The following is a 54,984-nucleotide window of genomic DNA, read 5'->3' on the forward strand; positions in this document are numbered from 1 at the left end:
GCAACTGCACAACCACATCAATGGGGCCAATCGAGCCATCGGTCAGAACCAGATCAGGCCGCAGCGCCAGAATCGCCTCACTGTTCACCGTGTGCGCATTCGACGTGATCACTGGCAACTCGGATGCCTCATCAAACGTCGTCGAAATATCCCGCGCCACGAGCGAATCGACCAGGCCAAGCCCCGCGATCGTTGCCGCGATCGACCCCGAGATATCCATCGCGATAACGCGATCCGTCGACGACACCGTGACAGGAACATCGCCACTTAAATCGTGCGACGTGACCGTCACCGGCAACGACTGCGGGGGAGCGGTCTGCGGAGCAGAAATGCCGGATGTCGGCAGAGCAGCCTGCACCAAACCGCTGTAGTCCTTCGCGTCGCCCAACACCGACAACGCAGCAAGAGGAGAGGTCAGATCGGCGGTAACCGTGACCGCCGGAGCCTCCGCAATCGACGATGACGAACATCCACTGGCCCCCAAAGCGACGACAGACGACACCACAACAGCAGTGAAGAATCGGATGCGCATAGAAACCAATCGGAAAAAACGGGTACTAAGGCAATCCTAACCTCGACCAGCCCAAAATGGGCTCTCAAGCCGCGTCGCTCGGCGAAGCCGCACGACCCACGCCCTAGGCTTACCTGCACAGGGGAGGTTCAGCCGTGTCAGAAAACGAAAACGCATCGCACCCCGCCACAGGTCTATCCGAACGAGACAAGACCATCCTCGACTTTGAGCGCGAATGGACCCGCCACATCGGCCCCAAAGAAGAGGCCATCAGCTCCCAGTTTCGAGTCTCCAGTGCACGCTATTATCAAATGCTCAACGCAGTGATCGATAGCCCCGCGGCCGTACGATACGACCCCATGCTGGTCTCACGGCTGCGTCGCACTCGTGACAACCGCACCCGACGCGTGCGAACCACCACCTTCCACGACGAAGAATTGACAGACTAAGCAATGGCGAGTTACCCCAAGGACCGATTCGACGAACTCCCCGATGACATCGAACGCATCGGCGCCCACCGCGGCCCCAAGCGCCGCGGACGTGGCTGGATCGGCTTTGCCTGGGCCCTACTCGCCACCGGAATACTCGTCTTTGGCGGACTCTTCGCCCTCAGCCACTACCTCGATGACGACTTAGGAATCCCCTTCTTCGCCACACCAGAAGAACCCGCCGTGAACCCTGAACCCGCCGAAACCATCGCCCCGGTCACTGACCCCTCAACTCTCGACCCCGCACGCGGCATCACGATCGACGTCCTCAACGGCACCCCCGAAAGTGGACTGCAAACCACCATCCTCGACGACCTCACCGCAGCAGGGTGGCCAACCGGCAGCGCCGCCCCAGCGGCAACCCGCGACATCGAAGACACCTTCATCTACTACAGCAACGAAGCCGACGAAGACGTCGCCGCCGGCCTCGTCATCGCCCTCGGCCACGGCGAAATTCGCCTCGTCGATGCCGACATCTACCCCGGTGCCGAGATCACCATCGTCGTGGGAACCGACTACCTCTCACCCGCAACCGAAGCCACAGAAGAACCCACAGAGTAAAACGCAACTCGGCACACCCAGCACCACAGCAGCATGCGCCAACCAGCGCACACCATCCCCAAGCAAACACCGCCAAAGCAGTCCCCAGCACCCGGCGCGCCCGCCCCCAAACCACGCGCCGCGTCGTCTTGCACTCGCCCCTATCGAGTGCGCTGGGCTGTCTTGCACTCGCCCCTATCGAGTGCGCTGGGCTGTCTTGCACTCGCCCCTATCGAGTGCTAATTTTGACCTTGGCACTCGCACAGTTCGAGTGCCAACTAATTCGCTTGTACGACGTCCGGGAGGGACGAGAAACACACATGGCAAAGATCATTGCTTTCAACGAAGAGGCCCGTCGTGGCCTCGAGCGCGGCCTGAACACTCTCGCCGACGCCGTAAAGGTCACCCTCGGCCCGCGTGGCCGCAACGTGGTTCTTGAAAAGAAGTGGGGCGCTCCCACGATCACGAACGACGGTGTATCCATCGCCAAAGAGATCGAACTCGACGACCCTTACGAGAAGATCGGTGCAGAACTCGTTAAAGAGGTAGCGAAGAAGACGGACGACGTCGCCGGAGACGGTACGACCACCTCCGTTGTTCTCGCTCAGGCTCTCGTTCGCGAAGGCCTTCGCAACGTCGCCGCCGGGGCAGATCCCATCAGCCTCAAGCGCGGTATCGAGAAGGCGACCAACTCGGTTATCGAGGCACTGATTTCGAGCTCCAAGGAAATCGAAACCAAGGAAGAGATCGCGGCTACCGCATCCATCTCTGCCGGTGACCCCGAGATCGGCGCACTGATCGCCGAAGCTATCGACAAGGTCGGCAAGGAAGGTGTTGTCACCGTCGAGGAGTCGAACACGTTCGGCACCGAGTTGGAGCTCACCGAAGGAATGCGCTTCGACAAGGGCTTCCTTTCGGCCTACTTTGTGACCGACCAGGAACGCCAAGAAGCGGTCTTCGAAGACCCCTACGTTCTGATCGTCAACGGCAAGATCTCCAACATCAAGGACCTTCTGCCCATCGTCGACAAGGTAATCCAGAGCGGCAAGCAGCTCCTCATCATTGCCGAAGACGTTGACGGCGAAGCCCTCGCCACCCTCGTTGTGAACAAGATCCGTGGCATCTTCAAGTCGGTGGCAGTCAAGGCTCCTGGCTTCGGAGACCGTCGCAAGGCTCAGCTCGCTGACATTGCGATTCTCACCGGTGGACAGGTTATCTCTGAAGAGGTCGGCCTCAAACTCGAGAACGCTACCCTCGAACTCCTTGGTCGCGCCCGCAAGGTCGTCATCACCAAGGACGAGACCACGATCATCGAAGGTGCTGGTGACGAAGAGGCGATCGCCGGTCGCGTCAAGCAGATCCGTGCCGAGATCGACAACACCGACAGCGACTACGACCGCGAAAAGCTCCAGGAGCGCCTCGCGAAGCTCGCCGGCGGAGTTGCCGTCATCAAGGCTGGAGCGGCAACAGAAGTTGAGCTCAAGGAGCGCAAGCACCGCATCGAGGACGCCGTTCGCAACGCTAAGGCTGCTGTTGAAGAAGGCATCGTCGCCGGTGGTGGCGTGGCGTTGATTCAGGCAGGCAAGATCGCATTTGAAGGTCAGGCAATGGCTGACCTCGTCGGTGACGAAGCAACCGGAGCGAACATCGTTCGCGTTGCGATCGACGCACCGCTCAAGCAGATTGCGCTCAACGCCGGTCTCGAACCGGGTGTTGTAGCTGACAAGGTGCGCAACCTCACCGTTGGTCACGGCCTCAACGCAGCTACCGGCGAATACGTCGACATGCTCGCTGCGGGAATCAACGACCCGGTCAAGGTAACCCGCTCGGCGCTGCTCAACGCATCGTCGATCGCAGGTCTGTTCCTCACGACCGAAGCTGTTGTTGCTGACAAGCCTGAGAAGAACGCTCCGGCTCCGATGGGTGACCCCTCGGGCGGAATGGACTTCTAAGTCACACCGCTGCACACAACTGCAGAGCACACAACAGAATGGGCGTCTCCCTCGGGAGGCGCCCATTCTGGCGTTAATGCGGCAACCGATGGTGCAGTCGTTCGCTCTCGTCGGCGCAAAATTGACCGCTCGGCGAGAAACAAGCAGCACCGTGAGTTGCGGTTTAGCGGGAGAAGAGACGGGCGTTGGCTGCCTCAATTTCTGCGTACTGCTGACCGGCCTGGCTGAGCGCCGTATTGATCGCAGCGAGGTTCTCTTCAACCCGCTGCTGGGTAGCCTTCCAGTCGGTCACGACCGTGGAGAACGCAGTGGCGGCTTGGCCTGTCCACGACCCCTGAAGGTTCGTGAGTTGACCATGAAGGCCAGCTACTTCGGCTTGAATGCGGCTGATGGAGTTTTGAACCGCTCCAGTGGCGCTGAGAACGGCTTCACTATCTACTTGGTATCGAGTCATAACTCGACGGTAGGTTCTGGCGAGCGCCCCGCCCGGGTGCTACGTGGCTTCGGTGGCTTCTGCCGCGGCCGGCTCGCTGGGGAGGAGGGGAAGTTCAACCCGGAAGGTTGCGCCGCCGCCGGGTGTCTCAAGAGCCTGCACGGTGCCCTTGTGGGCGCTGACGATGGCCGACACGATAGCGAGCCCCAGTCCACTGCCGCCAGTATCGCGGTTGCGTGAGCTGTCGGCACGCCAGAAGCGCTCGAAAACCTTGCTGCGAATCTGCTCCGGGATACCTTCGCCGTGGTCGATCACCGAGAGCACAGCCATTTGACGCTCATGGTCCACGCCAACGCCAATTTCCACAGGCGTGTCGGTAGTGAAGCGAAGTGCGTTCGTCACGAGGTTGGTGAGCACCTGGCGAATCTTGTTTTCCTCGGCCATGACGACGGCGTTGAGGTCTTTTGGCACGGGAGCGATCGCTTGCGTGATGCGAGCGGCGGCCTTGGCGACGGCAGCAGACTTCTTGCGCGACGCCAGTCGTGAGAGGCGAGCTCCGGCAGCGGCGATGGGGCCAGTGGCGAGAGCGGCGACGCCACGCGACGGCGTGCTGGGGGCCGGATCTGAGCTCTCGGGGAGCGTGATGACCTTAGTGTCGGTGTCTTCATCGTCGTTCAGGTGTGGCTTGACCACAGCATCCGAGTCGATACGGGGGTTCGTGTTGATGACCGTGACGACGCGACCAGTGGAGGCCCGAGCATCCATCGCGGCATCGTTAGCGAGGGGCAGAAGATCAACCTCGGTCAACTGCAGAGGCTTAGTTTCGTCAATGCGAGCCAGCTCGAGGAGGTCTTCAACCAAACCACCCATGCGGATGGCTTCCTTCTCGATGCGTTCCATGGCCTGAGCGACGTCATCAGACTTCGTGATCGCGCCCATGCGGTAGAGCTCGGCGTAACCGCGCACGGTCACAAGAGGAGTGCGCAGTTCGTGGCTCGCGTCACCGACAAAGCGGCGCATCTGGTCGATGGTGCGGGCACGATCGGCAAAAGCTCGATCGATTCGACCCAGCATGGAGTTGAGGGAGCGGTTGAGGCGCCCCACTTCGGTGTTGGGCGTTGCCACAGAAAGTCGTTGGTCGAAGTCACCCTCGGCGAATCGTGCCGCGGTGGCTTCCACCTCGCGCAGCGGCGCAAAGGTCGATGTGACCAGGAGTCGGGTCAGCGCACCGCCGACAATGACCACGGTCAAGCCGAAGAACAGGAAGATGGCGGCGTAGCGGGCAACGATCGCGTTGGAATCGCCGAGGTCGCGCGCGATCACGATCGTAACGAAGTCAGGGCCGATCGTGCTGATCGCGGGGTACGCAATGACGCGCCACTGGCCTCCGATAGCCGTGCTGGGCAACGTGAACTCGCTGGTTTGGGAGCTCGCGACAGCAATCGTGATGCCGTCAAGCACGGGGCGTGCGGCATCCTCTTCACGGCTGTTGCAGCGCATGCTGCCATCGTGGTTGAGAACGGCGAAGTACAGGTCGTTGGGCAGTCGAGAAACACTGCACTGCGGGTCTTTCGTGGTGCCCGTGTACTGGATGCGGCCGTCGAGATCGTCGGCGGCAGCGCTAATCTTCTCGTCAGTTTGCTGCAGCAGGTAGTCCCGCAGCACGGCAGCGGTGCCCACGCCGGCGACGAGGAGCCCCATGGTCAGCAGAAGCACCGTGACTCCGGTGACCTTCGTGCGAAGCGAGATGCGGCTCCACGCGTCGGGGATGTTCTCCTGCATGATCTGAACGGTACCTTGCGTGGCTGGGAATCGGGAACAAAGATGGCCAGCCCGACGCCCTAGATGGTGTCGAGCTGGCCATCAGAGGTGCTTACGGCTTAGCGGCCTTCAACATGTAGCCGAAGCCACGCTTGGTCTGGATGATCGGCTCTTCGGTGTGCTGATCCAGCTTGCGGCGCAGGTAGGAGATGTAGCTCTCGACGATGCCGGCGTCGCCGTTGAAGTCGTATTCCCAGACGTGGTCGAGGATCTGAGCCTTCGAGAGCACGCGGTTGGGGTTGAGCATGAGGTAACGCAGCAGCTTGAACTCGGTGGGGCTGAGCTCGATCTGTTCGCTGCCGATCGACACTTCGTGAGTGTCCTGGTCCATGGTGAGGTCGCCGGCGCGGATGATCGTCTCTTCGTCATCCTGCATCGTGCGGCGCAGAATCGCCTTGATGCGCGCCACGATCTCGTCGAGGCTAAAGGGCTTGGTGACGTAGTCATCGCCGCCGACGGTGAGACCCATGATCTTGTCTTCGGTGTCGTCCTTAGCCGTCAAGAACAGAATGGGAGAGGTGTAGCCCGAAGCGCGAAGGCGCTTGGTCACCCCGAAACCGTTCATGTCGGGCAACATCACGTCGAGGATGATCAGGTCGGGTTCTTCTTCAAGAACTGCCGAGATGGTCTGTGCCCCGCTTCCTACCGCACGCACTGCGAAACCTGCGAAGCGCAGGCTCGTGGTGAGAAGGTCGCGAATGTTGGGTTCGTCGTCAACAATCAGAATCTTGGGTCCGTCAGCCATGAACCAAGTATCTGCATGTTTCCTGAACGCTGGCTGATAAGCGTAGGCGTGTCGGCGAGTTGTTCACCTATTCGTTCATTGAGTTTTTATTAATTTTAGACGTAGGGTGGATGAACCGAGATCAGGAACAGGGGACTACTGATGAAACGACTTTTCTTCGGAGCGCTGAGTGCTTTCGGCCTAGGAGCGCTCGGGTTTGGCGCGATGGCGCTGCTCGGTACGCTTTCCCGCACCTACGACGTTCCCTGGCTCAATGGCGACGGCCTGACTCCAATGTGGCCGATGACGGTCGGCTTCAGCTCGATGTGGCTGATGGCGCTGAGTCTTGCGGTACTCATTCTGGTCTCTGTGATCGGTCTTATTCGCGACGTGATCATCAAGCGACGCACCCGAATTCAGGCGTAGAGCCGGGCGCGCGGCGAGGATTCGGCTCGCTGCTAGGCGGTCAGATCTGCGGCATCCAGAATCGTGTAGCTGTAGCCCTGCTCGGCCAAGAACCGTTGACGGTTCTGCGCGAAGTCCTGGTCGACGGTGTCGCGCGCGACAAGGGTGTAGAAGTTGGCGGGCAAGCCGCTTTCTTTGGGGCGCAGCAGACGACCGAGGCGCTGAGCTTCTTCTTGGCGGGAACCGAACGAGCCGCTGACTTGGATGGCAACGGTCGCCTCGGGCAGGTCGATGGAGAAGTTGGCGACCTTGGAGACCACCAACACGTTCGTGATGCCTTCGCGGAATTCTTGATACAGGCGTTCGCGCTCGGCGACGGGCGTGGAACCGGTGAGTTGAGGTGCGTTCAACTGGGTAGCGAGGGTATCGATCTGGTCGAGGTATTGGCCGATCACGAGAATACGTTCGCCCTCGTGTTTTTTCGCGAGCGCGCGCACCACCTCGATTTTGGCTGGCGCGGCAGCCGCAAGACGGAACCGCTCATCGTCAGCCGAAGCTGCGTATTCAAGCCGGTCGCTTTCGGGTAGGTCGACGCGAACTTCGTAGCAGCTCGCGGGGGAGATGAAGCCTTGAGCCTCAATTTCTTTCCACGGCGCATCGAAGCGCTTCGGGCCAATCAGGGAGAACACGTCGCCCTCGCGGCCGTCTTCGCGCACGAGAGTCGCGGTCAAGCCGAGGCGGCGACGCGCTTGCAAGTCGGCGGTGAGCTTGAAGACAGGGGCAGGCAGCAAGTGAACCTCGTCATACACAACAAGACCCCAGTCGAGAGCATCCAACAAAGCGAGGTGAGCGTATTCGCCCTTTCGCTTGGCCGTCAGAATTTGGTAGGTCGCAATCGTGACCGGCAAGATCTCCTTGGTCTGCCCCGAATACTCACCGACCTCTTCTTCAGTGAGGGTGGTGCGCTTCAGGATCTCGGCACGCCACTGGCGAGCCGAGACCGTATTCGTGACCAAAATCAGCGTCGTGGTCTTGCTTTGCGCCATAGCGCCCAGACCCACAAGGGTCTTTCCGGCACCGCAGGGCAAAACGACTACGCCAGAACCGTGCTCGAAAAAGTTGTCGATGGCGTGCTGCTGGTATTCGCGCAAGCCCCAGCCCGCGGCATCCAGAGCAATCTCATGGGGCGTGCCGGGGGTGTAACCGGCGTTGTCCTCAGCGGGCCAGCCGAGCTTGAGCAGCTCTTGCTTCAACTGGCCACGGGCCCACGCCTGCACAACGAAAGTGTGATCGCCGCGGCGTTCAAACAACAGGCTCGCGACCTTCTTGGCGCGCGTAATCTCCCGCAGCACGGCTGGATCGGTGGCAGTAAGCGTGAGGGCACCATCGTCGTCGCGGTCGATGACGAGGCGACCATAGCGGCCAACCGTCTCGGCGATGTCGACGCTAACGCTCTGCGGAATCGGAAACTTTGAGTACTTTTCGAGCGTCTCCACCATCGCCGGAGCATCGTGGCCAGCCGCGCGCGCATTCCACAGTCCCAGGCGCGTGATGCGGTAGGTGTGAATGTGCTCGGGGGCACGCTCGAGCTCAGCGAACACCGCCAAGTCGTGGCGAGCGTCTTCCGCCAAAGGATGGGCGACCTCCAGCAGAACCGTGCGGTCAGACTGCACGATCAGGGGTCCGTCGGGTGCTGCGTTCATCCGACCCACCTTACGCGCGGTTGCTTAGCGTTCGGTGGTCGCCTCCACCGAAACGATGCTCGTGAGCGGCAGCGTTCGCTCGATATCGGCTGCACGGTCGAGCCCGCGCATCCGGCCAGCAGCAACACTCGACGGTTCGAGCGTGTACTCGACCTCGCGGTCATCCGGCATCCTGACGGTCACTCGCAGCAATAGCTTGTTGCGGATGGCAACCTCAATTTGCCGCGATAGCCAGGCTTGGTCTTCGTCGCCGGTTGCCCCGCCCTGACCGTTGCGCAGCTTCGCGAGCAACTTTTCTGGGGCGGAGTCGTGTTCCTCCTCGCGCGTCGCAATACTCACTTGATCGCGGCGCAGCGACAGAAGCTTCCCGTCAGCGTCTTCGGCCGCCACAGGGTAGCGGGCGTCGCTGAGGGCCCAAAATAGTTGCTCGACGCTGAATCGCGTGACGAGTTGGTCGCCCTCTTCGCGCAACCCGAAGGGGCCGAAACTGGGATCAACGGCGATCGACTGCAGCATCACAGGGTCGGGCGATGACACATAACTGCCGCTGGTACCCTGCGCGCCAACGCGCACAAGGCCGTGGCGAGCCTCGGCTTCGCTGAGCAGATACTCCACCGGCTGGGGAACGCCCGTGAGCGAAATCTCGGCCAAGAAGCTGCGCATACCCTCAAGCGTTTCGCCGAGCGTCATCGCGTGGTGCAGGCTCGAGCGGGAGATGCGATACGTGGATGCCAGAGCGCGCGTTTCCACATCGGCGATCACGCGCAGCCGAGCATCCAATTGTGGGGTCAACGGGCCGGGAGAAATCACGGTGAGGTCGGGTTGAACGTAGACCTGATGAACTTCGCGCGGAAAGAGTTCGGCCATCACGGCTGCAGCGTCGTCTGGCGTGCGAGTGAGTAAAGCGATGCCTGCACTGCTTGGCAGTTGCTCGGCCGTTACGCCCAGAAGGCGAGCATCTCGGGCGTAGCGGCGAAGCCGTTCGAGCATCGCGTCCACTCCGGCGGGGAACAACCAGCGCACATAGTCTTCGACTCCGCTGCCCCAGAAGCTCTGCACGCGGTCCGCGAGGATCGTGCGGATGTTGTCGGGCACGCCCTGATGCCAAGCCTCGGCGAGGTTCACCCAGCGTTCGGCTGCGCCGCGCGACATCCACGCGTCGGCGTCGGCGGTGGGCATCCATTGCGCATTCGTGGTGGCGATCAAGCCAGCACGTTCGGCAATGTCAACCAAGCCCGCAATTTTTTCAAGCGGAACTGCCATCGCGGCCGCAAGACGTTTGGAATCGGGCAAGGAGATACCACCACGAGCCAGATCGCGCACCGGGTTCGCTTGGAGCTGAGTTATGAGCTCGGTGATTTCGTTCGTCGTTGAAAAAGCGTTCTCAGCGGCAATGCGGTCGATGCTGTCGCGCTGGGACGGTTCCACCGAGGTCAGCGTTGATGGCGCGGGGGTCTCCAGTAATTCGCCCGTGGTGGGAAGGCCGTCGAATGGCCACCCAGCAAGATGATCAGTGACGCCATCAGGGGCGCTGTACCGGCCCCCGCGGTGGATAAGAAGCGCGAGGCTCACGAGGCGGTCCAAGCGTCGCTGAACGGCGATCTCATCCGCCCCGAAAGATCCGAGAGCAATCGCAGCCTCAGCGGCGGACAGTGATGTTGTGTCAGCAACAACTGCGAGTGTGGCCAGGGTGGGGCGGTCGAGCTTGCTCAAGGCCCGTTCGACCGACGTGGGCTGCTGCAGAGCATCCGCGAGGTCAAAGAAATCGCTGACAGAGTTCGCACGCACGATGCGCGAACGCAACAATTCAAGAAGGTGGTTGTCGTCTAGTGCGCGCAATTGTGCGGCGAGCAGCAGAGCGGCATCGCTAATTGTGGCCATTCCTGTACTCACGTTGGCGGCGGCGCCCATTCAGTACCACCAGGGTGATGATGAACACCACGCCCAAAGGCAAAGCAATTTGAGGCATAGTTATCACAGTGGGCCAGATACCGTTATCGAATTCGGTTTGGCCCAGTGCAGTAGCTACGACCACGGCAACGAAGCACAGCACAGCGAGTGCGATCGAGAAGGCGACAAGGTAGGCGAGTACACGCTCAATACGAAGGTCGCGTTCAGTTGAGTGATTTGTCACGTAGACAAGGATACGCGCCCGATTACGTTCTAAGCTTGAGTCACGATTACAAAGGAGCATGCCCATGCCTACCGGCAAGGTTAAGTTTTACGACGACGAGAAGGGTTTTGGCTTCATCATGAGTGATGAAGGCCAAGAGGTCTTTTTGCACGCCTCAGCGCTGCCCGCGGGCACTACGGGGGTCAAAGCGGGTACCCGCTTGGAGTTCGGTATTGCGGACGGCAAGAAGGGCGCTCAGGCGCTTTCGGTGCGAGTCATGGATGCTCCTGCAAGCATGACAAAGATCAACCGCAAGCCCGCCGACGACATGGCCGTGATCATTGAAGATCTCGTCAAACTCATGGATGGTATCGGTGCTGGTCTCAAACGAGGTCGCTACCCCGACAAGGCACACGGCGCCAAAATTGCCTCAATGCTGCGAAAGGTAGCGGACGAACTCGATGCCTAACAGCCAGTACGAGAAGCTTGCTCGGGGTGCACTCCTCGAGATCACCACCGAGGCATCGATTGGCGCGCTCGTTGGTGAGCAGGTCGAGAACGACGGCATCGTTTCGGTGCTGTTCGCATCGGCCTTGCCAGGCTACCCGGGCTGGAATTGGACCGTGAGCGTCGCCCACGTCGAAGGCGAAGAGCCGACGGTTCTCGAAGCGGAACTCATGCCGGCCGAAGGCGCACTGTTGTCGCCCGACTGGGTGCCGTGGTCGGAGCGTCTGGCTGAGTATAAAGCTGCCCAAGCGGCCGCCGAGGCCGCGGATGCTGAAAAGGCCGCAGCGGAGGAAGTATCAGACGGCGACGAAGACGACGACCTCGACGACGACGATGATGAGGACGACGACGAGTTCGGGTCCGCCGTGCTGCACGGCGGAGATCTCGACGGTGTCGACATCGACGCATCGGACGACGATGACGACGACCTCGATGACGACGATGACGACGAAGATGACGACATCGATGAGGACGAAGACGACGATGACGACGATGATGATCTCGACGGCGACTCCGACGACGACTCAGACGAAGACGACTAGCGAGACTGCTTTCCGCGCCTCACGTGCGTGTACAGCAGCCCGATAAGACCGAGTATCAATCCGGCAACAGCAGTCCACAACCACCAGAGGTTGCCGGCCTCGTTGAGCGGCTCGATAAAGAGCAGCAACAGGGCGAGGCCGAGCACCCACAATGCCATTCCGACGAGCATCGCCTTGCGGTCGTCGGTCTGCACCGGCTCAGGGTCGGGCCGGCGCTCTGAGTCTTTCAACCAGATACGCACGGTTTCAGATTAGTGGCTGTTCGCGATCACGTAGTCGATCGAGGAGACCAACCTGCGTACGTCATCCGGTTCAATCGCAACGAAAGTGGCGACGCGCAGCTGGTTGCGACCGAGCTTGCGGTACGGCTCGGTGTCGACAACTCCGTTGGCCCGCAACGTCTTAGCGATTGCGGAGGCGTCGATGGCGTCGTCGAAGTCGACCGTGACAACAACCTGCGAGCGGTGCTCCGAGTCGGTGACGAACGGTGTCGCGACGTCGCTGGAGGCAGCCCAGTCGTAGAGCACCGACGACGATTCGCGTGTGCGAGCATCCGCCCAAGCGAGCCCGCCATTGCCGTTGATCCAGTCGATCTGGTTCTCCAGCAGCAGCAGCGTGCTGAGCGCGGGAGTGTTGAGGGTCTGGTTGAGGCGCGAGTTGTCGATCGCATTCTTGAGCGACAGGAACTCGGGAATGTAGCGGCCCGACGCGGCGATGCGCTCGACGCGCTCGATGGCGGCGGGGGAGAAGAGGGCGAACCAGAGGCCACCGTCTGACGCGAAGTTCTTTTGCGGGGCGAAGTAGTAGACGTCGGCCTGGTAGGCGTCGAACTGGATGCCGCCGGCTGCGCTCGTCGCGTCAACAACCGTCAGAACGCTCGAGTCGTCGAAGCGGCGAACCGGAGCCATCACGCCGGTGGAAGTCTCATTGTGTGGGTACGCAAACACGTCGGCACCGTTGATGTCATCGAGTTCAGCGAACGACCCGCCCGGGGCGGAAACCACATGAGGCGATTCGAGGTGAGGTGCTGCGGCCGCTTTCGCGAATTTGGAACCGAACTCTCCGAACGAAAGATGGGCGCTGCGGCGCTCGATCAGGGCGAAAGCTGCGGCATCCCAGAACGCCGTTGAACCGCCATTGCCCATGACAACTTCATAGCCTTCGGGAATCTGGAAAAGCTCACCGAGGCCTGTACGTACGCGGCCTACGAGGTCGCGAACGGGTGCCTGACGGTGCGACGTGCCGAGGATGGTGCGCGAGGCGGACACCGCATGTTCGACCTGTTCGGGGCGCACTTTGGAAGGTCCGCATCCGAATCGTCCGTCGGCGGGAAGGAGGTCGCTGGGAATCGTCAGGCTAGCCATACGTCCGATTCTATTGGCCAGTACGGGCTAGTCTTGTTTCATGACCGATCTCGTTGACACCACCGAGATGTACCTGCGCACGATTCTTGACCTCGAAGAAGAGAATATTGTGCCCCTGCGGGCTCGCATCTCCGAACGTCTCGGCCACTCTGGGCCGACCGTTTCGCAAACTATCGGCCGCATGGAACGTGACGGCCTTGTCGTCGTTGAAGGCGACCGCCACCTCGAATTTACTGAGGAGGGTCGCCGCCGTGCCACGCAAGTGATGCGCAAGCACCGCCTCGCCGAGCGACTGCTCGCTGACGTTATTGGCCTCGACTGGGCGCTCGTTCACGACGAAGCCTGCCGCTGGGAACACGTCATGAGCGAGCAGGTAGAGCGCAAGCTCATAGAAATGCTCGATCACCCCACCGAGTCTCCGTACGGCAACCCGATTCCTGGGCTCGAAGAGTTGGGTGGCACCGCTGCTCCATCATTCAGCGCGGGAATGGTGAACATCGTCGATCTCGTGGCGAACACCTCGGCTCCCGTCGTTGGCCTCATCCGCCGACTGGGCGAGCCCGTGCAGTTCGAACCCGAACTGTTGCAGCAGCTCTATGGCGCTGGTGTGATGCCCGGTAAGTCAGCGACATTCGCTGCCGCTGACTCCTATGTAGCCGTTACCGTCGAAGGTTTCGGAGAAGGTCTCGAACTGCCCAATGAGGTCGCCGTGCACATTTTTGTCGAGAAGCCCACGGCGTAGTTCTCCGAATTCTCTGTTTACCGAGGTGTAACCGTCTCGTCATTCCATTCGGCGCGCCCGCGCGCGGTCTGCCCCAAAAATTGGGTTAGCCTGTAGCCCTTGGAGTTCACGAATGAACCGGAGAATCGCATGTTAGGTAGGTGCAGCATCCAAACCGTGGATGCGCGTGCCCACTTTGACATACGACACAGCAGTACTGTGCGCGGCAGTTTTCGCGCGCTGAATCACTAGGCATCGTCTTACGACGGTGCCTTTTTGTTTTATGCCTCCCATTCGTTGAGCCTCAGGGAAGTCGATTGCCTGCAAGCCGTGCAGGCGCTTTCGAGAGGATGACAATGCGCACTTTGGTCCTGAACGCCGGCTACGAGCCGCTCGCGGTCGTGTCCTTCAAGCGAGCGATTGTGCTCGTAATGAATCAGAAAGCGACGATTGTCGCGGCCGATTCGGAACATCCCGTCTGGGGTTCCACCGGATCGTGGGAGAGACCATCGGTCATCATCCTGCGAAATTACGTGCGTATTCCGTCGACGAGACGGTTGCCGGTTTCTCGCCGTGGAGTTCTCCGTCGCGATGGTCACCGCTGCGGGTATTGCGGTGGTTCCGCGAATACGATCGACCACGTTATGCCGCGTTCGCGCGGGGGCGAGGATTCGTGGGAGAACTTGGTGGCGTGCTGCCTGCGCTGCAACAACATCAAGAGCAACCGCACCCCCGCCGAGATGAAATGGCGACTGCTGATTAAGCCCCGCCCGCCGCACACGAGCGCGTGGATTGTGCGGGGTATCGAAAGGGCGCTCCCCGATTGGGAAGAGTATTTGGCTCCGGCCGCGTAACTGTTATGCTGTTGTGATTATTCCCGTCGTTCGAGGTTTGCCCTAGTTCTGCTTCGAATGAGCCCCGTTTTAAGGTTCCCGATTGTCACGTATATCGTCTGGTAGCACGGATGATTGTGGTGCGCCTTCGGTGGAGCCCGCCACAGACGCTCCCGTTTACCTCTCGCGCCGCGAAGCGCGTGCAGCCCGCGAGGCTGCCGCCGCGGGCAAGACCGTTACTGCGGCCGCGGCTGCCGATTCTGGCCTCACTGCGTCCGTCGCGGCTGCCGTTTCCTGCGTCCCTTCGGCATCCGTGAGCAGCGCCCCGCCGCGTGTTCGCTCCACTCCGCACCCTAATTCCAAGCGCGTTCGCAAGGCCCCGCTGCGTGCCGTCGCTTCGATGGCGGTAATCGGCGGTCTCTTCGCCGTCGCGGGTTTGCCCGCCTACAGCGCGACTGGGCTGGTATCAGACGAGGGCACAATCGTTTCGGCGTCATCGGTGACGGATGCCGCTGCGGCGAGCGTGCAATCGGTGACGGTGAGTTCGGAACTTGATCTTCCCGAGCTCAAGCGTGATCAGTTTTCGGCTACGTCTCCGGAAGAACTAGAACAAATCCGCCAACAGGCCGCGATTGCCTCGGCGAACGCGTTGTACGCCGCGTCAGGCGCGCGGGCGCTGGGCGATGACTACCCGTGGCCGACTGCCGGTGACACCCTCTCACCCCTCAACTACTACTACCGCCAGTGCACCGACTTCGTGGCGTGGCGCTTGAACCGCGATGTCGGTTCGTTTGCAGCGCCGTTCCGGTGGGCTTGGGCAGACCTGACACCCAATGGCGGCGACGCCTATCAGTGGAAGTCTGCGTGGGAAGCACATGGCTGGACTGTCAGCGACACTCCCGTCGCGGGTTCTGTTGCTTGGTTCGGTTGGGACAATCACGTGTCGTACGTGAAGCAAGTCAACGATGATGGTTCGGTGCTGCTCGAGGAATACAACTACGTTTACCGCGCGTACGGTCAGCGTACGCTGCAAGCCAGCGAGGTTGAGGCGTTCCTCTACCCTCCAGGCCAGTAAGCGATCGGCTTCAACGAACTTTCGGGCCTGCGCCGCGCGACGATGACTTCGTAGAGTAGTTCACCATGACCGACGACGAACTCATCACCACTTTCGAAGACGACACGATGGCGCCTGCCGCGTTCTCGCATGAACGACACGTGCGTGTGGCATGGCTGCTGGCCCGCAAGCACGGTGCGGCCGACGGGTTCGAGCGTCTCGTAGCTGGCATCAAGAATATGGCGGTTCGCGCCGGTAAGCCTGATGCTTTTCACCTCACGATGACTCGCGCGTGGTTTGATCTCATCGCGCTTGTTGACGATGTGGATGCTGCGCCAGAGCTGCTCGATAAGTCGATCATCATGCGTTTCTACTCGCCCGAGCGCATCGCTGCGGGTCGCGCGCAGTGGATCGAGCCCGATCTGCATCCGTTGCAGTTTCCGCTGCCCGCAGCGCCCGAGGTGGCGGCCGCGCCGACGCCTTCGCGCGAGCCTTGAGGCGGTTGCGGTGCTCAGTGCGGGACTCGACTACACTCGAACCGCCAGCCTCTGTAGCTCAACGGAAGAGCAACTCCGTCCTAAGGAGCAGGTTGGGGGTTCGAATCCCTCCAGGGGCACCGCCTTGTGGACGCGCAATTGCCTCAATAATCCAAACGGAACAGCCATTCGAGCGACACATCGCTATCGTGAGCGGCGATAGCCGGGGCCCGCAGCGCGCGGACGGTAGGCTCAAACTGATTCAGGTGTCGATTCAAGGGAGAGCCAGTGGCTGAACGCAAGTCAGCGAGAAAACCGATCGCAGACCAGATGTATGACGTGCTGCTGCATCAGTTCATGTCGGGGGAGCGCGGAGCGGGCGAGAGCCTCAATATAGGCGCACTCTCGCGCGAGCTTGACGTGAGTCAGACGCCACTGCGAGAGGCGCTCGCGCGCTTGGAGTACACGGGTCTTGTTCAGCGAGAGGCGCTTCGCGGGTATCGCGTTGCACCAATGATGACCCGGGCCGAAGTTGAGCAACTGAAGGAGGCTCGTCTCGTATTGGAGCCCCGCCTTGCGTTTGGTGCCGCATCGAGAGTCACTCCTGAGTTCCTCGCTGCATTGCGCGAGAGTTTAAACGAGTTCGAGCAGTCGGCGGATGCTGCTGACATGGAAACCGAAGGCTTCGACGTGTATTGGCGTTCAGACAATCAATTCCACACGTTAATTGCCGAACAATCGGGTAATCAATTCTTGGCACTCGCGTACGCGGCGCTAAGTGGCCAGATTCAAAGGTTCCGGCTCTTCTCAAAGTTTGGTCGCACAGGGGCACGACAGGCAGCGCCTGAGCATGCTGCTATCTTCGCTTCGCTTGAAGCGGGTGACGCCGAGAGCGCAGCGGAAGCAATGCGCCTGCATGTTCTGGGGGCAACAGAGCGGCTTTTGGGGAGCTAGCTCCCCAAACCTGGTCATGGACAAAGGCGGTAGAATCAAATACTATAGTCAATAGTATTTGGAGGGTGAGCGATGAAGCCGATACAGCAATCCATGGCGCAGTATGCCGCGCACCCTCTTGTCGAGGGGTTTCCTGGCAAATCGGAGTCTCACGGGGCCTTCGGGTGGAGCAGCGTCTGGCTCCTCGACGACGGCAACCGCCGCGTCTTGATCGATGCCGGGCAGCCTGCATATATCCCTCTCATCCACGGGGCTCTCGAACGCCTCGGGCTGACCACGGCAGACGTTACAGACGTCTTGCTAACTCATATGCATTGGGACCATGTCGCGAACTTTACGATGTTCCGGAACGCCGTCACTTGGGTAGGGGAAAGGGAGCTGGCGTGGGCGGCGGAACAACCGGCGGGAACCAAGTTCATCCCTGACCTGCATGTGCAGGAGCTCATGCGCCGCACGGAGGGCGTCGAGCGCATACGGGAGGGGCACGAGGTTCTTCCCGGCATCCATGCGATCCCCGCAGGGGGACACACGCCACATCACCTTGCGTTCTTCACTGAACGCGCCAATCATCCGATGGTGTTCGCGGGGGATTCGGTGAAGAATGTTCATGAGTTGGCCACCGCGCACGTAGATTCCACGATGGACGACGAGGCCAGTGTCCGCACCATCGATCGTTTGCGTTCTCTGCTGACAGACACGAGCGCAAATCTGCTGCCCGGACATGACGTCGGTCTCCGACTAGTGGACGGCGAAGTACACCGCCTTCGCGAGCAACGCGCCCAAATCAGCTTCTTTGCTGATCCGCTAAAGCCAGAGAGTGATCGCAGCATTGGCTGTGTTGACGCGAGCTGAAAGGACAATCATGACTTCTATCCTCTATACAGGCGGCACCGGCCGCATGGGCCGCGTAATCCGTGAGGGGCTTGCTGGGCGCTACGAACGAGTCGTCCTCTATGTGCGTAGCGAACCCGTTGAAACCTTGTACGCGAACGAGGAGGTCGTCGTGGGCGACCTCGGCGACGTGGAAAGTTTGACCGCGGCTGCTCACGGCGTCGATGTGATTGTGCACCTTGGAGCTGTCGCAGATGAAGCGTCATACGAACGCATTCGCGAAGCCAACATCGATGGCACCTACAGCGTTTACGAGGCAGCGCGTCGTGCTGGGGTGCGCCGCGTCGTGTTCGCCAGCTCCAACCACATCATCGGCTTTCACCCCGCTACCGAGCGTCTAGACGAGACTGCTTCTATTCGCCCTGACTCCTATTACGGTGTGTCGAAAGCATTCGGCGAAGCGCTGGCGAGTCTGTACTACGACAAATGGGGAGTGGAATCGGTGCTGTTGCGCATCGGAACGTTCCGCCCCGCGCCCGAGGATGTACGCCAACTTTCGCTCTGGTTGAGCTGGCGAGATGGCGTCGAATTGACTCGTTGCGCGATCGAAAACGGCCCTGTGGGGTGCCAAGTTGTTTACGGTGTCTCGGCAAACACCGACGGCTGGTGGGACGCCCAGGCCGGCTGGGCAGCGATCGGATTTATCCCGCAAGACAATGCTGCGGAGCACGCGCAGGGCGTCGATTGTGACGTTCCTGCCCCCCAGTATCACGGCGGAGCATTCACCGCCTCTGAGTACCAAGGAGGAATTTGGTGAGCGAAAACACCATGTCCCACGATGTCATGATCACTACCGCGTTCCTTAACCCAGGCGATGAGGTAGACACACAATTGCGTGGAGCGGGTCTGACGACGCGCCACGAACCGAACTTTGCTAGCTATTCTGAGGTGGACCGTCGAGCGATCCTGGCCTCCACCCGCGCCATCATCGCGGGAACTCAGCCACTGACGGCGGATGATCTTTCGAGCGCTCCGAACCTTCAGATCGTGGTACGAACGGGCGTTGGATACGACAGCGTCGATGTTGAAGCGGCAACTGCCCAGGGCATTCCGGTGTGTGTAACGGCAGGCGCGAATCGCCAGGCTGTTGCAGAACACGTCTTCGCTCTCATGCTGGGTGTTGCCCGGCGTATTCCCGAGAACGTGACCAACCTGAGGGCAGGCAGCTGGCAGCAACTCACCGGCCGCGAGCTTCGCGGCGCAACCCTTGGGGTGTTGGGACTCGGATCGATCGGCAAGGCGGTGGCCACGATTGCAGCAGGTTTCGGTATGAACGTTCTTGCTTATGACCCATACTTCGACGACGAATTCGCTGCGCTACACAATATTGTGCGGGCGGAGCTGGACGACGTTCTGGCGCAGGCCGATTTTGTGACACTACATCTGTTCCTCGATGACTCAACGCGAAACCTCATAGATGCGGAACGCTTGCGTTCAATGAAAAATGACGCGGTTCTGATCAACACAGCCCGTGGTGGCATCGTTGATGAAGCGGCCGTCGTCGAGGCTGTTCGCGCCGGCGTGATCGGTGGCGCAGCTCTAGACGTGTTCGAGCAAGAGCCCCTTCCCGCAGACAGCGCACTTCTGCACACACCCGGCATCCTCGCCACCACTCATGTCGCAGGCGCAACTCGAGAAGCGCGCGGCGAGTCTGGTCGTATGGCCGCAGCCAATGTGATCAGCGTTCTCGCTGGGGGCGATGCACAGTTCGTGGTGAATCCGGCATATAGAAAAGACGTCGCATGATCATTCAGACATCGGGCGGGCAGCTCCGACTGGCGGCCAATCTCAAATGGATGTACACCGAACTGCCCTTTGAAGAACGTTTTGACGCGGCTGCGGAGGCGGGGTTCACCGGGGTCGAATTTGCATCTCCTTACGAGCTTTCTGCGGTGCGCGTGCGAGAGTTGCTCGATAGCGCCGGCCTCACGCAAGCGCTCATCAACACCCCCGGTGGTCCTGCGGGTTCTGCTACAGCTATGGGGGCAGCGTACGTGCCATCTGCTCAGACCGTTTTCCGTGATGGTGTCGAGCGGGCGCTCGATTACGCAAATGTGCTCGGCAACCCCGTCGTCCACGTGATGGCTGGCCTGCGTCCCGCGGGGGTGGACCCGGAGTTCGCATTCGCTACCTACGTCACCAACATTGCTTGGGCTGCGGCGCAGGCTCGCGCAGCTGGAGCCCACATCGTTCTCGAAGCGATCAACAAGCGCGAACAACCCGCGTACGGCTTGGCTTCAATGGAGACGGCGGCTGCGGTCGCTGAAGCCGTTGACCCTGACACCGTAGGGGTGCTGTTCGATGTTTTTCACGCCCAGACCGATCGCGGCAACGTGATTGAGCGGTTCGAGCGGCTTGCCCCACTGATAAAGCACGTGCAGATTGCCGATAATCCCGGCCGTGGCGAGCCTGGAACAGGGGAAATCGCCTTCGAGCAGGTGCTCGCGCGGATGGCCGCCAGCGGCTATTCCGGATGGGTTGGTTGCGAGTATGGTCCCGTCGGCGACACTAACGAAGGACTCAAGTGGATCGAAAGGGTGACTCGGTGAACGCCGTAAAAATCGCGCTGATTAGTGCAACACCGCTAGCTATCGCTCCGGCCGCGGCCGCGGTCAGCGCGGCAATTCCGGACAGTACGGTGTGGAATCTTCTCGACGACCATCTGCTTTCCGACTTGAAACAGCAAGGGGCAATGACCGCCCCACTCGCTGCGCGCATGGACACTCTGATCGAGTCCGCCCTCGCTGGAGGCGCGGATGGCGTCTTGCTAACCTGCTCCCAATACGGCATGCGAGCTGAGTACCGTGACCCCGTAACCGACGGTGTTGCCGTGTTCTCTGCAGATGGACCGCTTTTTGAAGACACGGTAGCGATGTCACCGGCTAACGTGCTCCTCGTCGCGTCGCTGGAGTCGGCTGCTGAAGACAGCACCACGCGCTTGAGCGCGGCCTTTACAGCTGCAGGTACGGCGACATCCATCCGCTCCATCGTGGTGCCTGCCGCGGCCAAACCTCTCGCCGCGGCAGAGTTGGCTGACCATCTCAGTACGGCTATTTCTGAGGTGAGCGAGCCCTATGACGTCGTCGTGCTCGCTCAGTATTCACTTGCGCCCGCAGCCGAGGCGCTCCGTGACCACCTCACGGTGCCGGTCCTCGACGGCCCGAGCGTTGCCGCTTCGCGCTTGCGCGCCACGATCGAGGGATCACGACGATGATCGGCGTCATTGCTGATGATGTGACAGGGGCAACCGATGTGGCTGCCGCTCTCAGCCGCGAGGGCCTGCGAACGTTACTGACCCTCGACGCAGAAACTTCTGTCACAGGAGATGCTGACGCGATCGTTGCCGGCCTGAAGACCCGCTCGATCCCAGCGGCTGATGCCGTAGCGATGAGCTTGGTGGCACTGCGTACATTGCAGGACGCCGGCGCCACGCGCTTTTACTTCAAGTACTGTTCGACGTTCGATTCAACGGATGACGGGAATATCGGCCCCGTCACGGAAGCGCTCGCCCAGGCGCTGGGAGTGTCGACGGTGGTAACGACTCCTGCCGCCCCCATCCACGGGCGCACCGTAAACGAAGGAAATCTGTACGTTTTCGGTGTGCCGTTGCAGGAGACGCATATGGCGCACCATCCGATCACACCGATGCGTGACTCAGACTTGGTGAACCTGCTCACACCGCAGGTGCAGGGGAGGGTCTCGACGCTACCGCTTTCGGTCCTACATGCTGGAGCGGCCATGGCGCGAGCTGCGATCTCCGAGGCAGAAGGCTCAGGTGTGGCGCACGTGATCGCAGACTCCGTTGACGGTGCTGATCTCGCTACAATCGCCGAGGCTGTGGACACCGCAGTGCTCACGGCCGGGTCTGCCGGTCTCATCGGCGCAATCGCCGGACGCCAGCGTTCGTCCCGCCGCGCAATCTCCGCGCCGCCGGACGGGCGCACCGCGATCATCGCGGGAAGTTGTTCGAGACGTACTCTTGAGCAGATTGACGCGTTCAAGGAATCGGGCGGACTCTCGCACCGTGTCAGTGCTGAACCGGGCCAGACGGCATCAGAACTGGCTGAGGCAGCGTTGGCATGGTGGGATAACCAGCCCGCAGAGTCTTCAGCACTGATTTATTCGTCCAGCTCGGCCGAAGAGCGAAATGACGAGCTGCCAGAGGCCGGCGAACTGTACGAGGACGTGGCAGGGATCGTAGCCCACGGACTGGCACGCCGCGGTGTTCAACGCATGCTCGTCGCAGGCGGTGAGACATCGGGGGCGGTGATCCGCGAATTGGGAACCACGGTTGCTGTCGTGGGGGAGGAGGCTGCCGTAGGTGCGCCCTGGATACATGACGAGACCCATGGTGTGCATCTCGTGTTGAAGTCCGGAAACTTTGGCGACATTGACATGTTTACCTCTGTCTTGAGCAATGCAAGCCATGACTGATCTGCGGAAGGCGGTCGAAAGAGTCGCCCACTCGATTCACAGGCGTGGGCTTACGCACGGTCGCACAGGAAATTTGGCGGTGCGCGAAGGAGATCGCATCGTGGTCACGCCGACAGGGGTCAGCCTGGCCGATGTCTCGAGTACAGAGCTGTCTGTGCTCGATGAGGCAGGCCACCATCTCGAAGGTCCTCCGCCTACGAAAGAGGCGTTCTTGCACGTTGCCGTGCTCCGGGCCCGCCCCTCGGCGCATGCAATCGTGCACACCCACTCGGTGCACGCTGCTGCACTTTCCTGTTTGGCAGACCTTGACCCTGACGACGCACTGCCGCCGCTCACCGCGTACTACGGCATGCGCGTAGCGCCCTTGCAGGTCTTGCCTTACTTCGCGCCAGGCGATACGGCAGCGACCCGTGCCGTCGAACAAGCCGCGACGCGCTCGCATGCGATGCTGTTGCGCAACCATGGGCCAGTGATTGCCGGCGTTGATCTTGACTCGGCGTTGGATGCGCTCGAAGAACTCGAACACACCGCGCAAATCTTCTTCCTCACGTCAGGGATGCGCACCGCGCCCCTGACGACGCAACGCCTCGCTGCCGTGCAGCCTCAGCCCCCTCAGGAGCCCCAAGCATGATCACGCTGTACAGCGGACTTGTCGTTCGACAGTCGCTCGTTGAAGAACTTATTCCCGAGTTCGAAGCCGCTACCGGTGAACACATCGTGGCAACCTTTGAGCCGACCACTGTGCTGCTCGAGAAGATCGCCGGCGGCGAGCGTCCTGATCTTTTTCTGGGTGTTTCGGCCTCCGCTCATGACCTGGCAACTCAGGGAATTCTCGATGAGGAAACTGTCTCAGACATCGCAGTCTCAGCCGTCGGCTTTGCACGGCTGGCAGATACACGAGCGCCCTCTTCAGATACCGAGGAGGAATTTCTTCGGTACCTGTGCGATTCTCGAGTCGCATACACGCTCTCTGGCGCTAGTGGTGTTCACTTCATGAAAGTGCTGCGCGAACGTAATTTGCTCGAGGTGATCGACGAGCGTGCCGTGCGCTTCCCCGCGGGGCTCACCGCAGAAGCTGTGATCGACGGTCGTGCAGACGTCGCCATCCAACAGGTGTCCGAGTTGCGCTCCGTGCCCGGTGCGCACGTGGTGACTCCGATTCCGCACGCGCTGCAGTCCTACGGTCGTTTCGCGATCGGCGTTGGCGTTTCTGCACCCGCATCCGCCCGAGCATTCGCGGCGTCGCTCACCGAAGCGCGCGCGCAAGCGGCTTTCGCGAACGTTGGACTCCGCGCTCCGTAAGGCCTCCCGCTCACAACCTGCTGCGCCGACGCAGCGGAAAGTTAGGAATCATGACGAAGAGAAAAGTGATTATCGACACCGACACGGGTGTAGACGACGCACTGGCGATCATGCTGCTTGCAGCGGACCCCGACGTCGAGATCCTTGCGGTGGTCAGCGTCTTTGGAAACTGCACCGGTGAACGTGCAGCCGACAATGCGCGATATGTGCTCGACACCTGCGGGCGCAGTGACGTACCGGTCTACCGTGGCAGCGATGTTCCTGTGAAGCAAGAGCTGCGCTTGAACCCGGGTATTCACGGTGAAGACGGTTTCGGGAACACAGGTTTGCGCCCAGTCGTCTCGGTTACAAGCGAGCCCAGCGGGGTGGACGTAGTACTCGAACTTGTGCGTCAGCACCCAGGTGAGATCGACTATCTCGCCATTGGCCCGCAGACGAACCTCGCCCGCGCGTTAGAGACCGAACCTGATCTGCTCACGAAGCTACGCAGCACGGTGATCGTTGGCACACTAGGGCCGGCGCTGTACCGCGATACCGAGCCGTGGGCTGATCGCCGCTTCCGTGTCTCGCGGGATCCCAACGTCACGTTTGACATCGACGCCGCGGAAGCTGTTGCCGCTCACGAGGGTGATGTGACATGGTGCGGCCCCTATGTGACGCGTCAGGCGCTCGTGCCTGAGAATTTTTTCCTTGAGATCGCGGAGTCCACGGGGTACGCACCCGCCAACCTGATCACAAAAATCAGTGCGGACTACGCAGGATTCTACAGCCGCTCGTATCCGCAACCAGAAGACGAGCGAGTCATGGGGATCAACGACAGCATGGCCGTCGCCGCCCTTCTTCGACCTGATCTCATTACGGCATCCGTGCAGCGCCCGTTGCAGACCTTCCAAGACCCAGCGACGGGGGATCGCTACTTGGCTGGTGTGCACCCCATCGAGGGCGAGACGCGGCCTCTGCACCGCGTTGTGGTGGATATGGACTTTGACGGCGTTCTGCGGATGATCGGCGAAACCCTGCGCAAACCGCTTCCCTGGCGCTAAAAACAACGAAGGCCCCCTGAACTCAGTACGAGTTCAGGGGGCCTTCTCGTTTCTTCTTCAGTCGTCGTACGAGCGGGCGCGGATCCAAGGCATAGGCAGTAGTTCCCTGGGGTCCGCTGCGGCAAGGATGCCGTCCCCAGCGTCGATGAGGACCTGTAGATCCCGACCAAATTTCGGGATCAGTTCACGGCACACCCCGCACGGGTTGATGACGTGCGGAACATCGTCACGGCCGAGACCGACAGAAACGATCCTGGTGATGGCTTCCTCGCCACCAATTTTCGCGTTGGCGACCGCGCTGCTCTCTGCGCACACCTTGACGCGCGAGGTGGCAAGACTCACGCCGAGGTACACAGCCCCTGTGACGCCACGAGCTGCGGCGGCAACCCGAACCGCGCCTGGATCGTGCACGCGTGACAAGAGCGTGCCGGCGGCCTCGATGAGTTCCGCGTCTGAAGCAAGAAGTTCTTGTGTCATGGTCGTACCTTTCTCAAAGTGCGGGAGAACAACGAAGCCTTCGGCAGTGTCTAAAATCCACGGCCGAAGGTTTCGTCTGCTACTGAAGTTGAGGGCGTGCAGCCCTCCGTCGCTCTAGTTCACGGTTCCGAAAGCTGTGACGGATTCAACGAGCGCGTCCGCGACGGCTGCCGCGTCAATGTCCAGCAACACATCAACGTTGGGGACGCCGCCCCAGCGGTCAACCATTTGCACGACCGTCTGTCCGCGCGTGTGTTTGCCATCGAGTTCGATATCGACGCGTAAATGGCGTACCTGGAACCAGTCCGGGTTGATGGCGTAGGCAATACAGGGAACATCGTTTAGATGCATGCCCTCGGCCTTCCACTCGGGCATCTCGGTGGTGTCCTGATGGCGGTCGGGGTAGCCGATCATTTCGCACAGGGCGCGGCCCATAGACGAACCAGATGTCCAGAGTTTCTCGACCCGTTCAGGGGTAACCGAGAACTTGCGGCACACGTCAAGACCGACCTGGGTGAGGTTGGCTCCAGACTGCACGACGATTTCGGCCGCCTCGGGATCGTTGAAGATGTTCGCGCTGGCAACGGGGGAGGCATTTCCCCAGGTGAGGGCTGCTCCACCCATATAAATGATGCGGCGAACGTTTTCCGCAAACTGAGGCTCCAGCGAGATAGCGAGTGCGACGTTTGTGAGCGGCGCGAGTGCCATAATGCTGATCTCGCCCGGGTTCGACATGACGAGTTCGATCATTTTGTGCACGGCCTCAGTGGGGCCATCACTGCCGGGTGCAGGATCGGGATATTCCCAGTACCCCACGCCGCTAGGGCGGTGAATGTGCTCGGCAAAGTTCGGTTCGCCCACGAGAGGTCGGGGCGCGCCAACCCAAATCGGCAGATCGGGGCGACCCGCCAGATGAGTGATCTTTCGTGCGTTGGCGGTCGCCTTCTGAACGTTCACATTCCCGAAGACGGTAGTGAGTGCCTCGATGTGGAACTTGTCTGTTGCGAGTGCCCAGAAAAGTGCGCCGGCGTCGTCGATGCCGGGGTCAGTGTCGATGATGAAGCGTTCCATGGTTTCGTTCTTTCTAGGAGGCCGTATCGGCGGGATTCTCTGCGCGGTACCCTCAGCGTTGTTGACGATACCGCGCAGAGATCTGGACTACTTTCCGACGAAGATGCCGTTACGCTTCTTCGCTGCGAGATAAAGAATCACGCTTATTGCGCAGAGCGTGGCAATGTATATCGGGAACATCCAGAACGTGCCCTCGCCCTGCATCCACAGCAACAGGTAAGAAGCGGTACCGCCGAACAATGCAACTCCCACGCCGTAGCCGAGCCCAAGGCCCGTGCCGCGGATGTGTTGAGGCAGTAGAGAGTTGGAAATCGTGACGAAGATCGTCATGTTGAGAAGCAACACGATTGCGCCACCGAACATGACTCCTGCGAACGTCCCGATGCCGGGCTGTGTGTAGAGCAACGACAGGAAGATTGTCGGAATCGCCAGTACGCGAGCGATAACGAAAACCTTTGACATGGGGAAGCGGTCGAGGAACTTGCTGAGGAACAGCGCGCCCAGGGTCATGAAGACTCCGAAGCCTGTGGTGATACCGAAGACTGCGGCGGGGTCTTCTTGGAAAGCCGCGCGCGCGAGGTTAGGTAGACCAGCGATCCACGTGTAGTTATAGGCCTGGATGGCACCGACAATAAAGACAGTCGCCAGAACGCTCAGCCAGTACTTGCGAACGTCGCTCCAGACCGAGAGACGCTGTTTCTTGTCAGCCTTCGCTGCGCGTGCGACGTCGATCGTGAGCGTCTCAGGCAGCGTGGTGCGCAGCCACAACACAATGAGACCGAAGAGACCGCCGATGATGAACGGGATGCGCCAGCCCCATTCTGCGAGGTTGTCGCCCGCGAGTAGCTGGGTGAGAAAGAAGATCGAGAGGGGCGCGAGCAAGTTGCCGAGATTATTGAAGAATCCGAAGAACCCGGAAACATAACCGGGGCGGTTCGGAACTAGCTCGAGCGCGTAGGCGGTGCCAAGGGGGGCCTCTACACCGGCAGACAGACCCTGCAATAGACGCATAGCGACCACAATGATCGGCGCGGCAGCACCGATAGCCGCGTACCCCGGCAGGACGCCGATGATGAAGCTACCAAAGGCGACAGCAGAGATGGCAAAGATCATGATCTTTCGGCGGCCCGCTCTGTCGGCTATTGCACCGAAGATGACCCCGCCGATGGGGCGGGCGATGAATCCAACAGCGAAGACGGCGAGTGCGTTAAGCGTCGATGCGAGAGCGCTGTCTGAGGGGAAGAAAGCGGCCCCAAGGTAGGAAGAGAGCAATCCGAAGATCGCCCAGTCGTACCATTCGAGGGCGTGACCCCAGCTGAGCGCGCGAAGGTGCTTGCGCTCGGTTGGGCTGGCTTTGCCTGTCAGCTGTGCTGACGAGGGCGCCGCGACGTCTTGTACGTTCATGGAGCTCCTTTGCTCGACTCTCCCGGAGGATAGTGCTCTTTATCTGCGAACGCCTCGAATCGGGCGGCCGGTGCACTCACTATAGTATAGCGCACGCTATTTTGTGTACCCATGGTTCATCGTGGACAGCAGAGGACGACCGCTGAACTTGCCATCGGGCTAAACCGTCTCCTGCGAACACAAAGGTGTATCAGCCTCGAAAGCTATTCGTACCGCAGCGACTCCACCGGGTCGGCCTTGGCTGCACGGGCCGCGGGCAACGGGCAGTGTGCCAGCGAGGAACGCGATTGCCAGGACGTCGAGGATGATCCCGGTGATCGACAGCGGATCGAACGCAATCAGGGTCAGTCCAGACAGGGCAGCGAGCAGCCAACTCCTCATCGTGGGGGACGACGATGAGGGTGACGCCGTGTTTGCGTTCATCGCACGCAGTCTTGCCAATCGCGGCGCAGAGTGAGGCGGCCGAGGGGAGCCGTGGCCTACGGCGAGAGAAGTATCTTCGACTGTCTACTTCTTGAGCGCGGCCTGGCGCTTGTGCTCTGCCGCGCGTTCGAGTCGCTCAATGCGCAAGAGGTCGAGCAGCAGTAACGCAATGGGCACAACGGAGATGATGCCCCACCACTCCTGAGTTCCGCCCGTCGTAACGTAGACGACGTTGAACACGACGGCCCACGCGAGACCACCGATGAGCCAAAGAAGTCGCCACCACGGTGTCGTGAGTTGGCGGATGCGCGTACGCAGCAGGGACGTCTTCGCTGGGGGAGTAGCGCCATCGGGGGTGCCTGCCGAAGCTGTATCGTCCATGCGCCAACTCTACGTTCTTCGCGCGGCCCCGGAAACTCTCTGTGCTCGCTGGGAAAAGCTGCACGGTTTCATGGGTTTTCCATTTCTTATCGAGACGGCTTCCTAGGGTAAAAGAGGCGTTGTCGCGCCTCGATCACTAACGAAAGGGACACATGGCACACGACCAGTACACCTTCCGCGATCCCGTTACGAGCTTCGATAAGGTGGAACCGCCGAAGCAACACCAGCCCGAGCCGGGCCTCGATTCCGAACTCGACCCTCGCGCCGATCTCGGCGAAGACAGTTACCGCGGTAGCGGGCGGCTTGCTGGCCGCAAAGCGCTCATCACCGGAGCCGATTCGGGAATTGGGGCTGCGGTCGCGATTGCATTTGCTCGAGAAGGGGCGGATGTTGCCCTGTCGTACCTGCCGAGTGAACAGAGCGATGCTGAGCGCATCGCCGCTCTCGTGCGCGATGCCGGACGAGAAGCGCACCTTGTGCCGGGGGACATCTCCACCGCAGAGGCAAGCCGCACGCTGGTCGCCGACGCCGTCGAGAAGCTGGGTGGCCTCGACACTCTCGTCAATAACGCTGGCAAGCAAGTATTCTGCGAAAAGCTCGAGGACCTGACGGATGAGGCCTTCGACCAGACCATGAAGACCAACGTCTATGCAATGTTCTGGATTACCAAGGCGGCGCTTCCACATCTCCCTGCCGGGTCGAGCATCATTAACACGACGTCGGTTCAGGCCTATAAACCTTCGCCCGTTCTGGTGGATTACGCCACGACGAAGGCGGCAATCAACACCTTTACGAAGGCGACGGCGGCTCAACTGGCGGAGCGAGGCATCCGTGTCAACGCGGTCGCTCCTGGCCCGGTATGGACGGTACTTCAGGTCACGGATGGTCAGCCGCAGGAGAAGATCACCAGCTTCGGTCACGATACCCCGCTGGGTCGCGCCGGGCAGCCAGCAGAGATGGCACCCGCGTATGTGTTCCTCGCCTCCGCCGAATCCAGTTATGTGGTGGGTGAAACGCTCAACGCCAATGGGGGGATTCCGACTCCGTAGCTATAACTGACAGTCGATTCACCGAATACCTCGGGGTTCTCGAAACCTTTCCGTAACACCCGCGCTGCACGTTTAACGTGCGTGAAACATAACTGAGGGGTTACTGAAACGCTAAGCCGCGATGCTGTGTCGTGCGGGTCGGTGGGAGTGGAATAACCCGACACTCACCGAAATCCGCCACAGCGACACGTGTGCATCAGGCACACAAAGCGAAAGAGGTTGAGATGGATACAGTGGTTTGGGTACTCATTAGCACTGCACTTGTGCTGCTTATGACCCCCGGTTTGGCATTCTTTTACGGTGGACTCGTCAAAGAGAAGTCCGTCGTTAGCATGATGATGATGAGCTTCGGCTCTCTCGGCCTTGTTGCCGTGCTTTGGATCCTCATCGGTGCAAACATGAGCGCGATCGACGGTTCAGTCTGGTCGTTCTCCGGAAACCCCTTCAGCAACTTCGGTCAAGAAGGCGTTGCGGGCTCCGATCTTCTCGTGGTCGCCTTCGGTGGAACCTTCGCCATCATCACTACCGCACTCATCTCGGGCGCTATCGCTGACCGTGCTCGCTTCGGTCCGTGGATGATCTACACCGGTGTCTGGGCAACGCTCGTTTACTTCCCCGTCGCAGCCTGGGTTTGGGGTGGCGGTTGGATTCAGAACCTCGGTGACATCCTCGGTGGCCTTCCCGCCGTCATCGACTACGCCGGCGGTACTGCCGTTCACATCAACGCTGGTGCAGCTGCCCTTGGTCTCGCTCTGGTTCTCGGTAAGCGCGTTGGCTTCAACAAGAACATCACGCAGCCTCACAATGTGCCCCTCGTTCTTATTGGTGCCGCACTGCTCTGGTTCGGTTGGTTCGGATTCAACGCCGGTGCCGCTAGCGACCCCGACGAGGCCGGCCTGATCGTGTTCAACACGCTCGCCGCTCCTGCAGCAGCAATCCTCGGTTGGATCGTTGTGGAGAAGCTCCGCACCGGTAAGGCCACCGCAGTCGGCGCCGTTTCGGGTGTTGTCGCTGGTCTCGTGGCCATCACTCCCGCTTGTGCAAACTTGACGCCCGGTTGGGCACTCATCCTCGGTCTGATCGCCGGTGCGGTTTGTGCTCTCGCCATCGAGCTCAAGTTCAACCTCGGCTTCGATGACTCGCTCGACGTAGTGGGCCTCCACCTCGTTGCCGGCATCATCGGAACGATCTACCTCGGCTTCTTCGCCACCGACACTGGTCTCTTCACCGGTGGAGATGCAGGCCAGCTGGTTGTTCAGACCATCAGTGTTCTCGCCGTAGCTATCTTCTCCTTCGCAGCCTCCTGGTTGATCGGAACCGCGATTCAGAAGACCATCGGATTCCGCGTTACTTCGGAAGAAGAAATCGCCGGTATTGACCTCGCCGTCCACGGCGAGTCGGGTTACGCATTGTCGGCACAGGAGACAGTTTCGGCTAAGTAAAACCCACAACCTCGGGAGGGGCACGACTGTTATCGCGGTCGTGTCCCTCTTTTGGCGTTAATCGAGGAACCCCGCACCGGGCGGTCCAGCTAGCGGAGCGGGGTTTCGTTGCCTCTCAGGAACGCTTAGCCGCGCATTACGGCTGAAGCCGCACCCGGTCCCATTCACCGGAGCCCGCACGCACGAATCGCACACGGTCGTGAAGGCGTGAGCTGCGCCCCTGCCAAAACTCGATCGTGTGGGGCTCGACAACAAAGCCGCCCCAGTCAGCAGGGCGCGGCACTTCGCGCCCCTCGAACTGGGCTTCACGCTCTGTCACGCGGTGCTCCAAGAGTGCCCGGGATGCGATGGGTTGCGACTGCTCGCTGGCGTGCGCTGCGATTTGACTTCCTCGCGGTCGCGTGGCGAAGTAGGCGTCTGAAAGCGCTGTGGCAATGGGCCGGGCAGTTCCCTGCACGAGCACCTGCCGGTGGATCGAATACCAGGGGAAGGTCAGCGAGGCTGCTGGATTACCGAGTAGCGCGCGCCCCTTGATCGAGCTGTAGTTCGTGAAGAACTCGAAGCCGGCGCTGTCGATGGCGCGCAAGAGCACGGTGCGGGCGCTGGGAGAGCCCTCAGCATTCACCGTCGAAAGAACCATTGCGTTGGGTTCGTAAACAGCCGCCTCGCTGGCGTTGGCTAACCACAAGCGGAACTGCTCGATCGGGTCAGCGAGCACATCCGAATCATTGAGCGGGAGTTGGCCGTAGTCGGTGTGCTGGCTCAGAGGGTCAGACACGGTGCATCCTTTCGGCAGTGCCTAGGTGCCGCGGCTTAGTCCTCGTCTTCGATGAGGGCCTTGTCGCGGTCGGGGATTCCATCCTCGTTCATGTCGCGCTTGCGGGCGAGACGTGAGTCCCAGCGCAGGCTGATGGCGGCGAGAACGGCAGCGAGGGCGGTGCCAATGAGAATCGCGAGCTTGGCTCCGGTGGTGTGTTCGCTATCGGGGAACGAGAGTTCCGAGATGAGCAGCGACACGGTGAAGCCGATACCCGTGAGGAATCCGATGGGCAGCAAGTCTCGAAGCCCGATGGAGTCGGCGAGACGGAACTTGGTGACCTTGGTGATGAGCGCGGTTGTCCCGAGTACACCGATGATCTTTCCCAGTACCAAACCGACGATGATGGCGGCCACAACCGGCTGGACCAGTACGTCGCTGACGCTCTCATCGCCACCGAGCGAGACGCCGGCGGCGAAGAAGGCGAAGACTGGCAGCGCAATTCCGGAAGATGTGGGGCGAACAGCGTCATCGAACGCGTGCGTGCGAGTGTCTTTCTCACCGTGCACGAGTTTGGCGGGAACCGTGAAGCCGAGCACCACGCCGGCGATTGTCGCGTGTACACCGGAGTCGTGCATGAATGCCCAAGCGACCACAGCCAAGGGAACTAGCAGCCACCAGCGCGGCTTGCGCGAGCGAACCACGAGGCCGAAGAGCGCGATAGCGACGAGCGAGAAGAGTAGCGAAAGCAAATCGATGCTCTCGGTGTAGAAGAGCGCGATGATGATGATCGCCAGAAGGTCATCCACCACGGCCATCGTAAGAAGGAAGGTGCGCAGCGCACGCGGGAGACCGCGGCCGAAGATGGCGAGCACGGCGAGGGCGAACGCGATATCGGTGGCGGTGGGAATTGCCCAGCCGCCCAGGGCGGTCGAGTCGCCTGAGACGAGGATAATCAGCGTAAAGAGCAGCGCAGGAAAGAGCATTCCGCCGATAGCGGCGAAGACAGGAACCGCTGCTTCGCGTGGCTTTCGCAGGCTGCCGGCCACAAGTTCTTGTTTGAGTTCGACGCCAACGACAAAGAAGAAGATTGCAAGCAGACCATCAGCGGCCCACGTTGCGAGGGAGAGGTTGAGGTGCAGCGACTCAGGGCCCACCGTAGTTTCGGCGAGGGCTGCGTAGCCTTCCCGCCAAGGGGAATTGGCCCAAATGAGCGCGATCGCGGCGGCGACCATGAGCAAAACGCCGCTAGTGGTCTCCATGGTGACCCACCGGCGTACACGCTTACGGGGGCTCAGCTTATTGGTGGGTGAGGTCACAAATTTCCAGACGTTGAGGTTCGTCAGCGGGGTCGCCGACACTATCGCCGACCAGACTTCCCGGCACTCCAGCCTCAATTCTACCGGTCGCGTGCCTGAGCGGATGCACCATGACGGAAGCAAATTCGTCGCGCATCCTGACCGTCGCATCCCCTCTCTATGAGAGTTGGCTCATAATCGCGGCTCAGGCTTGCTGACCGCTGCTCACTAAGGAATCGTGGGGGTTTCATCTCGCTGAACCTGGAAGGACGAACATATGCTCACCCTCACCGAAACAGCCACCACGGTCGTCAAGACGATCGTCGAACAAGACCCCAATGCGGATGCCTCGGGGCTTCGCATTAACGGAGAGCCGGGAGCCCCCAACCTCACCGTCGCCGTTGTTGCCGCTCCGGAAGCGGGTGACTCCGTCGTCGAGGCTGGCGGTGCACGAGTCTTCCTCGAAGAGAACGCTTCTGTTGCGCTCAGCGACAAGACTCTCGACGCCAACGTGGGTGAGAACGGCGCAGTGAACTTCGCCGTGATCGACCAAGCCTAAAAGGCCCAAGCTTCCGGCACGGTGACGATGAATTCGTCATCGTGCCACCGTTAGTAGCGGGCGAGAGCGTCAGCATCTCGAGCATGAGTAACTGATCGGCGAATCGCGTCTAGTGCTTTCACCGGATCTGTCTCGGCTTCAGCGATCACTAGCTGACGTTCCGCCTCTGCTAGCCGCGTGCGGGCGCGAGCACTTGTTCCGCCGCGCCCTACCAGTTCTCGAACAACGGAGATCTGGCTCCGCGCCGCCACGAGCGTTCCCTGGTAGGCAGCACGGGCATGTTCGAATCGCTGTTGCTGATTCCGCGCCGACGCGAGAGCGTTTTCGAGTTCGGCCCCCGCATCATTCAGCAACTCCAGTTGCTCAAGAGGGCTGTGGCGAGTAGCGGATTCGGCTGCAGTGAGTTCTAGAGCTCGCTCGTTGGCTGCGATCGCCGAAAGGATCCGTGCACCACTCTGCGGATCGGGGGCAGACTCCGCGGCGACTCTAGCTTCCCGCAACTCGGCACGGGTCGTCTCTCGCAGTTGTCGCACGACAGCGTCCGCGCTGGCGAGGTTCGCCAGCGCTTGGTCAGTGGCCACCGCCGCGCGCTGGGCTCGCTGCAGCGAGTTGCCTGCAGCGCGCAGGGTGTCGGTGACCGCGTTCACGCCGGCGGGGCTAATGTGTGGGGCCGCAGCATCCAAGTCCGCCTCGGCTGCTGCAAGCTCTGTCTGGCCGACCATCAGCTCTCGACGGGCAACCATCAGCGCGTCATCCGAATAGTCACGTTCAACTGCCGTCAATTGACGGGACGCCGCAATCAATCGTTCGCGAAGCGCCTCGATTTGCGACCGCGATTGCTGCGCGGTCGTTGCTGCGGCAGCCTCACGGTGGCGTCGCGCGGTGAACGAGGCGTCGAACTTGTCGAGGCTAGCGAGCGCCCTCTCGCAGAGGGCTGTTATCTGCAGAGTCAGACCGCGACGTCGTTCAGCGGCAATGTCTGGTGCGTCGTCTCGTTGCTGGCCGAGCCGGAATGCTTCTGTCAGTTGAGCACGTGCCGAGGCCAGAGCATCTGCGAAATCTCCGGCAGTGTCGGCTCCGAACTGGGCAACGGCGAATCCCAGTTCTAGCTCTGCTTCGCGAACCCGGTCGTCGAGGGAGACGAGAAGCCCGGCCGCCCGTGACTCCAGTGCTGACTGCGAGGCAGTACCGCGAAGACCGCGGTCGCCGCCGCGGCGGAACAGTGTCACGAAAGCAACAACTCCCGCGACCACCACAAGAACCGCCACTGTGACGACAGCGAGCAGTGTGCCGCGCAGAACTTCCGAGGCTTCGCTTGCGGTGGCAAAGTGCAGCCCAAGGGAGAACATGAACCGTATTCTACGGCCGACTGCCGCGTTAACTGGGGGTGCCGGTCGCCGATGAGTCTTGCGAAACCCGCGGTAGTTGCAGGCATTATTGCGAGAAGGAGCTTAAGGTGGCGGTGTGTGGCGTGCAGATAAAGTTTCGGATGATTTCACGGGGGACCCAGAAGCGGGCGGCCCTGACATTGACGACGCCGAAAACGAGCACGCTCACGCCCACGTTCAAGTGACAGCGCCTCACGCGCTGAGTTTTGGTGAGCCAAACATTATGGCCGGAAACGTTGCAGAACCCATGTGGACGCAGTGGCGTACACAGTTGTCAGAGCTGGGCGGCCGTTCGCCGCTCATCCATTTTGTTGATTCCCCGCGCACGCGAGTGGATCTCTCGACAACCCACCCCGGCGGTCTTGCCCAGTTCATCACCGGAAAGCGTACGCTGCTCTCCAGCCTTATCCGAGACGACGTTGCTCTTCGTTCGGCCAAGACTGCCGCCGGCGCCGTTGCCGCTAAGGGCCTGGAGTTGGCGACTGCTCGTGGCATCGACTCGGTTCATTTGGGAATCGGTGTTGCGCGCTGGACTCATGAGGAGATTGAGTACTGCGGCCCGGTGCTCTTGCGCCCGCTCGCCATCCGCCGTCACGGTCGTGACTTCGAACTTAAGCTGCGCGGTAACGCATTCTTGAACCCGGCCTTGGCACGTGCTCTTGACGAGCAATTCTCCCTGCGCCTCGATGCCGAATCATTCGTGGCGCTCACGGACGCCGACGGTACGTTCAAGCCGAACCCCGTTATCGACCGCCTTCGCGGCCTTACTTCGCACCTTGATGCCTTTACCGTGAGCCCGCGTCTTGTCGTGTCATCGTTCGCGGATGTCGCCCACGGGCTGGTCGATGACGCCGCCGATCTCAAGCACCCCATCCTCGACGCGCTCGCCGGTAACACCGCCGCAGCATGGACCATCAAGGAGGGTTACGCACCCGTTCCCGCGCTTTCGGCCGACGAGCGTTCGCCGCAGACCGACAACCTTCTTCTCGACGCCGATGCTGAACAAGAGAACGTCATTGCGCAGATCGAAGCGGGCAACTCGCTCGTTGTTCGCACCCTGCCCGGTACCGGTGGCACCCAGACGATCGTGAATGCGGTCGGCGCTCTCGTCGCCCAGAACAAGCGTGTTCTCGTTGTTAGTCCGCGCCGCGCCTCCCTGCAGTCGATCGCTGATCGCTTCTCCGATATTGGTCTTCCCGGGCTCGCCGTCGCACCGCGCACGCTCCGCCGCGACATCATCCGCTCCATTTCTCGTAGCGAGAAGGCCAGCAAGCCCCAAATCGAAGACGTGGATGACGCGCTGCTTCGCCTGCGCAAAATCATGCTCGACTACCGCGAGTCCATGTCGGTCTCCGATGGTGTGCTCGGTGTCTCGGTGCTCGATTGCGTCTCGGAGCTCAGCCGGCTCGCACTGCTACCCACTCCGCCTTCCACGACGGCACGCCTGTCGCGCGAAGCGGTAGAGAAGCTCGCTAAGGACCGCAGTGCCGCTACCGGCGTGATCATCGCGGCAGCCAAGCTCGGTGAATTCAAATACGGCCCCGGTGATTCGCCGTGGTACGGCGCACAGTTCGCTAATGGGGGCGAGGCGCTCAAGGCTCACCAGACTGCTCAGCGGGTTAATGTCCAACTGTCTGAGCTCTTGGATGTCGCCAACCGTCTGGTCTCCAACACCCGCATGCGTCCTTTCCAGAGCATCGATGAGCTCGGCGTGTATTTGCGCTTGCTGGTGGATCTGCGCGAAACTCTTGACCGTTTCGTGCCCACGGTTTTCGACCGCGCGATCACCGAACTCATTGCGGCCACGGCTCCGCGCCGCGACTTTCCGGAGATGACGAGCGCCAATCGTCGTCGGCTCAAGAAGCTCGCGCTCGAGTATGTGCGTCCCGGCGTGCGCGTTCCCGATCTGCACGGCGCTCTCAAGCGCATTCAGAAGCAGCGTGTTCTGTGGCACCGTTTTGTCGCTGAGGGTGCGAGCCCGGCAGTGCCCGTGGGAATCGGTGAGGTTCAGCGTTCGTACCAGCAAGTGTCAGAAGATCTTGCGGCTCTCGACATCCCCTTGGGAATTGCAGACTCACACGTAAATCTCTCGGCTCTGCCGATTCCGTTCCTGATTGAGAAGGTCGCGTCGCTCGCGGCCGAGTCTGATGTGCTTAACAATCTGCAAGAGCGCACGGCGCTCATGGGCAGCTTGCGCGACTTGAAACTCGACCCCCTCATCGAAGACTTGGCGGAGCGACATGTTCCCGAGGATCAGGTTGCCGCGGAACTCGAATTGTCGTGGTGGAAGTCGGCACTCGACTCCATGCTCGAAATGGACCGCGCCCTGTTGAACGCGAACACCTCCGTTGTGGATCGTCTTGAGGCAGATTTCCGTCTCGTGGACGAAGCGCACGCCTCGGCCAATGCGAAACAGCTGTCGTGGCAGATTGCCGAAAACTGGAAGATTGGTCTGGTCGACTGGCCCGATGAGGCGAGCGCCCTCAAACGCGCACTGGCTAAAGACCGCCTCACATCCTTCGACGTTCAAACCTCGGCGCCGCACCTGTCGCGCACTATCGCGCCCGTGTGGCTAGCGTCGCCGTACGAGATCGATTCCGTCGTCGACACCATGCCGTTCGACACCGTCGTGCTCGTGGATGCCGGCGCCGTCACGGTTGCCGAAGCGGCGGGAGCTGTTCGCCGCTCCAAGCAGGTTGTCGTTATTGGTGACCCCGTCATCCAGTCTCCGACACCGTTCGAGACTGCCGTGCGCGACGCTACCGGTGACCTGCCGCAACCCATCGATGACGACACTCGCGAAGCTCTCGTTGCCGACTCGGCGTTTGCCAAGCTCAGCGGCCTGTTGCCGACCTTGACCCTCACACGCAGCTACCGCCCCGGCGGAGAAGAGCTGGCCGAACTCGTAAACCGTCGTTTCTATGACGGCCAGATCGAGTCGTTGCCGTGGGCCGGCAGCTTCCTCGGGCACGGCAGCCTTGCGGTGAGTTACGTTGCTGACGGAGTGGGAATGCCCGATCCCGACTCGGGTGCGGTTGAAAGCCCCGATGCGGAGGTCGCGCGCGTTGTCGAGCTTGTTCTTGACCACGCCACCAAGCGCCCGCGAGAGTCACTCATGGTCATCACGGCAAGCCCCGTGCATTCCGTTCGCGTCATGCAGGCGGTATTGGATGCCGTCAGCCGTCGCCGCCCCGAACTGCTCGACGTCATCATCGGCGATCGCGCTGAACCGTTCACCGTCACCACGATCGACCAGGCTGTGGCCCAAAGCCGCGACCGGGTTATTTTCTCCATCGGATATGGCCGCACTCCGCACGGTCGCGTGCTCTCCGACTTTGGTTCGCTTGGCGAGCCCGGGGGAGAGCGGCTACTTGCGGTCGCGATGACGCGCGCTCGTCGTTCGCTTGAGATCGTCACATCATTCCGTTCCGAGGATCTCGACGATGGTCGCATGAAGCACGGTGCTGTGGCACTGGCCGAGGTGCTCGACGAAGTGGACGCCCGCTACGCGGAAGTCCCGGTGCCCGACGACAGCGATCCGATGCTCGTCGATCTCGCTCGTCGTCTTGAGGTCCGCGGATTGCGCGTTGCTCTCGGGCACCGTGGCAAGCTTGGCCTCGTTGCTTCGCGTGGTGGACGCTGTGGCACGATCGAAACCGATGCGATGGTTCACGAGTCGAGCCTGCGCGAGTCGTTGCGTTTACGGCCGGAGCTGCTGCGCCGCCTCGGCTGGCACTACTTGCGCGTACACGCTTTCGAACTCTTCAGCGATCCTGACCAGGTAGCCGACAAGGTGGCTCGGATGCTCGGAGCGGAACCTGCTCCCACTACCGAGCCGATCGCGATCGTTCCTGCCAAGCGCCCCGAGCAGTAATGGCGGAACAGTCAGCGGAACCAACACCGCGGGCACAGCGGTCGAAGAGGCGTCGGGTGACTACGCCGCCGCCGCCTGGGTCAGATCCGCACCCCACGAGCGAGCCGGAACGGCACCAGAACAACGAAAACGACGAGCGACTCAAGGGCGACAAACCTCCGCACTGGGGGTAAGTCCCTTGGCCGCTCGCCGTGAGTGCTCGAGTTTCGGGTGGCTCGAGTAAGAATTCAGTTTCGCTAGTTGTTTTGCTTGGCGAGCAAGTCGCGAATCTGGAGAAGCAGTTCTGCTTCGGTCGGGCCAGCTTCCGGCTCAACGACCTTGGGCTTGCGGGCATCCGCGAGCTTGTTGGCGTAGTTCATCGGCGCGACGATCGCGAAGTACACGACGACTGCAACGAGCAAGAACTGGATGATCGCCGCGAGGACTGCACCGAAGTAGATGGTGGCGTCTGCTTCGCCGCCGGCCGTGGGGATGACGACGGGAAGTGCTGTGGCGAGCGACTCTGCATTGAAGAGCGCGCCGATCAGAGGGTTGAAGACTGCCTCAACGATCGTGTTGACGACTGCGGTGAACGCAGCGCCAATGACGACCGCGACGGCCAGATCGATAACATTTCCGCGCAAAATGAACGCTTTGAATCCGCTTAACATTGCTTCTCCTAATTGTGGGGGATATATCAACTATGACGCTTGTGCAGCCGATGGTGAAGCGGATGGTGAAGATGAGTCTGACGAGGGGGTCGAACGAGCATCGTTGCGATAGAACCCCGAGCCATTAAAGGTGACGCCGACGGCGGAGAAAATCTTGCGCAGTGTGCCGCGGCAGGCGGGGCATTCCGTGAGCGAATCATCCGTGAACGTCTGCTGAATGTCGAAAGCGTTTTCGCACGCAGTGCAGCGGTAAGAGTAGGTAGGCACGAGTTCCTTAGTTGTGCTCGGTAATGGTGACAATCCCCGAGGGGGTAACGACGCCATTTACTGGTTGGTCATGAAGCTCGGTGGGTACTTCCGCTACGTACTCATTGTCGAAAATGACGGCGTAGACGGGAGGCTTGGTCTCCATGGACCCCAACGTCTTATCGAAGTAGCCTCGACCCCAGCCCATGCGCATTCCGGAATGATCGACGGATGCCGCCGGCACAATGATGAGGTCGACGTCGTTGATAGCGATCGGGCCCAGTACCTCACTCGTCGGAGCGGGCATGCCAATGAGGTCGGTGTCTTCGTCTTCGCCGTCGTACGGGGCCCAGTCCAGAAGGCCGTCGGCGCGGGAAATGGGAAGCAGCACCGTGATGTTGTGGTCGCATGCCCAGTTCAGAAATCCGCGAGTTTCGGGTTCGTCTGTGGTTGACAGGTACGCTGCGATGGAAGTTGAGCCGAGGCGCTGAGCGAGTTCGATGAGGTTCGCTGTTACGCCCGTGTTAAATTCTTCCCGCTCTTTGGCGGTGCAGATGCGTCGGCGTTCGCGTAATTCGGCCCTTAGTGCACGTTTGTCGTGACTGACGTCGTCGGTCATATAGGCATTCTACGAGACTGGCCGACTACCATGTACCCATGGCTACGAAGATTACTAAAGCGGTTATCCCTGCTGCAGGTCTGGGCACTCGATTCTTGCCGGCAACGAAGGCAATGCCGAAAGAAATGTTGCCGGTGGTCGACAAGCCGGCCATCCAATACGTTGTTGAAGAAGCGGTGAGCGCGGGACTCACCGACGTACTGATGATCACGGGGCGCAATAAGAACGCGCTTGAGAATCACTTCGACCGCATGACGGAACTCGAAGCCACGCTCGAGCGCAAAGGCGACACTGATCGTCTCCACAAAGTCGAATACTCCAATGATCTCGCCGATATGCACTACGTGCGTCAGGGCGACCCTCGCGGTCTCGGCCACGCAGTGCTGCGAGCCAAGATGCATGTGGGGCAAGAACCCTTCGCAGTGCTGCTCGGTGATGACCTCATCGACGACCGCGACGTATTGCTGTCGCGGATGCTCGAGGAGCAGGTCTCGCGCAATGCGACCGTTATCGCTCTTATGGAGGTTGACCCCGCGCAGAGTCACATGTACGGCATCGCCACGGTCGAAACGACCGACGATGACGACGTGGTGCGAATCACAGGGCTTGTCGAGAAACCTGCTCAGGGCACCGCACCGTCCAATCTCGCCATCATCGGCCGTTATGTTTTGCGCCCGGAGATCTTCGAAATTCTTGAGCGCACCGATCCAGGCAAAGGCGGCGAGATTCAATTGACGGATGCTCTGCTCGAGATGGCCGAAAGCGACATCGCTGGCGGCGTCTACGGTGTCGTCTTCCGCGGCCGCCGCTACGACACGGGTGACCGCCTCGACTACATCAAGGCCATCGTGCAACTTGCGGTGGAGCGCGAAGATCTGGGGCCCGAGCTGCGCCCGTGGCTACAGCAGTTCAGCGCCACGCTGGACTAGTCAGTGGCGTACGGTATTCCGACGCTTAGCGAAGGAAACATCACGATTCGCGCGATTCGAGTTCGCGACGCACGAGTGTTGGAGCGCGAGCTGCGCGAGAACCGGGGGTGGCTCCGCAAGTGGGAAGCCACGAGCCCGGTCGGCCCCGTGTCGTTTGACGTGAAGTCGAGCATCCGGGGTTTGCTGCAACAGTCCCGCGCGGGCACCGGGTTGCCGTTCGTTATTGAGTACGAGGGCGAGGTTGCTGGCCAGCTTAATGTGTCGTCGATCACCTACGGGTCGCTGGCGTCGGCATCCATTGGTTATTGGGTGTCGGAGCGGTTCGCGGGCAAAGGTCTCACGCCCACGGCCGTAGCGCTGGCCACCGACTATTGCTTCTTTCAGCTCGGGCTCCACCGCATGGAGATCTGCATTCGCCCGGAGAACGAGCCGAGCCTGCGCGTGGTCGAGAAGCTCGGCTTTCGGTACGAGCAACTCCGCCGCCGCTACATCCACATCGATGGGGACTGGCGCGACCACTTTTGCTTCGCGCTCACCGTGGAGGAAATTCCGCAGGGTGTATACCGTCGCTGGCAGTCCGGGCAGGCTCCCGAGCAGGATGCCCATATTCCGCCCGAGGACCGCCTCAAGGCATCCCAGCCGATGAACCTTCCCCGCCGGTAGAAGGCACACTCTCAGCAAGTTTTGAGATCACTGCCGCGTGCCGACGGCCTGTCACGCGCGGATGCTCGTACCGTATAGCCATGGAATTCACCAGCATCGGCGGCGGCGTCATGATCGCGCTCGCCGCGGCGCTGTGGTTGGTGTACTTGGTTCCCAACTGGTTCAAGAATCGCGAATACTTGGCCACCGAGCGCAATGCCGTTCGACTGCAGCAGACGATCCGCGTGCTGGCGCAGACATCGGAAGTGCCGGATGAGGTTCGCGCCGAAGCAGTGGCGCGTCAGGCCGCCGAACTCGCCAAAGCGCAAGTGAATCAAGGACCCGTTGCCGTTGGTCGCGCCGTTACCCCGCCGACACGAGAAGAAGCGCTCGCGCTCTCTGCCCGTCGCCTTCGCCGTACCCGCGCCTTCACTGCCCTCGTCTTACTCGCCAGCATCGCAGTCGTCACGGTCAACGTCGTCATGATTTTTACCGCTGGAGCAGCTCTTGCCTCCGGAACCTGGTTGATTCTCGCCGCAGCGACCATGGCCGGCATCAGTGCCACCGCAATGCTCTCGCGCCTCGCTGCGCGTTCGCGAGCCCGTCGCGACGAGAGCGCTCCCGCAACGCGCACCGCAGCACCCCGTCGTCGCGTCGTACTGTCGTCAGACGCTCCCGTCGAAGACGTCACCTCGAAAGTCAGCTGGACGCCCGTGCCGGTGCCCAAGCCGATGTACCTCACTCGCAGTAACGCTCCCGAAGCAGCAGTCGCTGCTGCCCGTCACGCTGGGCAGATCGACAGCGAGCTGCGGGCTGCGGCGGAATCCGCCGAACAAGCCTTGCGCGCTAACACCGCCGCCATGGCCTCAGCAACGCGAGAAGCAGAGCTCGCGCGCGAAGCTAAGAACACGCCGGCTGCACCTGCCGAAGCACCTGCCGCGGCATCCCCGCCCAGTCGCTTTGCTGGAATGGGCATTGTTGAGGTTGACGGCCGTGCGCCTGACCTCGACGCAGCGCTCGCTCGTCGCCGCGCTAGCTAGCTCGGGCGATCCTGCGGCGTCACGGCTGCGTTGTAGGCACCGCACGGTGGGATCGTGGCGCGTTTCTCTCGAAGTTCACTCCGTCGGATGCGCGGTGATATTGTTGGTTCAGCAGTACGGGCCCTTGGCGCAGTTGGTAGCGCGCCTCGTTCGCATCGAGGAGGTCAGGAGTTCAAATCTCCTAGGGTCCACCAACTGCAAAGGCCGCACAGCCCGTCGCGAGACGGAATGTGCGGCCTTTCTTATGCTGTCAGAGCGTGGAGCTGCGCGCCCTAGTCAGCGATGTTCATGAGCAGGTGGCCAGACGAGACCGTCAGGCCGACCGATGCGTTGATCGATGCAACGACGCCGTCCTTGTGCGCGACGAGCGGCTGTTCCATCTTCATCGCTTCGAGAACGAGGATGAGGTCGCCCTTGACGACCTTGTCGCCCTCGGCAACCGCAACCTTCACGATCGTCGCCTGCATCGGTGCCTTGACCGAGTCGCCGGTGATCGTGTTGACGCTGGATGCTGCCCGACGCTTAGGAGCGGCCGAGAGTGTTGCGCCGGTCGACGTGCTCGGTACGAGCTTGGAGGGCAGATTCACTTCGACGCGCTTGCCGTTGACCTCGACGACCACGTTGTGGCGAGCGACAACGGGAGTCTCATCGGCGAGAGAACCGGTCCAGGGCTCGATGTCGTTCTCGAACTCGGTTTCGATCCAGCGCGTGTACACGCTGAAGGGGTTGCTCGTGAAAGCAGGATCGCGCACGATCTTGCGGTGGAACGGGAGCACGGTGGGAAGGCCAGCAACCTCGAACTCGTCGAGGGCGCGGCGCGAACGCTCGAGCGCATCCTCGCGGCTGGAACCGGTAACGATGAGCTTGGCGAGCAGCGAGTCAAAGGCGCCGCTGATCTCGTCGCCCGTCGTGACACCACTGTCGACACGGATGCCGGGGCCGCCGGGAACGCGCAGAACGTGCACGGGACCGGGGGAGGGCATGAAGTTCAGGCCGGCGTCTTCACCATTGATGCGGAACTCGAAGGAGTGGCCGCGCGGGGTGGGGTCGTCGTAGTCGAGCACTCCACCTTCAGCGATGCGGAACTGTTCGCGAACAAGGTCGATGCCCGTTACCTCTTCAGAGACCGGGTGCTCGACCTGGAGGCGAGTGTTCACCTCGAGGAACGAAATCGTGCCGTCCTTGGCCACGAGGAACTCACAGGTGCCGGCGCCGAGGTAGCCCACTTCGCGCAGGATGGCCTTGGAGGACTCGTACAGAGCCTTGTTCTGCTCATCGCTGAGGAACGGGGCCGGCGCTTCTTCAACAAGCTTCTGGTGGCGACGCTGCAGCGAGCAGTCGCGCGTGGAGATCACGACAACATTGCCGTGAGCATCCGCGAGGCACTGGGTTTCGACGTGACGAGGCTGGTCGAGGTACTTCTCCACGAAGCACTCGCCGCGGCCGAAGGCGGCAACAGCCTCGCGGGTAGCGGAGTCGAACAGCTCAGGAATTTCTTCGCGAGTGCGCGCAACTTTGAGGCCGCGTCCGCCGCCGCCGAATGCTGCCTTGATGGCAACGGGGAGACCGTGAAGATCAACGAAGTCGAGAACTTCCTCCGCGCCCGAGACGGGGTTAAGGGTTCCGGGGGCGAGCGGTGCGCCCACCTTCTCGGCGATGTGGCGAGCCGAAACCTTGTCGCCCAGCTTTTCAATGGCCTCGGGAGATGGGCCGATCCAGATGATGCCAGCCTCGATGACGGCACGAGCGAAGTCGGCGTTCTCTGCGAGGAAGCCGTAGCCCGGGTGAATGGCGTCAGCGCCGGAGCGGCGAGCGATCGACAGAATCTTGTCGATCACGAGATACGTCTCAGCGCTCGTGGAGCCCTCGAGGGCATATGCCTCATCGGCGAGCTTCACGTGCCGAGCATCCCGATCCTGGTCGGCGTAGACCGCCACTGAACCGATGCCACTGTCTTTAGCCGCGCGGATAACGCGAACGGCGATCTCTCCGCGGTTGGCGATGAGTACCTTCGTAATACGAGCCATAGTGACCTAGCTTATGGGGCTGAAGGCCGAAGCCTTGGGCCGAAGCGCACAAAAATCTGAGACAAGCACTGTGAATGCCTACAGAGACGGGCGATCGATGTTCCAGAGGTCGGTCCATTCGGCATCGAACTCGCGCATGAGTTGGCGCACCAACGCGACCGAGAGTCCCACTACAGCGTGCGGGTCGCCTTCGATGCTCTCGATGAACGCAGCGCCGAGGCTATCAATCGTGAATGAACCAGCGACCTTCAGCGGCTCACCGGTGGCGACATAGGCATCGATTTCGGCATCCGAAATATTGGCGGCGAAGCTCACGCTGGCACTTGAGACAGCACCGGTGGCGCCACGAACCTCGCCTCCGCGGTGGTCGATGAGCCAGTGGCCGGAGTGCAACACGCCCGTGCGACCGCGCTGAGCGTGCCACCGCTGCCGCGCAATTTCTGGTTCATGCGGTTTTCCGAATAATTCACCATCTAATTCAAAAGCGGAATCTCCGCCCAAGATGAAGCCATCGATCGGTACGCCAGCCACGAGCGAGCCAACGACCGCTTCGGCCTTGGCGCGTGCCAACAACTCAACAAGGGCGGGGCCATCGAGGGGGCCAGGGGCTGCGGCAGCAACCGCGTCCTCGTCAACGCCAGAGGCCAAAAGTACGGGGTCGACACCGGCCGCACGCAACGTTGCGAGGCGTGCGGGAGAGGTCGAAGCAAGATAAAGGCGCACAAAGGCTCCTATGCTCAAGGGATGGGTGAATTGCTTGGCCAGATGATCGAAGTAGACGTTACCAACATTGCGCACGGAGGTGTCAGTGTGGCGCGGCACGACGGCCGTGTCGTTTTCGTCTCCGACGCGATCCCGGGAGAACGGGTACTCGCGCGCATTACCGACGACAAAAAGAAGTCGTTCTGGCGTGCGGAGACAGTAAAAGTCCTGACGCCGAGTGAGCACCGCCAAGAGCACGTGTGGTCGGCCGCAAGTGTCGATCGCGATCCCGACGACCGAGCCGGCGGCGCCGAATTTGGCCACATTGAGCTCAGCCACCAACGTGAGCTCAAGGCTCAAATCCTCAGCGAGTCTCTCGAGCGCATGGCCAAGGTCACGCTCGCACCGGTAGTTGAAGCCGTTTCCGGCGATGACGAGCGCAAGGGACTCGGATGGCGCACTCGCGTTAGCCTGCACGTTGACGATCAGGGAAGAGTCGGTCCGTTCGCGGCTCGGTCGCACCGGGTCATCCCCGTTGCCGAGTTGCCTCTCGCCACTGCCGAGCTCTCGGCGGGGGCTCCTCTCGATCAAGACTTCACCGGTTTCGATCGAGTAGACGTGCTCAACCCCAGCACCGGGGGAGTGCGTTTGATCATTGGCAAACAGAAGCCACAAGTGATCACTGAAGTAGTGGGGGAGCGCGAGTTCACTCTGTTTGACTCAGGGTTCTGGCAAGTTCATCACGGCGCTGCTGAGACGCTGACCGCTGCCGTTCAAGACGCGATCGACCCTGAGCTATTCGACCCCGCAGCCTTTAACTTGGATCTCTACGGCGGCGTCGGCCTCTTCGCTGCGGCCGTCGGCGATAAGTTTGGTCCCACGACCAAGATCACCTCGGTCGAAGCCGATTCAGCAGCCACGGACCACGCCGCACACAACCTGTCGGAGTGGCTCGGTGCTCACGCCGAGACCGGTCGCGTCGATCATTGGTTGAGGAACCGCGTGAAAGAAGCAACCGACGTCGATCGCGCGCGGCTCGAGAACGCGACTATCGTGCTCGACCCTCCACGATCCGGCGCCGGTCGGGACGTTGTTGACCTCATTTCTCACGCGCATCCGGCTCAAGTCGTTTATGTCGCTTGCGATCCTGTGGCCTTCGCGCGTGACGTCGCATTCTTTGCCGAGCGCGGGTATGAACTCTCAAGGGTGCGCGCTTTTGACCTTTTTCCCCATACTCATCACGTCGAGGCTGTGGGAGCGTTCACGCGTCGTTAAGTGCGCTTATGGTTACGTGGGACACCCTGATCACGCTCTTTCGCCGCTACGATAGGGCTGAGAACCTCAGGAGGACGCCACATGGCCCAGACAGAATTTTCCGGGACCGAGACGCCCAATGAGAGCGCGCAGCGAAAAGTCACCGTTGCAGTTGTAGACGACCACGAATCGGTGCGGCTGGGCCTCAAAGCCGCTTTCATCGATGAAGGTTACGACTTTGTGCTCGCCGCGGCCACGGTAAAAGAACTTGTTGAAGGTCTCAACGGCCGCGAAGTCGATGTCGTTGTTCTCGATCTCTCGCTTGGTGATGGTTCCACCGTCACTGACAACGTCAAGAATGTGCAGGCCACGGGATCGGCTGTGCTGGTTCACAGTATTGCCGACCGCGTAGCTAGCGTGCGTGAAGCACTTGCCGCTGGCGCCGCCGGAGTCATCCCCAAGTCATCAGCCACGAAGACTGTGCTCGCTGCTGCCGCGACGGTTGCCCGTGGAGAGGTTCTCAATAACCTCGAGTGGGCAACAGCCATCGACGCCGACCGTGACTTCTCCAAAGCTCAATTGGGTCGTCGAGAACGTGAGATCTTGCACCTGTATGCTTCCGGGCTCCCGCTCAAACTGGCTGCTCAGCAGCTGGGTATCGGCTACTCGACCGCTCGCGAGTACCTTGATCGCATCCGGGTGAAGTACGTCGAGGTGGGTCGCCCCGCTCCGACCAAGGTCGACCTCTTGCGTCGTGCGGTTGAGGATGGAATTCTTCCCGGCTTGGATTCCGAAGGCGGCGATGGCCACTAGTTTGGCGGTGGGGCGACCGGCCCCCACGGCAAAGCAGCCGCGAAACCCGATCAGCCGCAAACAGGTTGAGCGGGTGATTTCGCGCTCGGTCGCGGTAATTGGGCTGGTTTTTGGTGCTCAAACGCTTCCGTGGCTGCTCGGCCAAACCGGCGAAGCTCAACCGTGGTGGCTCCTGACCGTTGTTCCTGCACTGTTCGGACTACTGATTGTCGTCGTTGTCGCATCGTTCGCCAACCGCGTCGTTCGTGCGATGCACGGAGCATTCGCGGTGGCGTACTTTCTCGCCCTAGTCAGCTGGCCGTTCACCGTCTTGCCGGGGGTGGAGGTTTTTGAAGGTATCCACTGGCTGAACTACCTCATCACGGTTGCTACGGCCATGGCGGCGATCGCTTTCAACCGAGTGATCGCCACGGTCTATCTCTTCGCGGCACCGTTAATCTATTTTGTGGTGCGTAGCTTGCCGGTTGGTGGTGGTGCCCCCTGGCAGCTCGCTGTGCTCGAAGCGTTCTATGCCCTCATTTTGGGCAGCGCAATCATGATCATCGTGACAATGCTGCGTCAGGCTGCATCGAACGTGGATGCCGCCCAAGCGACTGCGTTGCAGCGCTACGGCAACGCGGTGCGTCAGCATGCCACCGAAGTTGAACGAGTCCAGGTCGATTCCATCGTGCACGACAGTGTCCTGACGACCTTTATCTCCGCCGCGCGAGCCTATTCACCGGATGCTCAGCGGCTCGCCGCTGTCATGGCGGGCAACGCGATTGGCCACCTACGGGAAGCCGCAGCGACCTCGCCGGATGACATTTCGACGATCCAAGCAACCGACCTCGCCCAGCGCGTCGTCACCTCGGCAGAGTTGCTCGCGTCGAACTTTACGTGCGCGGTGCGCAGCGTGGGCGCACGTTCTCTTCCGGCCGCGGCGGCCGAAGCGGTCCACTCGGCCGCTGTGCAGGCGATGATGAATAGCCTGCAGCACGCTGGTGGTCTCGATGTCCAACGTAGTGTCGAAGTGCGTGGCCTCGAGGGCAATGGAATCGAAGTTCTCATCACAGACAATGGTCGTGGATTTGACCTCGATCACGTTCCGCAAGAGCGCCTCGGCGTGCGCGTGTCAATTGTGGAACGCGTTGCCAACGCCGGCGGGCGCACCGCAATCGCTTCAGTGCCGGGCGCGGGAACGCAAATTTGTATTCAGTGGCCGCATAACAATCAGAGCGACGAGGTAGCGACCCGCAGTAGTTCCGCCGCGCCGGTTCCTGCGGCCGCGGAGTCTGCCGTGGAGTCTGCCCGAGAGGTCGCAGAAACTGGTCCACAGCAGCACGATTCAGAGGATGCGCTGTGAATATCGGAGTTCCCCGCTATCTCATTGTGGGAATGGCGGCGCTGTTCTCGGCGTACCACATCGTCTTGGCTAACTACACGATCGATATTCCTGATCGATCAGGCCCGATCTACATCGCGATGGCTTTGTACGGGGTCGCTACCGTGGTGAGCTTGCTCCCCTGGGGGCCTGTACGTATGCCCGTCTGGATGGCGACCTTCAACTTCGCTACCGTGGTGGCGATTTCCCTGCTCGTCGCGAACGAACTCGACTTCACTCGTGAAGGCGGCACAGGCTATGCAACCTGGTATGTCGCGGCGAGCGGCACCTTGCTTACGATCACATCGACACGTGGCCGACACACTTTCGCATGGCTGGGCATCGGATTTCTGGTGGCCCATACGTTTAGTTTGGGCCCGGTCGGGCCCGCCGGGCTATTCAGTCTTGGAATCGTCGGTAGTGCATCCTGGGTGGCGGTCTCGCACGTGCTCAGCAGCGGCCTGGCGAAAGCCGCCAAGGACGCCCAGCGCTTTATCCTGGCGGAGCAGGAGGCCACTGACTGGCAAGCAGCCCAAGATGCGCACGTTCACGAACGCCAATTCCGTCTTGAGCAGACCGGATCGATGGCGCTGGAAATGCTCGAACGGATCCGCGAAACCGACGGTGACCTCACGGATGCCGAACGCCGTGAATGCCTCAATCTTGAGGGGGGTATTCGTGATGAGATTCGAGGTCGAAAACTCCTCAACGACGCTGTGCGGGACCAGGTGATGATCGCTCGTCGACGCGGCGCGACAGTCACGCTGCTCGATGAGGGCGGCATTGATGACCTTTCTGACGACGATCTCGATCGGGTGCTCAACCGACTTGCTCAAGCGATCCAATCGACGACCGCTGACAAAGTTATTGCTCGAACGGTGCCGGAGGGGTCGGAGGTTGCGGTCACTGTTGTCGGCCTGCACAGCGCAGGTGATGGCGAATCGAGTGCCCTCGGCCAGGACTCGCTTGAAGAGGACGTCGTTGACATTTGGCTCGAGATCCCGCGCGTCGACGCCGCCAGCGCCTGATTGACGGCTGAATCTCGCCGCGCGGCTCCATCGCAGAGGCGTTCACGCGCGGCTACCACCGCCAAGACGTCATCGCGCAGGAATCAGCGTTAACGGCGGAAGGGCCGGAGTGGCTATCAGAAGCTCTTCTCCGACCCTTCGCTAGAACCCGGATCAGGACGATAACCCGAATATCGTCCTGATCCGCCCCCAAAGAATTGGCCCGCTTACCCTAGTCGGCCAACCTTTGGCGGTGTAACTCCAATGGAGATCCACCTAGCACTTAATATTCTGCACTACGCAAACAACAAACAAAGTCGGTTTTTTGGGGGACTCTCGGGGGACAATTTCTCGGTTCGAGCGTGGGATTCTCTGGGTTTTTGCGGTTTTCGACGGATTCCGTAGCAAGAAACTGGGGTACGACTACGAAACCAGAGTTTTTGAGCCTTGTGCGGAGCAAAAGTTCCGCTTCAGCGGTGCGCCCTCGCGTTCCATGCCCCGGGGCCCGGCTGGAGCGGTTCGCGTATGGCGCGCTGGCTGCGGGCCCACCCCGAAACAGGAGCCCCATCATCCGCCCCCGCAAGCTCTGCTGATTCCAGCAGCGCGGCGCGCACGACAGCCGTAACGGCCGCCGTCTCTTCGGGCGTGACGTTGCGGGAGACAATCCGGATGTCGGCCGGTTCCTCCGAAGTATGTGTGCCGGTCACAGCGGAATGTTCCCGTGCTTCTTGGGCGGCATGCTCGCACGTTTCGTGCGCAGCGCACGCAGGGCCTTGACGACCTGCACGCGCGTAGCAGCGGGTTCGATAACACCATCGAGTTCACCACGCTCCGCGGCGAGGAACGGGCTGGCAACGTTGTAGGTGTATTCGTTGGCCAGGCGCGTGCGCACGGCTGCGACATCCTCACCGGCGGCTTCTGCGGCCTTGATCTCACCGCGGTACAGGATGTTGACAGCGCCTTGGCCACCCATGACGGCAATCTCGGCGGTTGGCCAGGCGTAGTTGAGGTCAGCACCCAGTTGCTTGGATCCCATCACGATGTATGCCCCGCCGTAGGCCTTGCGGGTGATGACGGTCACCAGCGGCACGGTCGCTTCAGCGTAGGCGTAGAGCAACTTGGCGCCGCGGCGAATAACGCCGGTCCATTCCTGATCGGTTCCCGGTAGGTAGCCGGGCACGTCGACGAGGGTAAGGATGGGGATGCTGAACGAGTCGCAGAAACGAACGAAGCGAGCAGCCTTTTCTCCCGCCTCGATGTTGAGGGTGCCGGCCATCGCCTGAGGCTGGTTGGCAATGATGCCTACCGAGCGACCTTCGACACGGCCGAAGCCCACCACGATGTTGGGGGCGAAGAGCGGCTGAGTTTCGAGGAAATCGCCGTTGTCGACAATGTGCTCGATGATCGTCTTCACGTCATAGGGCTGGTTGGGGCTGTCGGGGATGATCGTGTTGAGTTTGCGATCCTCGTCCGTGATCTCCAGCTCAACTTCGCTCTCGTAGACGGGCGCATCCGAGAGGTTGTTGTCGGGCAAGAAGCCGACGAGGGTGCGGGCGTAGTCGAGGGCATCTTCTTCATCGCTGGCGAGGTAGTGAGCAACGCCCGACACCTTGTTGTGGGTCAGAGCGCCACCGAGCTCCTCCATGCCGACGTCTTCACCGGTAACGGTCTTGATGACGTCGGGGCCGGTCACGAACATCTGGCTGGTCTTGTCGACCATGATCACAAAATCGGTGAGGGCGGGGGAGTAGACGGCGCCGCCGGCAGCCGGGCCCATGACGATGGAGATCTGTGGGATAACGCCCGAGGCCTGAGTGTTGCGGCGGAAGATCTCGCCGTACTTGCCGAGAGCAACAACGCCCTCCTGAATGCGAGCTCCACCGGAGTCGAGCATGCCGATGATCGGAACACCCGTCTTCATGGCGTGGTCCATGACCTTGATGATCTTTTCACCAGCAACCTCGCCAAGTGAACCACCGAAGATGGTGAAGTCCTGCGCGTAGACAGCAACCTGGCGACCGTGGATGGTGCCGACACCCGTAACAACAGCGTCACCGTAGGGGCGCTTCTTTTCCATGCCGAAGGCGTGGGTGCGGTGTCGAACGAACTCGTCGAGCTCCACGAACGAGCCGTGGTCGAGCAACTGCTCAATGCGCTCGCGGGCGGTCATCTTGCCCTTAGCGTGCTGCTTTTCAATGGCCGCGTCACCGCTGGCGGTCACGGCTTCGTGATAGCGGTTCTTGAGGTCGGCGATCCGGCCGGCGGTCGTGAACATGTCTGGAGTCGAGTTGTCTTCGGTCACTGTGTCACTTTACCCACCCATCCCGTGCTTGTGTGGTTGGCGGAACCCACAAGTTTCTGAGCCGAATCATTGAGGAAAGGCTGGAAAAAGGGTCGAAAGCCATCGGCGGCCCTACGCTTAAGCGATGGACCTGCCACTGAGTGCTGCCGTTGTGCCCCTACTTGAGCACCTCGACGAGGTGACCTCGACCAATCAAGAGCTGCTTGCGCGGGCGGCGCGAGGCGAGGCCCAGCACTTGTCTGCTCTTGTCACCGCGAACCAGACGGCGGGGCGCGGTCGGCTCGGGCGCGAGTGGGTGGCCCCTCCGGGCAAAACTTTCGCGGTGTCGGTGCTCGTTGCGCCGGAAAACGCCTCCATCGAAGCTCTGTCGTGGATGCCGCTGATTGGTGGCCTGGCAATGGCCCGCGCAGTGCGCACGCTCGTCAGCGATCGCGCGGTCACCCTCAAATGGCCCAATGATGTTCAGATCGAAGGCTTGAAAGTATCGGGGCTGCTTTCGGAGCTCGTCGCGGGCGGCACCGGAGTGATCGTCGGGGCGGGACTCAACCTTACGATTGAGCGCGATGAGCTGCCGACATCCGTTTCGACCTCTCTTTTGCTCGAGGGCGCTCAACCAGACTTCGACGATGCGCTCAGCCGTTACCTCGGCGAACTCGTCACTTTCGTCGATCAGTTCGTCGCGGGAGGCCTCGACGCTGTGCATAGCGGAATCGCGGATGCGGTGCGCGCCGAGTGCGGAACTATCGGTCGCCGCGTGCGTGTCGAACTGCCCGGCGGCGATCGAATTTTTGGCACGGCCGAGACTGTCGACGATCAGGGCCAACTGGTCGTCAAGGACGATGCGAACGGTCAGTTGCAGCACGTCGCGGCAGGCGACGTCACTCACCTGCGGTATGAATGATCTATGCCCCATGAGATGAGCGTTCAGCGCGAAGCCATAGTTGCTCGCGTGCGCTCCCACGCCCGGGCACTGATTTTTCCCGGCATCGTCTTTGTGGCGACAGCCGGTGCCCTTGGCTACTTCTTCGGTAGTTTTGCCGAGACTTGGCAGAACCTCGCCCTGCTCACGGCGGGCCTGTTGCTGATCGCCGTCGCGTGGTTCTTGCCTTTCTTTGCCTGGTTGGCGCGAAATTACACGATCACCACACGCCGCGTTGTGCTCTCCAGCGGAGTCTTCGTGCGCGTGCGTCAAGAGCTCCTGCACAGCCGCGGCTACGACGTCACGGTCCGCCAGTCGTGGGTTCAGCGGATGTTCGGCAGCGGTGACCTCCTGATCAATGCGGGCCACGACCACCCGGTGGTGCTGCGCGACATCCCCTCGGTGGCGCTCACTCAGGCGGCACTGCACGACCTCATGGAAAACAACCAGAACGTGGTTTCGATGCGTCGCCAACGCGATGAATCGCATCCGTCTGATGAGACCACCGTGTGGGGAACCCGGTAATTCCGCAGCGAGCTGGCGTGGTGCGCTTCGACCGTTGTCAAAGAACAGCACCGAGGAGAAACGTGCATCGGGTAAGGTGCGCAGCGTGAAGATTTCAGTTATTGGCTGCGGATACTTGGGTGCCGTGCACGCATCGTCACTTGCGAAGCTTGGTCATGATGTTGTGGGCATCGATATCGATCAGGCGAAGGTCGACTCGCTCGCCTCAGCTCATGCACCATTTTACGAACCCGGACTGCCCGAATTGCTGGCCGAGACCCTGGCCGCTGGAACGCTGGCGTTTACTACCGACATCGGCCAGGCGCAGGAAGCCACGGTGCATTTCATCGCCGTCGGCACCCCGCAGCAGGAGGGGTCGAACGCCGCTGATCTGAGGTTCGTTGAAGCCGCCTTTGACGCCATCGTTCCGCAGTTGGCTCCCGGCGACATTGTTGTCGGCAAATCGACGGTTCCGGTCGGCACTGCAGAGCGTCTGGCGGCTCAGATCGAGGCTACCGGAGCTCACCTCGCATGGAACCCCGAATTTTTGCGGGAAGGCTACGCCGTCAAAGACACCATTAGCCCTGACCGTTTGGTGTACGGAGTGCGAACGGGCGACGACCACTCAGTGGCGGCACTCGACGAGGTTTATGCTTCGGTGCTCGCTCAAGATATTCCCCGTCTTGTCACCGATTTCGCTACCGCGGAGCTTGTCAAAGTCGCCGCCAATGCGTTCTTGGCCACCAAAATTTCCTTCATCAATGCGATGGCCGAGGTCGCTGAAGTGACCGGCGCCGACGTGACGCAACTGGCGGATGCCATTGGTTACGATCAGCGAATCGGTCGCCGTTTCTTGAACGCGGGTCTGGGTTTCGGTGGCGGGTGCCTGCCGAAAGACATCCGTGGATTCATGGCACGGGCTTCCGAATTGGGCGCGGGCGACGCTCTCAATTTCTTGGGTGAGGTCGATGCGATCAACCTTCGCCGTCGTGAGCGCATGGTCGATCTGTGTCGCGAGGTTCTGGGTGGCACAATC

59 protein-coding genes and 2 tRNA genes (2 of these 61 cut by a window edge) are annotated in these 54,984 nt (G+C 61.1%); 36 read left to right on the plus strand and 25 right to left on the minus strand.

Annotated elements, in window-relative coordinates; genetic code table 11:
• Positions 1-532 carry the 5' portion of a heme/hemin ABC transporter substrate-binding protein gene (locus ACR3YK_RS08540; protein WP_486174471.1) on the minus strand. Its footprint begins 575 nt before the window's first position, so 532 of the gene's 1,107 nt are visible here — the first part of the coding sequence; the start codon lies at positions 530-532; its stop codon lies beyond the left edge, outside the window.
• 134 nt (positions 533-666) lie between these two features.
• Here ACR3YK_RS08540 and ACR3YK_RS08545 point away from each other — a divergent pair, with 134 nt between their 5' ends.
• The 3 genes from ACR3YK_RS08545 to groL all read left to right on the plus strand — a co-directional run bounded on the left by ACR3YK_RS08545 (position 667) and on the right by groL (position 3,491).
• On the plus strand, positions 667-960 hold the full coding sequence (locus tag ACR3YK_RS08545; RefSeq protein ID WP_486174472.1) for a DUF3263 domain-containing protein: 294 nt from the start codon (positions 667-669) through the stop codon (positions 958-960).
• Positions 961-963: 3 nt separating this feature from the next.
• Complete coding sequence (locus ACR3YK_RS08550; protein ID WP_486174473.1) at positions 964-1,560, plus strand: LytR C-terminal domain-containing protein; 597 nt, start codon at positions 964-966, stop codon at positions 1,558-1,560.
• Between the two features lie 299 nt (positions 1,561-1,859).
• Positions 1,860-3,491: a chaperonin GroEL gene (groL, locus tag ACR3YK_RS08555; protein ID WP_486174474.1), complete on the plus strand. Its 1,632-nt coding sequence runs from the start codon at positions 1,860-1,862 to the stop codon at positions 3,489-3,491.
• 163 nt (positions 3,492-3,654) lie between these two features.
• Here the strand turns inward: groL and ACR3YK_RS08560 are convergent, their stop codons facing one another.
• The 3 genes from ACR3YK_RS08560 to ACR3YK_RS08570 form a co-directional block, all read right to left on the minus strand.
• Complete coding sequence (locus ACR3YK_RS08560) at positions 3,655-3,945, minus strand: WXG100 family type VII secretion target (protein ID WP_100388382.1); 291 nt, start codon at positions 3,943-3,945, stop codon at positions 3,655-3,657.
• 39 nt (positions 3,946-3,984) lie between these two features.
• The gene (locus tag ACR3YK_RS08565) at positions 3,985-5,706 is read right to left on the minus strand and encodes a sensor histidine kinase (RefSeq protein WP_486174475.1); all 1,722 of its coding nucleotides are present in this window, start codon (positions 5,704-5,706) and stop codon (positions 3,985-3,987) included.
• A 91-nt stretch (positions 5,707-5,797) separates the two neighbouring features.
• Positions 5,798-6,490: a response regulator transcription factor gene (locus ACR3YK_RS08570; protein WP_100388384.1), complete on the minus strand. Its 693-nt coding sequence runs from the start codon at positions 6,488-6,490 to the stop codon at positions 5,798-5,800.
• 141 nt (positions 6,491-6,631) lie between these two features.
• Between ACR3YK_RS08570 and ACR3YK_RS08575 the strand changes: the two genes are divergently transcribed.
• A complete protein-coding gene (locus ACR3YK_RS08575) occupies positions 6,632-6,895 on the plus strand; it encodes a hypothetical protein (RefSeq protein ID WP_100388385.1) in 264 nt (87 codons plus the stop codon).
• A gap of 32 nt (positions 6,896-6,927) precedes the next feature.
• On the opposite strand, the gene ACR3YK_RS08580 is transcribed toward ACR3YK_RS08575, so the two are convergent.
• From ACR3YK_RS08580 to ACR3YK_RS08590, 3 genes are read right to left on the minus strand one after another with little or no spacing between them, the layout of a single operon-like run.
• Positions 6,928-8,577, minus strand: coding sequence for a DNA repair helicase XPB (locus tag ACR3YK_RS08580; RefSeq protein WP_486174476.1), 1,650 nt, complete (start codon positions 8,575-8,577; stop codon positions 6,928-6,930).
• 24 nt (positions 8,578-8,601) lie between these two features.
• Positions 8,602-10,458, minus strand: coding sequence for a helicase-associated domain-containing protein (locus ACR3YK_RS08585; RefSeq protein WP_486174477.1), 1,857 nt, complete (start codon positions 10,456-10,458; stop codon positions 8,602-8,604).
• Positions 10,445-10,711: a hypothetical protein gene (locus ACR3YK_RS08590; RefSeq protein ID WP_486174478.1), complete on the minus strand. Its 267-nt coding sequence runs from the start codon at positions 10,709-10,711 to the stop codon at positions 10,445-10,447. Before ACR3YK_RS08590 ends, ACR3YK_RS08585 begins: the two co-directional genes overlap by 14 nt.
• Before the next feature lie 64 nt (positions 10,712-10,775).
• Between ACR3YK_RS08590 and ACR3YK_RS08595 the strand changes: the two genes are divergently transcribed.
• Together ACR3YK_RS08595 and ACR3YK_RS08600 are read left to right on the plus strand one after the other, a co-directional pair.
• A complete protein-coding gene (locus ACR3YK_RS08595) occupies positions 10,776-11,159 on the plus strand; it encodes a cold-shock protein (RefSeq protein ID WP_486174479.1) in 384 nt (127 codons plus the stop codon).
• Entirely contained in the window at positions 11,152-11,739 is a 588-nt protein-coding gene (locus ACR3YK_RS08600; RefSeq protein WP_486174480.1) for a DUF3027 domain-containing protein, read from the plus strand. Before ACR3YK_RS08595 ends, ACR3YK_RS08600 begins: the two co-directional genes overlap by 8 nt.
• On the opposite strand, the gene ACR3YK_RS08605 is transcribed toward ACR3YK_RS08600, so the two are convergent.
• A complete protein-coding gene (locus ACR3YK_RS08605) occupies positions 11,736-11,981 on the minus strand; it encodes a DUF2530 domain-containing protein (RefSeq protein WP_486174481.1) in 246 nt (81 codons plus the stop codon). The genes ACR3YK_RS08600 and ACR3YK_RS08605 overlap by 4 nt on opposite strands.
• A gap of 9 nt (positions 11,982-11,990) precedes the next feature.
• Positions 11,991-13,103, minus strand: coding sequence for a phosphoserine transaminase (gene serC / locus ACR3YK_RS08610; RefSeq protein ID WP_486174482.1), 1,113 nt, complete (start codon positions 13,101-13,103; stop codon positions 11,991-11,993).
• Positions 13,104-13,143: 40 nt separating this feature from the next.
• On the opposite strand from serC, the gene ACR3YK_RS08615 reads away from it, so the two are divergent.
• The 15 genes from ACR3YK_RS08615 to ACR3YK_RS08685 all read left to right on the plus strand — a co-directional run bounded on the left by ACR3YK_RS08615 (position 13,144) and on the right by ACR3YK_RS08685 (position 24,811).
• Positions 13,144-13,845 carry an iron-dependent transcriptional repressor DtxR gene (locus ACR3YK_RS08615; protein WP_486174483.1) on the plus strand — a complete coding sequence of 234 codons (702 nt, stop codon included), beginning with the start codon at positions 13,144-13,146 and terminating at the stop codon, positions 13,843-13,845.
• Positions 13,846-14,180: 335 nt separating this feature from the next.
• On the plus strand, positions 14,181-14,678 hold the full coding sequence (locus ACR3YK_RS08620; protein ID WP_486174484.1) for an HNH endonuclease: 498 nt from the start codon (positions 14,181-14,183) through the stop codon (positions 14,676-14,678).
• A gap of 130 nt (positions 14,679-14,808) precedes the next feature.
• Positions 14,809-15,732 carry a CHAP domain-containing protein gene (locus ACR3YK_RS08625; RefSeq protein WP_486174485.1) on the plus strand — a complete coding sequence of 308 codons (924 nt, stop codon included), beginning with the start codon at positions 14,809-14,811 and terminating at the stop codon, positions 15,730-15,732.
• Positions 15,733-15,797: 65 nt separating this feature from the next.
• Entirely contained in the window at positions 15,798-16,208 is a 411-nt protein-coding gene (locus ACR3YK_RS08630; protein ID WP_486174486.1) for a hypothetical protein, read from the plus strand.
• Between the two features lie 47 nt (positions 16,209-16,255).
• Positions 16,256-16,327 (plus strand) — tRNA-Arg (locus tag ACR3YK_RS08635).
• 148 nt (positions 16,328-16,475) lie between these two features.
• Entirely contained in the window at positions 16,476-17,141 is a 666-nt protein-coding gene (locus ACR3YK_RS08640) for a GntR family transcriptional regulator (protein ID WP_486174487.1), read from the plus strand.
• A 72-nt stretch (positions 17,142-17,213) separates the two neighbouring features.
• Positions 17,214-17,993, plus strand: coding sequence for an MBL fold metallo-hydrolase (locus ACR3YK_RS08645; RefSeq protein ID WP_486174488.1), 780 nt, complete (start codon positions 17,214-17,216; stop codon positions 17,991-17,993).
• Positions 17,994-18,003: 10 nt separating this feature from the next.
• Positions 18,004-18,789 (plus strand): NAD-dependent epimerase/dehydratase family protein, encoded by a 786-nt coding sequence (locus ACR3YK_RS08650; RefSeq protein ID WP_486174489.1) that lies wholly within the window; start codon positions 18,004-18,006, stop codon positions 18,787-18,789.
• A complete protein-coding gene (locus tag ACR3YK_RS08655; RefSeq protein WP_486174490.1) occupies positions 18,786-19,778 on the plus strand; it encodes a phosphoglycerate dehydrogenase in 993 nt (330 codons plus the stop codon). Before ACR3YK_RS08650 ends, ACR3YK_RS08655 begins: the two co-directional genes overlap by 4 nt.
• Positions 19,775-20,581 (plus strand): hydroxypyruvate isomerase family protein, encoded by an 807-nt coding sequence (locus tag ACR3YK_RS08660; RefSeq protein ID WP_486174491.1) that lies wholly within the window; start codon positions 19,775-19,777, stop codon positions 20,579-20,581. The genes ACR3YK_RS08655 and ACR3YK_RS08660 overlap by 4 nt, the downstream gene beginning before the upstream one ends.
• Positions 20,578-21,246: a hypothetical protein gene (locus ACR3YK_RS08665; protein WP_486174492.1), complete on the plus strand. Its 669-nt coding sequence runs from the start codon at positions 20,578-20,580 to the stop codon at positions 21,244-21,246. Before ACR3YK_RS08660 ends, ACR3YK_RS08665 begins: the two co-directional genes overlap by 4 nt.
• The gene (gene otnK, locus ACR3YK_RS08670) at positions 21,243-22,466 is read left to right on the plus strand and encodes a 3-oxo-tetronate kinase (protein WP_486174493.1); all 1,224 of its coding nucleotides are present in this window, start codon (positions 21,243-21,245) and stop codon (positions 22,464-22,466) included. The genes ACR3YK_RS08665 and otnK overlap by 4 nt, the downstream gene beginning before the upstream one ends.
• A complete protein-coding gene (locus tag ACR3YK_RS08675) occupies positions 22,459-23,097 on the plus strand; it encodes a class II aldolase/adducin family protein (protein ID WP_486174494.1) in 639 nt (212 codons plus the stop codon). The genes otnK and ACR3YK_RS08675 overlap by 8 nt, the downstream gene beginning before the upstream one ends.
• Positions 23,094-23,768, plus strand: a complete 675-nt coding sequence (locus tag ACR3YK_RS08680) for a substrate-binding domain-containing protein (RefSeq protein ID WP_486174495.1) — start codon at positions 23,094-23,096, stop codon at positions 23,766-23,768. The genes ACR3YK_RS08675 and ACR3YK_RS08680 overlap by 4 nt, the downstream gene beginning before the upstream one ends.
• A gap of 50 nt (positions 23,769-23,818) precedes the next feature.
• Positions 23,819-24,811, plus strand: coding sequence for a nucleoside hydrolase (locus tag ACR3YK_RS08685; RefSeq protein ID WP_486174496.1), 993 nt, complete (start codon positions 23,819-23,821; stop codon positions 24,809-24,811).
• A 57-nt stretch (positions 24,812-24,868) separates the two neighbouring features.
• Here ACR3YK_RS08685 and ACR3YK_RS08690 read toward each other — a convergent pair whose 3' ends face one another.
• The 5 genes from ACR3YK_RS08690 to ACR3YK_RS08710 form a co-directional block, all read right to left on the minus strand.
• Positions 24,869-25,288, minus strand: a complete 420-nt coding sequence (locus ACR3YK_RS08690; protein ID WP_486174497.1) for a hypothetical protein — start codon at positions 25,286-25,288, stop codon at positions 24,869-24,871.
• Positions 25,289-25,402: 114 nt separating this feature from the next.
• Positions 25,403-26,359 carry a nucleoside hydrolase gene (locus ACR3YK_RS08695; protein WP_486174498.1) on the minus strand — a complete coding sequence of 319 codons (957 nt, stop codon included), beginning with the start codon at positions 26,357-26,359 and terminating at the stop codon, positions 25,403-25,405.
• A gap of 87 nt (positions 26,360-26,446) precedes the next feature.
• Positions 26,447-27,763: an MFS transporter gene (locus ACR3YK_RS08700; RefSeq protein ID WP_486174499.1), complete on the minus strand. Its 1,317-nt coding sequence runs from the start codon at positions 27,761-27,763 to the stop codon at positions 26,447-26,449.
• Positions 27,764-27,922: 159 nt separating this feature from the next.
• Positions 27,923-28,186, minus strand: a complete 264-nt coding sequence (locus tag ACR3YK_RS08705) for a hypothetical protein (RefSeq protein WP_486174500.1) — start codon at positions 28,184-28,186, stop codon at positions 27,923-27,925.
• 84 nt (positions 28,187-28,270) lie between these two features.
• Positions 28,271-28,567: a hypothetical protein gene (locus ACR3YK_RS08710; protein WP_486174501.1), complete on the minus strand. Its 297-nt coding sequence runs from the start codon at positions 28,565-28,567 to the stop codon at positions 28,271-28,273.
• Positions 28,568-28,719: 152 nt separating this feature from the next.
• On the opposite strand from ACR3YK_RS08710, the gene ACR3YK_RS08715 reads away from it, so the two are divergent.
• Positions 28,720-29,616: an SDR family oxidoreductase gene (locus tag ACR3YK_RS08715; protein ID WP_486174502.1), complete on the plus strand. Its 897-nt coding sequence runs from the start codon at positions 28,720-28,722 to the stop codon at positions 29,614-29,616.
• A gap of 224 nt (positions 29,617-29,840) precedes the next feature.
• A complete protein-coding gene (locus ACR3YK_RS08720; RefSeq protein WP_486174503.1) occupies positions 29,841-31,058 on the plus strand; it encodes an ammonium transporter in 1,218 nt (405 codons plus the stop codon).
• 136 nt (positions 31,059-31,194) lie between these two features.
• Here the strand turns inward: ACR3YK_RS08720 and pdxH are convergent, their stop codons facing one another.
• The 3 genes from pdxH to ACR3YK_RS08735 are packed head-to-tail and all read right to left on the minus strand — an operon-like array spanning position 31,195 to position 33,270.
• Complete coding sequence (gene pdxH, locus ACR3YK_RS08725) at positions 31,195-31,836, minus strand: pyridoxamine 5'-phosphate oxidase (protein WP_486174504.1); 642 nt, start codon at positions 31,834-31,836, stop codon at positions 31,195-31,197.
• A gap of 35 nt (positions 31,837-31,871) precedes the next feature.
• Positions 31,872-33,077, minus strand: coding sequence for a Na+/H+ antiporter NhaA (gene nhaA, locus ACR3YK_RS08730; protein ID WP_486174505.1), 1,206 nt, complete (start codon positions 33,075-33,077; stop codon positions 31,872-31,874).
• A gap of 37 nt (positions 33,078-33,114) precedes the next feature.
• Positions 33,115-33,270: a hypothetical protein gene (locus tag ACR3YK_RS08735; protein WP_486174506.1), complete on the minus strand. Its 156-nt coding sequence runs from the start codon at positions 33,268-33,270 to the stop codon at positions 33,115-33,117.
• A gap of 120 nt (positions 33,271-33,390) precedes the next feature.
• Here ACR3YK_RS08735 and ACR3YK_RS08740 point away from each other — a divergent pair, with 120 nt between their 5' ends.
• Positions 33,391-33,672, plus strand: a complete 282-nt coding sequence (locus tag ACR3YK_RS08740; RefSeq protein ID WP_486174507.1) for an iron-sulfur cluster assembly accessory protein — start codon at positions 33,391-33,393, stop codon at positions 33,670-33,672.
• A 50-nt stretch (positions 33,673-33,722) separates the two neighbouring features.
• Here ACR3YK_RS08740 and ACR3YK_RS08745 read toward each other — a convergent pair whose 3' ends face one another.
• A complete protein-coding gene (locus tag ACR3YK_RS08745; RefSeq protein ID WP_486174508.1) occupies positions 33,723-35,021 on the minus strand; it encodes a hypothetical protein in 1,299 nt (432 codons plus the stop codon).
• 115 nt (positions 35,022-35,136) lie between these two features.
• Between ACR3YK_RS08745 and ACR3YK_RS08750 the strand changes: the two genes are divergently transcribed.
• Positions 35,137-38,934, plus strand: coding sequence for a DEAD/DEAH box helicase (locus ACR3YK_RS08750; RefSeq protein WP_486174509.1), 3,798 nt, complete (start codon positions 35,137-35,139; stop codon positions 38,932-38,934).
• Between the two features lie 236 nt (positions 38,935-39,170).
• On the opposite strand, the gene mscL is transcribed toward ACR3YK_RS08750, so the two are convergent.
• The 3 genes from mscL to ACR3YK_RS08765 are packed head-to-tail and all read right to left on the minus strand — an operon-like array spanning position 39,171 to position 40,449.
• On the minus strand, positions 39,171-39,584 hold the full coding sequence (gene mscL, locus ACR3YK_RS08755) for a large conductance mechanosensitive channel protein MscL (RefSeq protein WP_486174510.1): 414 nt from the start codon (positions 39,582-39,584) through the stop codon (positions 39,171-39,173).
• 30 nt (positions 39,585-39,614) lie between these two features.
• Positions 39,615-39,851 (minus strand): FmdB family zinc ribbon protein, encoded by a 237-nt coding sequence (locus tag ACR3YK_RS08760; protein ID WP_486174511.1) that lies wholly within the window; start codon positions 39,849-39,851, stop codon positions 39,615-39,617.
• Positions 39,852-39,858: 7 nt separating this feature from the next.
• The gene (locus ACR3YK_RS08765; protein ID WP_486174512.1) at positions 39,859-40,449 is read right to left on the minus strand and encodes a 5-formyltetrahydrofolate cyclo-ligase; all 591 of its coding nucleotides are present in this window, start codon (positions 40,447-40,449) and stop codon (positions 39,859-39,861) included.
• A 38-nt stretch (positions 40,450-40,487) separates the two neighbouring features.
• Here ACR3YK_RS08765 and galU point away from each other — a divergent pair, with 38 nt between their 5' ends.
• The 4 genes from galU (at position 40,488) to ACR3YK_RS08785 (ending at position 43,254) form a co-directional block, all read left to right on the plus strand.
• Positions 40,488-41,378, plus strand: coding sequence for a UTP--glucose-1-phosphate uridylyltransferase GalU (gene galU / locus ACR3YK_RS08770; RefSeq protein ID WP_486174513.1), 891 nt, complete (start codon positions 40,488-40,490; stop codon positions 41,376-41,378).
• 3 nt (positions 41,379-41,381) lie between these two features.
• Entirely contained in the window at positions 41,382-42,041 is a 660-nt protein-coding gene (locus tag ACR3YK_RS08775) for a GNAT family N-acetyltransferase (protein WP_486174514.1), read from the plus strand.
• 80 nt (positions 42,042-42,121) lie between these two features.
• On the plus strand, positions 42,122-43,060 hold the full coding sequence (locus ACR3YK_RS08780; RefSeq protein WP_486174515.1) for a hypothetical protein: 939 nt from the start codon (positions 42,122-42,124) through the stop codon (positions 43,058-43,060).
• 118 nt (positions 43,061-43,178) lie between these two features.
• Positions 43,179-43,254 (plus strand) — tRNA-Ala (locus tag ACR3YK_RS08785).
• A 78-nt stretch (positions 43,255-43,332) separates the two neighbouring features.
• Here the strand turns inward: ACR3YK_RS08785 and ACR3YK_RS08790 are convergent.
• Positions 43,333-45,087: an acetyl/propionyl/methylcrotonyl-CoA carboxylase subunit alpha gene (locus ACR3YK_RS08790; protein ID WP_100388426.1), complete on the minus strand. Its 1,755-nt coding sequence runs from the start codon at positions 45,085-45,087 to the stop codon at positions 43,333-43,335.
• 78 nt (positions 45,088-45,165) lie between these two features.
• The gene (locus ACR3YK_RS08795) at positions 45,166-45,810 is read right to left on the minus strand and encodes a Maf family protein (protein ID WP_486174516.1); all 645 of its coding nucleotides are present in this window, start codon (positions 45,808-45,810) and stop codon (positions 45,166-45,168) included.
• A 21-nt stretch (positions 45,811-45,831) separates the two neighbouring features.
• On the opposite strand from ACR3YK_RS08795, the gene ACR3YK_RS08800 reads away from it, so the two are divergent.
• From ACR3YK_RS08800 to ACR3YK_RS08815, 4 genes are all read left to right on the plus strand, one after another.
• A complete protein-coding gene (locus tag ACR3YK_RS08800; protein WP_486174517.1) occupies positions 45,832-47,064 on the plus strand; it encodes a class I SAM-dependent RNA methyltransferase in 1,233 nt (410 codons plus the stop codon).
• An 81-nt stretch (positions 47,065-47,145) separates the two neighbouring features.
• A complete protein-coding gene (locus tag ACR3YK_RS08805) occupies positions 47,146-47,856 on the plus strand; it encodes a response regulator transcription factor (RefSeq protein ID WP_486174518.1) in 711 nt (236 codons plus the stop codon).
• The gene (locus ACR3YK_RS08810) at positions 47,846-49,198 is read left to right on the plus strand and encodes a sensor histidine kinase (RefSeq protein ID WP_486174519.1); all 1,353 of its coding nucleotides are present in this window, start codon (positions 47,846-47,848) and stop codon (positions 49,196-49,198) included. Before ACR3YK_RS08805 ends, ACR3YK_RS08810 begins: the two co-directional genes overlap by 11 nt.
• Entirely contained in the window at positions 49,195-50,244 is a 1,050-nt protein-coding gene (locus tag ACR3YK_RS08815; RefSeq protein WP_486174520.1) for a hypothetical protein, read from the plus strand. The genes ACR3YK_RS08810 and ACR3YK_RS08815 overlap by 4 nt, the downstream gene beginning before the upstream one ends.
• A 449-nt stretch (positions 50,245-50,693) precedes the next feature.
• Here the strand turns inward: ACR3YK_RS08815 and ACR3YK_RS08820 are convergent, their stop codons facing one another.
• Positions 50,694-50,930, minus strand: a complete 237-nt coding sequence (locus tag ACR3YK_RS08820) for an acyl-CoA carboxylase epsilon subunit (RefSeq protein WP_486174521.1) — start codon at positions 50,928-50,930, stop codon at positions 50,694-50,696.
• Positions 50,927-52,498 carry an acyl-CoA carboxylase subunit beta gene (locus ACR3YK_RS08825; RefSeq protein ID WP_486176398.1) on the minus strand — a complete coding sequence of 524 codons (1,572 nt, stop codon included), beginning with the start codon at positions 52,496-52,498 and terminating at the stop codon, positions 50,927-50,929. Before ACR3YK_RS08825 ends, ACR3YK_RS08820 begins: the two co-directional genes overlap by 4 nt.
• Positions 52,499-52,649: 151 nt before the next feature.
• Between ACR3YK_RS08825 and ACR3YK_RS08830 the strand changes: the two genes are divergently transcribed.
• From ACR3YK_RS08830 to ACR3YK_RS08840, 3 genes are all read left to right on the plus strand, one after another.
• Positions 52,650-53,426 carry a biotin--[acetyl-CoA-carboxylase] ligase gene (locus ACR3YK_RS08830; protein ID WP_486174522.1) on the plus strand — a complete coding sequence of 259 codons (777 nt, stop codon included), beginning with the start codon at positions 52,650-52,652 and terminating at the stop codon, positions 53,424-53,426.
• 15 nt (positions 53,427-53,441) lie between these two features.
• Positions 53,442-53,969: a PH domain-containing protein gene (locus tag ACR3YK_RS08835; RefSeq protein ID WP_486174523.1), complete on the plus strand. Its 528-nt coding sequence runs from the start codon at positions 53,442-53,444 to the stop codon at positions 53,967-53,969.
• A gap of 85 nt (positions 53,970-54,054) precedes the next feature.
• A protein-coding gene (locus ACR3YK_RS08840) for a UDP-glucose dehydrogenase family protein (protein ID WP_486174524.1) crosses the window boundary here: on the plus strand, positions 54,055-54,984 show its 5' portion. It continues 372 nt past the right edge of the window; 930 of the gene's 1,302 nt are visible here — the first part of the coding sequence; its start codon is at positions 54,055-54,057; the stop codon falls past the right edge of the window.

This window comes from Salinibacterium sp. 10G20-15 (genome assembly GCF_057365065.1).

Bases quoted from the DNA above. Each gene is read 5' to 3' on its own strand.
- ACR3YK_RS08830 (WP_486174522.1), top strand. From the start codon at position 52,650: ATGGACCTGCCACTGAGTGCTGCCGTTGTGCCCCTACTTGAGCACCTC.
- ACR3YK_RS08615 (WP_486174483.1), top strand. From the start codon at position 13,144: ATGACCGATCTCGTTGACACCACCGAGATGTACCTGCGCACGATTCTT.
- galU (WP_486174513.1), top strand. From the start codon at position 40,488: ATGGCTACGAAGATTACTAAAGCGGTTATCCCTGCTGCAGGTCTGGGC.
- ACR3YK_RS08715 (WP_486174502.1), top strand. From the start codon at position 28,720: ATGGCACACGACCAGTACACCTTCCGCGATCCCGTTACGAGCTTCGAT.
- ACR3YK_RS08740 (WP_486174507.1), top strand. From the start codon at position 33,391: ATGCTCACCCTCACCGAAACAGCCACCACGGTCGTCAAGACGATCGTC.
- ACR3YK_RS08565 (WP_486174475.1), bottom strand. From the start codon at position 5,706: ATGCAGGAGAACATCCCCGACGCGTGGAGCCGCATCTCGCTTCGCACG.
- ACR3YK_RS08700 (WP_486174499.1), bottom strand. From the start codon at position 27,763: ATGAACGTACAAGACGTCGCGGCGCCCTCGTCAGCACAGCTGACAGGC.
- ACR3YK_RS08735 (WP_486174506.1), bottom strand. From the start codon at position 33,270: ATGCGCGACGAATTTGCTTCCGTCATGGTGCATCCGCTCAGGCACGCG.
- ACR3YK_RS08600 (WP_486174480.1), top strand. From the start codon at position 11,152: ATGCCTAACAGCCAGTACGAGAAGCTTGCTCGGGGTGCACTCCTCGAG.
- serC (WP_486174482.1), bottom strand. From the start codon at position 13,103: ATGGCTAGCCTGACGATTCCCAGCGACCTCCTTCCCGCCGACGGACGA.
- ACR3YK_RS08800 (WP_486174517.1), top strand. From the start codon at position 45,832: ATGGGTGAATTGCTTGGCCAGATGATCGAAGTAGACGTTACCAACATT.
- ACR3YK_RS08695 (WP_486174498.1), bottom strand. From the start codon at position 26,359: ATGGAACGCTTCATCATCGACACTGACCCCGGCATCGACGACGCCGGC.
- ACR3YK_RS08780 (WP_486174515.1), top strand. From the start codon at position 42,122: ATGGAATTCACCAGCATCGGCGGCGGCGTCATGATCGCGCTCGCCGCG.
- ACR3YK_RS08690 (WP_486174497.1), bottom strand. From the start codon at position 25,288: ATGACACAAGAACTTCTTGCTTCAGACGCGGAACTCATCGAGGCCGCC.
- ACR3YK_RS08645 (WP_486174488.1), top strand. From the start codon at position 17,214: ATGAAGCCGATACAGCAATCCATGGCGCAGTATGCCGCGCACCCTCTT.
- otnK (WP_486174493.1), top strand. From the start codon at position 21,243: ATGATCGGCGTCATTGCTGATGATGTGACAGGGGCAACCGATGTGGCT.
- ACR3YK_RS08810 (WP_486174519.1), top strand. From the start codon at position 47,846: ATGGCCACTAGTTTGGCGGTGGGGCGACCGGCCCCCACGGCAAAGCAG.
- ACR3YK_RS08790 (WP_100388426.1), bottom strand. From the start codon at position 45,087: ATGGCTCGTATTACGAAGGTACTCATCGCCAACCGCGGAGAGATCGCC.
- ACR3YK_RS08720 (WP_486174503.1), top strand. From the start codon at position 29,841: ATGGATACAGTGGTTTGGGTACTCATTAGCACTGCACTTGTGCTGCTT.
- ACR3YK_RS08805 (WP_486174518.1), top strand. From the start codon at position 47,146: ATGGCCCAGACAGAATTTTCCGGGACCGAGACGCCCAATGAGAGCGCG.
- nhaA (WP_486174505.1), bottom strand. From the start codon at position 33,077: ATGGAGACCACTAGCGGCGTTTTGCTCATGGTCGCCGCCGCGATCGCG.
- ACR3YK_RS08705 (WP_486174500.1), bottom strand. From the start codon at position 28,186: ATGAACGCAAACACGGCGTCACCCTCATCGTCGTCCCCCACGATGAGG.
- ACR3YK_RS08580 (WP_486174476.1), bottom strand. From the start codon at position 8,577: ATGAACGCAGCACCCGACGGACCCCTGATCGTGCAGTCTGACCGCACG.
- ACR3YK_RS08765 (WP_486174512.1), bottom strand. From the start codon at position 40,449: ATGACCGACGACGTCAGTCACGACAAACGTGCACTAAGGGCCGAATTA.
- ACR3YK_RS08745 (WP_486174508.1), bottom strand. From the start codon at position 35,021: ATGTTCTCCCTTGGGCTGCACTTTGCCACCGCAAGCGAAGCCTCGGAA.
- ACR3YK_RS08650 (WP_486174489.1), top strand. From the start codon at position 18,004: ATGACTTCTATCCTCTATACAGGCGGCACCGGCCGCATGGGCCGCGTA.
- mscL (WP_486174510.1), bottom strand. From the start codon at position 39,584: ATGTTAAGCGGATTCAAAGCGTTCATTTTGCGCGGAAATGTTATCGAT.
- ACR3YK_RS08570 (WP_100388384.1), bottom strand. From the start codon at position 6,490: ATGGCTGACGGACCCAAGATTCTGATTGTTGACGACGAACCCAACATT.
- ACR3YK_RS08595 (WP_486174479.1), top strand. From the start codon at position 10,776: ATGCCTACCGGCAAGGTTAAGTTTTACGACGACGAGAAGGGTTTTGGC.
- ACR3YK_RS08620 (WP_486174484.1), top strand. From the start codon at position 14,181: ATGCGCACTTTGGTCCTGAACGCCGGCTACGAGCCGCTCGCGGTCGTG.
- ACR3YK_RS08585 (WP_486174477.1), bottom strand. From the start codon at position 10,458: ATGGCCACAATTAGCGATGCCGCTCTGCTGCTCGCCGCACAATTGCGC.
- ACR3YK_RS08835 (WP_486174523.1), top strand. From the start codon at position 53,442: ATGAGCGTTCAGCGCGAAGCCATAGTTGCTCGCGTGCGCTCCCACGCC.
- ACR3YK_RS08685 (WP_486174496.1), top strand. From the start codon at position 23,819: ATGACGAAGAGAAAAGTGATTATCGACACCGACACGGGTGTAGACGAC.
- ACR3YK_RS08825 (WP_486176398.1), bottom strand. From the start codon at position 52,498: ATGTTCACGACCGCCGGCCGGATCGCCGACCTCAAGAACCGCTATCAC.
- ACR3YK_RS08550 (WP_486174473.1), top strand. From the start codon at position 964: ATGGCGAGTTACCCCAAGGACCGATTCGACGAACTCCCCGATGACATC.
- ACR3YK_RS08675 (WP_486174494.1), top strand. From the start codon at position 22,459: ATGACTGATCTGCGGAAGGCGGTCGAAAGAGTCGCCCACTCGATTCAC.
- ACR3YK_RS08575 (WP_100388385.1), top strand. From the start codon at position 6,632: ATGAAACGACTTTTCTTCGGAGCGCTGAGTGCTTTCGGCCTAGGAGCG.
- ACR3YK_RS08630 (WP_486174486.1), top strand. From the start codon at position 15,798: ATGACCGACGACGAACTCATCACCACTTTCGAAGACGACACGATGGCG.
- ACR3YK_RS08680 (WP_486174495.1), top strand. From the start codon at position 23,094: ATGATCACGCTGTACAGCGGACTTGTCGTTCGACAGTCGCTCGTTGAA.
- ACR3YK_RS08660 (WP_486174491.1), top strand. From the start codon at position 19,775: ATGATCATTCAGACATCGGGCGGGCAGCTCCGACTGGCGGCCAATCTC.
- groL (WP_486174474.1), top strand. From the start codon at position 1,860: ATGGCAAAGATCATTGCTTTCAACGAAGAGGCCCGTCGTGGCCTCGAG.
- ACR3YK_RS08710 (WP_486174501.1), bottom strand. From the start codon at position 28,567: ATGGACGATACAGCTTCGGCAGGCACCCCCGATGGCGCTACTCCCCCA.
- ACR3YK_RS08560 (WP_100388382.1), bottom strand. From the start codon at position 3,945: ATGACTCGATACCAAGTAGATAGTGAAGCCGTTCTCAGCGCCACTGGA.